Raw genomic sequence first — 54,675 nt, forward strand, 5'->3', positions numbered from 1 at the left:
TCTGGATGAATTCGTCCTGAACATAGAAACCTTCCTTCGGAATGTTTTTTTATACCTTTTCAACAAAAAAGGCTGTTGACCTTCTTTGTCAACAACCTCGGGCTACGGAAAACGTAGCCTCTTTTTTGTGAGGAGCGTGATGCAATGCATAACAAACAAATAGCCGCCGCTTTGCTTGAACTGGCCGACCTGCTGGAAATCAGCGGGGAGAATGCCTTCAAGGTGAATGCCTACCGCCGTGCCTCCCGAACGGTGGAAAACTGCCGGTTTCCGATTGCAAAACAATTGGATCGCCTGGAAGAACTGCCGGGGATTGGAAAAGGGACGGCCGGGGTGATTGAGGAACTGGTTGCCGCCGGATCGATCGGCATGCTTGAAGAGCTGAAAAGCACATTGCCGCCAGGTCTTCCGGAACTTCTCAAACTTCCGGGGCTCGGCCCGCGATCGGTTCACACGCTTTATAAGGAACTGGACATTAAAAACATGGACGAATTGAAAGAAGCGGCGGAAAAGCAAAAAATTCGTTCTCTGCCGGGATTCGGCCCTAAAAAGGAGCAGAAGATCCTGGAGGCGATCGCCCAGGTGCAGAACAGGCCGGAACGCCGTTTGCTGCATGAGGCGCTCTTTGTTGCCAGCCATTTGGCCGAACAGCTCAAGGATGAGGAAGAAGTCCTGCAAATGGAACTGGCGGGGAGCCTCCGCCGGAGAAAAGAGACAATCAAGGATATCGATTTTGTCATCGCCACCGTCTCTCCCGTGGAACTGGGGAGGAAAATCGTCCGCTTGCCCGTCGTGACAGAGATCATCGGTCAGGGAGAAACCAAGGTGAGCGTGCGGGTAAATGTGGAGGGAATCGAAATGGGAGCCGATTTCCGGCTGGTGACACCGGCTCAATTTGCCAGCGCCCTTCATCATTTTACCGGTTCCAAAGAACACAATGTCCGCATTCGCCAACGGGCCAAAAAATATGGCCTGAAAGTGAGCGAATACGGGATTTTTAACAGCGAAACGGATGAAACGATGACGTTTGCCGACGAGCGGGAGTTTTTTGCCGCCTTGGATCTGCCCTGGATTGCCCCGGAACTGCGCGAGGACCGGGGCGAGATGGAGCGGGCTGAGCAGGACAATCTGCCCGGGCTGATCCGTCCGGAAGAGATTCGCGGGGATTTGCATATGCACACCCTGTACAGCGACGGAGCCGACAGCATTAAAAACATGGCGTTGGCAGCCAAGGCGAGAGGATACGAGTATATTGCCATCACCGACCATTCAGTATCGCTGAAAGTGGCCGGCGGGCTGTCGGTGGAGGAATTGATGGAACAGTGGGCGGAGATTGAGCGGATCAATGCCGAACTGGAGGGCATCGTGATATTAAAAGGGGTGGAAATGGATATTTTACCGGATGGGCGTCTTGATTATCCTGATGAAATCCTGGCCCGGATGGATTTTGTCATTGCCTCGATCCACAGCCGGTTTAACCAGGACGAGGAAGCAATGACCAAACGCATCATCCAGGCCATGGAAAATCCGTACGTCAACATGATCGCCCATCCGACGGGGCGCCTTCTCCTGCGGCGCGACCCTTATTCCGTGGATGTCGACCGCATTTTTCAGGCGGCAAAGGAGACAGGCACGATTTTGGAACTGAACAGCAACCCGCACCGCCTCGATTTAAACGACGAGCTTATAAAAAAAGCAAAAGAAGAGTACGGACTCACCTTTGCCATTAACACCGATGCCCATTCCACCGCAGAGCTGGGCAATATCGCCTATGGAGTGGCCACCGCCCGGCGGGGTTGGCTGGAACCGAAAGATGTGCTGAACACGTTGCCGTTACATGAACTCTTGCAACGCTTGAAACAAAAGACAGGGAAATCGAAAGCCGAAAATGGGAAGTAGCTGATCATGTCCCGCTTGGGATGACCCCGGTTAAAAAGGGATGGACGATTTAATGTTGTGTTTTCATGGCAGTCTCACATGTCACTGATCATCGGAAACCGTCCACGGGCGTCGTTCCTTATCAAAGGGTTTCCGTATGATTTGCGGGAAAGGTAAGCATAATAACGGAAAATACCAACCTGGAAAGGGTTGTTTTTCCGTATGCGAAACCGAACTTTTATCAAAATCGCGCTCCTTCTTTTGGCGGTCGTTTTGGTGGCGGTTACCGGCATCCACACGGATCTGTGGGCGCAGACGGCCGCCAAGGCAAATCCGGTTCCAGCCTTTGGCTCCGGGATTTTGAAGCAGGGTTCTTCCGGAAAAGATGTACTGGAACTGCAGGGCCGTTTGAAATTGCTGGGCTACTATACGGGCCCGGTGGATGGCGTGTTTGGTTACCGAACCTACCGGGCCGTCCGTCTGTTCCAGTATGCCTTTGGCATGAAAATCGACGGGATCGTCGGCCCCAAAACGAAACTTCGCTTGTGGAAGGCAACCAAGCATTGGACACCGGAGATGACGAAAGAGAAGCCCAAAGGGCCGGTGCTCAAACGCGGGGCGCGCGGCGGGGGAGTCTGGGAACTGCAAGGGCGACTCGGGTTTCTCGGCTTTTATACAGGGAAAATTGACGGTGTTTACGGCAATCGGACTTATCACGCCGTTCGCCTGTTTCAATACCGTTTTGGGATGAAAATCGACGGGATCGCCGGTCCGGAAACGATGGCGAAGCTGCGCAAGGCAACCAGGAACTATGCTCCGAAAAAAGCCAGGAAGGCGTTCACGCTGCCCAAAAGCAGTCACGGATTTAGTAAGAGCGACATCAATCTGTTGGCACGGGCCGTTTACGCCGAAGGCCGGGGCGAGCCTTATGTCGGCCAGGTGGCGATTGCCGCGGTTATTTTAAACCGGGTTGACAGCTCCCAATTTCCCAATACGGTTCCGGGGATTATTTATCAGCCGTTGGCATTTGAGTCAGTGGCTGACGGGCAGATCTGGATGGAACCGGATGAAACCGCACGCAAGGCTGTAATGGATGCGATCAATGGCTGGGATCCCTCGGGCGGAGCTTTGTATTATTTCAACCCTGCTCGTTCCACATCCAAATGGATTTGGAGCCGGCCGATCATCAAGAGAATCGGAAAACATGTCTTCTGCAAATAACCGAATCCTTCCCGCAGGGATTCGGTTTTTCCGTTTGCAGTCGTGCTATAATAGAAAGGGATTTTTTTATTAAAGAGGAGATGTCGGCGTGGAACAATGGACGCTGAATTCGTTGGAATATGATGAAGTAAAAGAGATTGTTAAAAGCCATGCGGCGACGAGCCTCGGCAAGGAAAAAGTCGAGGCGATGGTTCCCTCGGATCAATGGGAAGAAGTGAAGCGCCGTTTGGCGGAGACGCAGGAGGGGATGGATCTTCTCCGTTTAAAAGGGGATATTCCGCTCGGCGGTGTGCGCGACATTCGTGCCAGTTTGCGCCGTGCGGCTCTGGGCGGATTGTTGAATGAAGCGGAGTGCCTGGAGATTGCCAGCACGGTTTCCGCCGGAAGAAAAGTGAAGTCGCTGTTGCGGCAACTGGAAGAGGAAACGGCCGAACTCCCTTTGCTCAGGGAACTGACGGAGAGCATAGAAAGCTTGGATCATTTGGAAAAGGAAATCCTCGCCTGCATTGATGATCAGGGGATGGTGAAGGATCAGGCCAGCCCGGAGTTGCGGAGAATCCGTCAGCAGATGGGGGACGTGCGCGGGCAAATTCAGTCGACGTTAAATAACATGATCCGAAGTGCCCACTATCAGAAAATGATGCAGGAACCGATCATCACTCAGCGCTTTGATCGCTATGTGATTCCGGTGAAGCAGGAGTACCGGGCGCAATTTGGCGGGATTATCCATGATCAATCAGCTTCCGGAGCCACGCTGTTCATTGAGCCGGAAGCGGTGGTGAAATTGAACAACCGCTTGCGTGAACTGGAGTTGTCGGAGCAGAAAGAAGTGGATCGCGTGCTCGGTCTCCTGACAGCCAAGGTGCAGGAAGAGGCTGAGCATCTGCAAGCGAATGTGGCCGCCCTGGCTGAACTTGACTTGATCGCGGCCCGGGCCCGGTTCGGTTATCAGATGAAAGCGGTCTGTCCGCAGCTTTCGACCGATCAGACGTTGCGCCTGAAAAAAGCGCGCCACCCCTTGATTTCGCCGGAAGAGGTCGTTCCGATCGATATTGAGATGGGGAAACGATACCGGTCTGTCATCATTACGGGACCGAACACCGGCGGGAAAACAGTGACGCTGAAAACGGTAGGCTTGTTTGCGCTGATGGTGCAGTCGGGAATTCCGATTCCGGCGGAAGAAGAGAGCACGATGCCCGTCTTCAGCGGAGTATTTGCCGATATCGGAGACGAACAAAGCATTGAGCAAAGCTTGAGCACCTTTTCGGGACACCTGCGGAATATTATCCGCATTTTAAAGCGAATCGATGAGGGAAGTTTGGTCTTATTTGACGAACTGGGAGCAGGGACCGACCCGACCGAAGGGGCTGCACTGGCCATCGCCATTCTGGAGCATGTCATTTCCCGTGGCTCTTTGGTCATTGCCACCACCCATTACAGCGAATTGAAATTGTTTGCCCATACGCATCCGCAAGCAGTCAATGCCAGCGTTGAATTTGATGTGGAGACATTGAGGCCGACTTACCGTCTGCTCGTCGGTGTTCCCGGGCGAAGCAATGCGTTTCTGATCTCAAAACGGCTCGGATTGCCGGAAGAATTGATCCAAGTGGCGAAACAGCATCTTTCCAGCGAAGAAAACCGGCTGGAAGAGATGATCAGCAGCCTCACCGCGGAAAGAAAAGCAGCGGAAGAGGAACGGATCAAAGCCGCGGAGTTGCACCGGGAAGCGGAAGCGCTGTATGAGGATATGCGCCGGCAGCTGGATCAGTGGGAAGAAGAGAAGGCGAAAATCAAGGAGAAAGCGCGCATGGAGGCGCGGGAAATCGTGCGCACGGCCCAGCGCGAAGCAGAAGCGGTGTTGAAAGAGTTGCGCGAATGGGCGAAACAGAAACCGCAAGATATCAAGGAACATCAATTGATTGAATCGAAAAAAAGGCTGGATCAGGCTGTTCCGGACTGGGAGTTGCCCAAAAAAACGAAGAAGGCAGCCGGAAAATCCCGAAAAATCGAGGTCGGTGACGAGGTGACGGTGCTCTCGATCAATCAGACCGGAACAGTGGTGGAAGTGCTGGATAACGATGAATTTCAGGTGCAGATCGGCTTTTTGAAAATGAAAATTCACCGCGACGGCCTCGAGAAGCGGGCGTCAGCCAAACCCGCTCCCGCTGTCAAAATCAAATCAACCGTGAAACGCTCAAGAACCGATGTAAAACCGGAACTTGATTTGCGCGGGAAAATGGTGGAAGAAGCCATCCTGGAAATTGACAGCTATCTGGATAAAGCCCTCCTCGCAGGATATAAACAGGTTTCGCTGATTCACGGGAAAGGGACCGGCGCACTTCGCACCGGCGTACAGGAGTTTTTGCGGAAACATCGCAGTGTGAAAGGATTCCGCCTCGGAGCCCACGGCGAAGGAGGTTCGGGCGTAACCATCGTGGAATTGCGCTGACTACCGGTGAGTAGTGGAGGTTTTCTATGCAATATCTGCCGCGGATTTTAGGAACGATCGCCGTACTGTTTTTTGTGGTCGGACTTGTCTGGTTTCTGCTTTATGCCAGGTGATTTTCGTTTATCATAAAAAAACCAGCCGCCCGGGTTCAAGCGGGGGCTGGTTTTTTTGCGGGCAATTTCTTGGATTAATAATTTACAGCTTTATAAGCATTGATTCTGCCGTAGGTAAAGTAAGTACCCGTGCCGGAGATCCGGTCGGCGGTGTTTTCAATGGCTGCGCGGATTTGCGAATTGCTTCTGCCTTGGGAGGCGAGCAGACCAGCAAGACCAGCCACATGGGGGGTGGCCATCGAAGTGCCGCTCAGGGTTTGATAAGTGCTGCCGAGATAGGTTGAGAAGATGCTGGAGCCGGGAGCGGCAACATCAACCCAGCTGCCGTAGTTGGAGAAATAAGAGAGTCTGTCGGAGGAATCGGTCGATGCTACGGCGATGGCATTGCTGTAGTAAGCCGGGTAGCTCGGAGCAGAAGTGCTTTCATTACCGGCCGCAGCCACGACAACGGCTCCTTTGCTCCAAGCATAGTTCACCGCATTTTGCAAAGTGGAGGTACCGGCAGAACCGCCAAGGCTCAGGCTGATGACTTTTGCTCCTTGATCGGCAGCATATTGGATTCCGTTGGCGACATTGGCCAATGTGCCGCTGCCGTTAGCATCCAGAACACGAACTGCCAGAATGCTCACATTGGGCGCGATACCGGCAATCCCTCTGCTGTTGTTGGTTACAGCGGCGGCAATCCCGGCGCAGTGGGTTCCGTGCCCGTTTTGGTCATAAGGATCAGAATCGTTATTGACAAAGTCATATCCTTTGATCACCTTGCCGCTCAAATCCGGATGGTCGTATTGCACTCCGGTGTCAACGATAGCGATTTTTACGGAGCTGCTGCCTCTGGTGACATCCCAGGCTTGCGGAGCCTGAATTTTTTGCGGGCCCCATTGCTGGCTGCTGAAATAGGTGTCATTCGGAGTCCATTCTGCATGGAAATAGTAGTTTGGTTCTGCATATTGTACATTGGGGTTTGCTTTATATTTTTTGATCATGTCCTGAATGGAGGTATTTTTGTCGAACTTGACAACTTGCCAGCCGTATTTTGATGATTCGACCACTTTTGCTCCAAGCTGGTCACTGAGCGATTCGACGGAAGCGGTATTAACGCCCGGCTTGAATTTGACGATTAACTCCCCGGGAACATAATTTGTCGGATGGGCAGGGCTTGCGAAAATGGACGAAGGAACAATGAGCAGCGCCAACATCAACAAAGCTGCCACTACACTCAAGATGCGTTTCATACGGCACTCTCCTTTTTGATGAATTCAACGCCAATTCCGATCATTCAGACATATAACAGTAAGATACTTTATTCTTATCCGGCAACCCTCCTTTTGCATGATCTATTTATTCATTCTCTTTTCAAATGAAAATTCCTCCCTTATTTCTTAAATAATATAAATATTTCAAACTAAACAAAAATAATTCATCATTATAAATGTAGAATTTTGATCCGAATCCGTATATCATATGAAGAGTGGATTGCCAGTTTATTGATTATTTTCCATTAAGAAGGGAAATTTTCTTGATGGCTGATCCAGCGACCGTCGGTGTTCGTTTTCTGAAATTACAGGATGAGAATAGAAGTTATTACCGGTGAAATCAGCTGTTTTTCATTTTTCATTAGTGTTGCAGGATTTTATGAAGAGGTTTTTGAAAGCGATTGGAATTTGTTTTCTGTCATGCAAGGCGGGCAAAAGTCCGGTGGCAGGGGGATGAAAAAAAGAAGCCTTTCCGGGAAAAAGGCTTCGGCATGCGCTCGTTACTTCCTGTCCTTTTTATGGCTCAGTCATTGCGGATCTATTTTTAATTTTCTCATTTCGTTTTGCAGATGTGTGAGATAAGCCAGTGTATCCCTCTTTCGCTCGGGGGTATACTTCTCAGGATGGGAATTCATTTCATCCAAAAGGCGCTTGGCGCGGTCAAAACTGGCTTCAAGCAAACGATAGTAACTTTTTTTGGCAGGAATGCCGGCCGAAGTGATCGTGCTCATATATATCGCTCCCTGATTCAGACAGTTCTCACATCTAATATCATACCAAACTTGTTAAGTTTAGGGAATCGTGCTGTTAATAAAACATTCACGAATGCCCGCTGCTTTTTCCGGTTTACAAAGCCGGGGGTTGCGTTATAATGGGCAATGATTATTAGAAGAAGAGTGAGGCCCCATGAAGATTGGATATCGTGTGATCAAAACAGTAATCGGGATGCCTTTGGCGATGGGGTTGGCGGAATGGATGGGACTTCAATTTTATGTTTCCGCCGGCATGCTGACCATCCTCTGTATCCAGCCGACCAAGAAGCGTTCGTACCAAACGGCATGGGAACGGCTGGCGGCATGTTTTATCGCCATGGGCTTGTCGTTTGCCATCTTTGAGACCATCGGCTACCATCTGTTCAGTTTGTCTGTTCTCCTGTTTATCCTGATCCCGTTGCTCGTCTTTCTCAACCTGAAGGATGGGATTACCACCAGCATGGTCATCATTTTGCATTTTTTTCTGTTAAAGAATATCGATCTCAAAACAATTTTTAATGAAACCATGCTCCTGATCATCGGGATCGGAACAGCAGTTTTGGTAAATATGCACATGCCCAATGTCGAGAAGGATCTTGAGCGCATCCGCAAAGAGATTGAGCAGAACTTTAAAACGATTTTAAAGGAATTTGCCAGTTATTTGCGTAACGGCAACAGCGACTGGGACGGAAAAGAGATTACCGAAACATCCGATATGCTCAAACAAGCGAAAGAATTGGCCTTGAAGGATATTGAAAATCGCCTGAACGATGCTAACTACAGTTATTACCGTTACTTTGAAATGCGCGGAAAGCAATTTGAGATTTTGGAGCGGATCGCGCCTACGGTTTCTTCCTTAAACACCTGCTGTGTCCAGGGGTATATCATCGCCCATTTCCTCGATAAACTCTCCGATGCAGTGCACCCGGGGAATACGGCGCATCTCTTTTTGGAAGAGCTTGAACAGATGCGCGCGGAATTTAAAAAGTCCCCTTTGCCCGTCACCCGGGAAGAATTTGAAACGCGCGCTGCTTTGTTGCACTTTCTCAATGAGATGCGACGCTATTTGCTCATCAAGCGGGATCTGCACAAGGAAGCATTAAAACCTTCAGGACGGAAAGGGAAGCCTTTTATGCTGCGGAAACTGTTGCCTCGATGGCTCAAGAGCGGATGAACCAAGCGGGAGCGGAAAAATGCTCCTGCTTTTTTATATAAAAACGGTGGACGCATACGGGTCCGAATAATAAAATATTTTTGAATATGATTAAATTGGGGGATGAATGATTGGTTAAATCGAAAAAGCTTCGCTTGTGGGCGATGGTCGCGTTTCTGTCGGTGTTCATGTTGAGCATTCCGCTGGCGATGGCTGAACCCGGGCATCAACCGGAAATGTTAACCGTTTCGGTTGCCAAACAAATTGCTGATCAATATTTAAAAGAACACGCAAGTTCGTATCATCTGAAGTCAGATTTATCCGAATTGAAATATTCAACCACGATTACAACCCCTTTGGCGGATTATGTCAGATACCAACAGGTCATCGGCAACCATCCTGTGTTTACGAACCAGGTGGTCGTGACGGTCAGCCGGGCGGGCAAAGTGCAACTGGTCGTATCCGATTTTAAACCGGCGCGGGAAGTGCAAAAAATCCCGTCCAAGCAAATTTCCCAGGAAGAAAGAACAGACCGGGCGTTTGAACAGATCGGTGCCAAAGATAAAGAAACCTGGGGACCGACGAAACAAGAATTCGGCTATCTCGTGCAAGACGGACAGGCGATTCCGGTTTACCGCGTCGTCGTCCATTCCGTCAACCCGTTTGGAGCATGGGAGACCTATTTGCGAGCCGGCGACGGCAAGCTGTTGGCAAAAAGGGATTTGAACCGGCATGCCATCGGCTCCGGCAAAGTTTTTCTGCCCAACCCGGTAGAGACAGCGCGGTCCGTTTCCGGTCTTTCTGATCGGAACGATGCCGACTCCCCGGCGCTGGATGCACAATTGAAACCCGTGATTCTCCAGGGGCTGGACGGATCCGGCAACTTAAAAGGCCAGTTTGTGAACATTCAATCGCGATCAAAAACATTTTCTCAAACTCTTACCTTTAATTATACCCGGAATCAAAACAGCTTTGAGGATGTGATGGCTTACTACCATCTGGATACGATAATCCGGTATATTCACGGGCTTGGCTTTACCAATGTGATGAACGGAACGATCACGGCCAATGTGGATACCTATAAAGAGGATAATTCCTTTTATTCGCCGACGAAAAAAGATCTTACCTTTGGCACCGGTGGCGTGGATGACGCAGAGGATGCCGGTGTGATTGTTCATGAGTTGGGTCATGCGATCCAAGACAATCAGGTTCCCGGCTTTGGAAACAGCGAAGAAGGAGGAGCGATGGGCGAAGGTTTTGGCGATTACATGGGAGCCACCTACGAGGATGCCCTGACGCAGGATGATTTCGGAAAGGCCTGTGTGGCGGAGTGGGATTCGACCGCGTATTCCTCGGGCAACCCGCCTTGCTTGCGCCGTCTCGATACCAACAAAGTATATCCGGACGATCTGCAGGGAGAGGTTCATGCCGACGGGGAAATTTGGTCCCAGGGGTTGTATGAGATGGCTCAGGCATTTGGGCGGGATGTGGCCACCAAGATCATTTTGCAATCGCATTGGTCATTAACGCCAAACGCGACTTTCCACGATGGTGCAAAAGCGATCAAACAAGCGGATGTGATCTTGTTCGGAGGGATGCACGGGGCGAAAATTGACCAAATCTGGGCGGCGCGAGGAATCTCCACTCAATAGGATGGAAATCTATTTGCGTGAACGAAAATTGATCTGGATTTCCTTTATGGATGACCTGAGGGGAAGGGATGGGACGGGAGAGACGGAAGCATCTGTGTCATTCTCTGCTTCATTCTCCGGTTCTTCATTTTCAAACAGATGGCCCATAAACAGCCATTCCGGATGAATCATTCCCATGGCAACGGGCAAATAGCGGGTCCAATATGTTTTTTCGTCCGGCTTGCTCATGGGAATCCCTCCTTCGGCTCTTACCATAAGATATGCGGTTGAACGCTTGAATTATGAGAAGAGGAAAAAAATGGGCGACCCTTTGGCGGGCCGCCTTTTTAATCGTTTTTGTCGAAGCGAAGCCATTTGGGATAGTGATTTTTTAACAGCCCTCCGGACACTTTTCCCCAACCCAGCGGGAAATGGTCGACTGTGACGAGCGTCCATCCCTTGCTTTGAGCGGAGGGAAGGGTTTCACCTTGAAGGTAGCGCAGCAAGTCGGGGTCATCGACGGTGAAGTTGCATTGCCTTTTCACCATCTGCGGATCCAGCGACAGAGCCAAGGCGTGAGAAGGAACAAAGTGATTCTTTTTGGCCTGTCCCAGGTAGCGCCCAGGGCGTTCCACCCGGAGTCCTTTCAGCGAAGGGATGTCAACAGGAACGTAATATAAGTGTTCACCGTACAGGGTGAAAGTGCCATTTGACAAAAAGTTTGTATCCGTCAACGTTTCACTGGCGAACCGTTCCCACAGCTTTCGGGCTTGTGCATGGACGGGAGGCCATTTGCCGGGGCGTTTTTTACTTCCTTCCGCTGTTGTCTCTTTTTGCAATACAGCGACAAAATGCCCTTCTCCACGAAGGTGATGCGGCCAGAGGCGGGCGGCTTTGACCAGTTTATTGTCTGCCTCCCTGATCCAATCGGGCCTGCCGGAACGATAATATTGCCGCTGTGGAACCGGAATCAGTTTAAAATCAGGATGAAGCTGGAGAAACCGCCAAATCAGCTCTTCATTTTCACGGGGGTTAAATGTGCATGTCGAATAGACAAGACGTCCCCCGGGGCGAAGCATCGGTGCGGCCGCCTCAAGAATTTCCAGTTGCAGGTCGGCGCACTTTTCCGTCGCCCGAATGCTCCAGCGCTCACATGCATCGGCGTCCTTGCGGAACATTCCTTCACCGGAACAGGGGGCATCGACCAAAATCCGGTCGAAATAACCGGAAAATCGCTCCGATAAATGGCCGGGATTCTCATTCAGCACGACCGCATTGGTCACACCGCAGCGCTCCAGATTTTCCACCAGCGCCTTAATTCGTTTTGCGTCTATTTCATTGGCGACGAGGATCCCTTTCCCTTTCATTTTGGCGGCAATCTGTGTTGTCTTGCCTCCTGGAGCGGCACAAAGATCCAAAATGTTTTCCCCGGGCTGGGGTTCAAGGGCTTCTGCCGGTGCCATTGCGCTGGCATCCTGGATATAATAAAGACCTGCAGCATGATAGACGTGTTTGCCCGGCCGGTCAAGCTCGTGATTGTAATAAAATCCTTCCGGGCACCAGGGAACGGATTCAAGATGGAAAGGCACCCGTACTTTCAGTTGCTCCGGAGATGTTTTCAAGATGTTGACACGCAAGCTGCGGGTAGGCGGCTCTTCATAGGTATGGTAAAAAGATGGGTATTCCTCTTGTAACAGTTGTTTCATTTGTTCCAGATAATCAACAGGGAGTGAAACCATTGTTGTCCTCCTTTGGGCAGTACCCAAAAATGGTCGGGAACATTTCGCATTCAAGCTTGTGCCATTATACCACAAATGGATTCCAAACATTAGTGGCGGGAGGGAAGCCGAAATGGATATTCCAAAATTTCCGGAACTGCCTCCTTTGACGCAGGAGCAGATGGAGGAAATCACGAAATTGACATTTCTGCATCGTGACCGCTTTGACTATGAAAAACCGTTTGATTTGCTTTTTGTCTTCGGCGGTTCCTATCCGATGATCTGGGAGACGGCGAAGAAGGCTTACGATCAGGGGTTGGCACCGTTGATTCTAGTGACGGGAGGATATAAGGAGGGAGCGACCAGACACGAAAGCTGGACTTACGGCAAAACTCCCGAATCCCGCGTGATCAGGCAGAAGTTAATGGAGCTCGGGGTACCGGGCGAATGCATTTTCATCGAGGACCGGTCGGCCAATTCCTTGGAAAACGTGCTGTTTGCCAAGGAGATATTCGATTTTACCCGAATCCGGCGGCTTCTGTTTGTGTGCAAGGCTTATGCTGCCGGACGGCAATGGCGGACCCTGCGTCGGCATCTGCCCGGCGATCTGTATTGCGCCCCGTATCCGGCTTATACTTCGATCAATCAGGAGGCTGTGACTGAAACGGGTTGGATGAACCGGCCTGATCACCGGCAGATCGTCTATGGAGAGTATTTGCGGATTTTGTACTATGGCCGAAAAGGGGATATTATCCCGGTTGAGCAATCCATTCCGGGATTGCCTCTTCCCGGTGAGGACGGGAGGGGAGAACAGAAGAAGGATTGGCCTTGACAGTGTCAAGTTTCCAACCCTTCTTGTTCGCGAAGACGGAGTTCGGATTGCAACTCGTCGAGCAGGGCAACATATTTTTCTGTATTCCCCATCTTCTTCCAACATTCTGACAGGTTGAGCAGTGATTTTTCCTTTTGCCGGGAGAAATTATATTGTGTGCTTATTTCCAGAGCCTCTTCATAGGGGGTGATCGCCTTGGCATATTCGTCTGTTTCCAGATAATAATCGCCCAGTGCCATTAACGATTCGCAGAAGCGGTGTGCATCATTATATTTTCTTCCCCTGTTCACTGCCATATTCAAACAGTTGAACGATTGTTCCCATTCTCCCCTTTTTCCGTACAGTTTGCCCAGTTGGGTCAAGGTGGAGACGAGAACATATTTCTTATCCTTCAATTTATTCTCCAACCGGAGCGCCAGTTGATAACAGTTTTCCGCCGTTTGCAGATCACCGGCATTCTGCAGGATATTGCCCCATACTGTCAACAGGCGGACCGCTTGTTCATGCGTTCCGTTTGCCCTGGCGATGTATAAGCCTTCTTTGGCAAAGGTGAGGGCGGTTTGAAATTTTTTCTTCTGGTTTAACAATGTCGCTTTCAGTTCATACATATTGAGTTTGACATCCAGGCGATTTATATTTTGGATCGAGGCCCATAGTTCATCGAGGGTTTGCAAAGCTTCATCCGTGCGGTACAATTTTTCCAGATAGGAAACTTTTCCAATTAATAATTCATATTGCAATTCTTGGCGGTCTCCGCTCTTGATGAACACGTTCAGCCCTTTATTAACAAAATCGAGTGCTTTATTCAGGTTATTATCCCGCAAATAGTAGATTCGCCCCAGTTCGTTGAAACAGGCAGCTTTAATATTATTTTCGTTCATGGTGCCTTTCCCGGAATCAATCAATTCGATTGCTTGGTTTATATATTTTTCTGCTGCTTTTAAGTTATTTTTCTTCATGTAACATAAACCTTTTAAGTAAAGGATAATATCCATAAACTGCCCCTTGCTCTCTTGTTGCAACATGCGCAACCGTTCCAGGGCACCGTCGCAATCGAGATTGATGCAGGTTTCGATCAGAAACAACAGGTTTTCGATCTGGCTTCGGTTTTCCCGTTCTTTATTGATGAGTGAAGGAAGATCCTCAATATCAAACCCGAGTTTTTGGCAGTAGTAAATGCGATTTTGCGGTTTGACTGTTGGAACACCGCGTTCAATGCTGCTGATGGTGGCGAAGGAGATGCGATGATCTTCCAAGTCCTTGAGACGGAACCCTTTTTCCTTTCGGATTCTTCGGAGAGCTTCGCCCAAGGCTTTCAAATCTTGTGCATTCACTTAAAATCACCTCTCCGCTTTTATCATATTGGTTCCTGTTTCGTTTGTCTATATTTTAGACGAAAAAGAGGTTCAAATTTGATGTTTTTAAAAAAAATGAATTTAAAAATCCGTATTTAATCAGATTGCACAGGTATGAACGGTAAGATTTAAAAAAAGAGAGGGAGGTTTAAGACAATGATTCGATCGGAAGAAACAGGAAACGATGAAATTGCAAGAAGAGATTTAATATTTTTCCGCTTGCAGTATCTAAAAAGGAAGGCATTGCAGGGAGAAAATGAAAAGGGGAGGATTATCGCAGATTGGCCTTCATTAATGAAAAGGAAGAGGGATAACGGCATCGGCAGTTTCCCATGCTTCCTTTTTACGGCCAAACGCTGATCATCCTCCCGGGGGAAATGTTACGGGGATTGGTTAATAGTTAACCCAGCCCATGCCCAGGCCGGTTGTCCGTTTTACCATGATCCGGTATTTTCCTGCCTTGAGTTTGGGATAAAAGTTGTAGCCGACAAAATCACTCCCGCCTGGATTTGGCGGTTCTGTGGCCAGCTTGTGATGGGTGCGCACCAAGTTTCCGTGCTCATCATAAATGTCAAAAATGACTTCGGCCACTCCCTCTTTGTTGAAAAAGAGTTTTCCGGTGATGTTGTCGTCTTTACCGTCAAAATCGAAATATTTTCCTCCGTTGATCCATCCGCTGGTACCCTCAAACTGAATCTCGTCACTGTGCGGATTTACATACTCTGCCGCAGCATGTGCATCAGAGATTGAACCAAAAGTCAGAGTCAAAGATAAACCGGCGGCTGCCAAACAGAAACCGCAACGTTTCAACCAAGTTGTTTTCACTTCCATTCACTCCTGCCATTGATGAGTGCTTCTCTATTATTATATGAGAGCCCGTTTCAAGAAAAAAGGGAAAAGGACTCTTCCATTTGTCTCCTTTTTCGTGATAGCGGATGCCTGGTCAGAGGAGGCGGATTTCTTCGGTTTCATGTCAAGTCATGATAGGGATGCCCGCTGCCCGATCACCTGCTCCGCGGCGCTTTTTCCGGCGACATATCCCGTGCAGGTGGCAGCTGTGATGTTATAACCGCCGGTATAGCCATGAATGTCCAGAATTTCGCCGCAAAAATATAAGCCTTGCATTTTTTTGGATTGCATCGTTTTGGGATCAATTTCTTTTACATGGACGCCGCCCCCGGTGACAAATGCTTTTTCCAGGGACAATGTTCCGTTGATGGCCAGGGTAAAATGCCGGGCTGTCTGGCAGAGTTTTTCCAGCTGTTCACGGGAGAGATGGGAGCAGGTCAAGTCCCCGGAAATCTCCGCCCGCTCGGTGAGCACAGGGATCATCCGGTCGGGAAGAAAGGGTTTCAGGGCGTTGCGCACGGTTTTTTTGGGCTGTTTTCGGCAAACTTTTCCCCACTCTTGTTCCAGTTGATCAGGTCTGACATCCGGAAAAAGATTGATTGCCAAAGGGATGGAAGGCGTTCCGAATTTCTTCAGTGCTTTCACGACAAACTGGCTGCAGCGAAGCGCGGCGGGACCGGAGAGCCCGAAATGGGTGAAGAGGACATCACCGCGATGTTCGACCAGTTTTTTTCCCTTTGGGTTGTAGACGGTTAACACTACATCGCGAAGGGACAAGCCCTGCAATATTTTGTTTTTAATCAGGGGTTCCGCGGACGTAAGCGGGACTTCAGTGGGAAAAAGTTCGGTAATCGTGTGGCCCGCTTCGGTTGCCCACGCATATCCGTCACCGGTCGAACCGGTATGGGAGGCGGCTTTCCCGCCTGTCGCCACGATGACGGCAGGGGCAAAAAAAGATTGCCCGTTCCGGCATTCAACGCCTTTTACTTTCCCCCCTTCATAAAGGATGCGCTTGACCGGCAGATTGACGCGAATTTCCGTGCCGACGGCTTTCACTTTTTTGATAAAAGCCTGGACTACCGATTTGGCGCTGTCTGTGACCGGAAACATCCGCCCGTTATCCTCCTCTTTCAGACTGACCCCCAAATCTTCAAAAAAGCGGATGATGTCACGGTTGTTAAAAATGGAAAAGACGCTGTACAAAAAGCGCCCGTTTCCGGGAATATTCCGGATCAGTTCATCAATTTCTTTATTGTTTGTCACATTGCACCGACCGCCACCGGAAATGGCCAGCTTTTTACCCAGTTTTTCGCCTTTATCCAACAGCAGGACCCTGGCCCCGTGCATTCCAGCCGAGGCGCTTGCCATCAAACCGGCGGGGCCGCCGCCAATGACAATAACATCGTAGTTCATATCATAGCTCCTTTTAATTCAGCTTAAGGTATGGATTAGAAAGTTGGAACGAAGCAGGTGCCCCTGTCAAAAATCGCTTCCTTGGAAGTTGCCATCTGCTGAGTTCATTTCGTTGTTTCGGCTACAGGATTCAGTTTAACACAGAACGAGGCAACGCTATGCGAAACTTCCTGGTTATGAGAGACTTCGGATTCCCGCGCCGGTTTGGCATTTGCCTTGCGATCGTCATTTCAGACGCCTTTGCTCCTGTCGGATGCTTGCCTGGTCAGAACGGAGACAGACGCTTCTGAGGTTGGAATTTGTAAATCTGACCGTATGTGAAGAAAGAGGAGTCCGATCTTTTCGTGCCAGGAATGGAGATCGTTTTTTAACTCTTCTGACATCTCATTTGTTTGTGCGGAGGCAGGATCGTGCAGTTTCAGATCAATGGAGTACAACAACTGCCGGATGTCCAGGACATCTTGGAGGATCTGGTCAGGCAGAAGCCAGAGGTGATCATGAATGAACCGTTCCCATTTCAGGCTGTTCATGAGGATATCTTTTGCATGCCTGTTTTGGTTGGATTCGTTGATGATCCGGGTGTTAAAGTAGAGACCGATGACAAAGGTTAAAGCGGTGACAATCGCGGAAATGACCGAAGCAATCACTTCTCCATCCGGCTTGATTAAAAGTAATGAAATGATTAACAAAGAGATCGTGGCAATTCTTTCGATATGGGAATGGAACTGAGGAAAGCGCTGCCCAAACAGGCTGAAATAGACCAAAGCACAGCCGATCAAGCCCAAAATTAACATATCATAACTCAGTTTTTGCAATACTTCAGGGTCATGACTGACGAGAAATAAGATGGCAGCGATGCATACAGCCATAATCATAATGAGATATCCCAGCCATTTTAAAATTTTGAAATACATCTCTTTCCCCCGTTTTCTTAAAAATTGGTTTCAGATCGGCGCGTGGTGCACTCGCTCCCTGATCAATGCTTAAGTTTTCATTCCGGGATTGAGCCGGCATTCTTGATCGTGTCCCGGCATTTCAAGCATATCATTGGATGGATTGCAAACATATAGTGGTGAAGACGGAATATCGCATGCAAATCCCTTTTTCATTTTCGGCAGAACATAAAATTGAGGTTTAAAAAAGCGGGAAAATTAGATAAAATAATTTTGAGTGATCATAAAATATATTCTAAATAGTTATACCCCATTCTTGAATGACTGTTCAGTCAGCAAAGGAGGGCGTTCTCATGGCTGGGACAGAAAGAATTTGGCTCAAGCATTATCCTCCAGAGGTGCCGGCTAAACTGAATTATCCCGATATCCCCATTACCCGCTTCTTAATTGACGCGGCTAAGGATTTTCCTGATCGCGATGCAGTTATTTTTTTGGGAAAACGCCTCACTTTCAGTCAGCTGCTCGACCAGGTATACCGCTTTGCAAATGCCTTGAAATCATTGGGGGTTAAAAGAGGAGAGCGGGTCGGCATCATGCTTCCCAATTCACCCCAGGCGATTATCGCCTATTATGCGACGCTTTTTTTGGGAGCAGTCGTCGTCCAGATCAACCCGCTCTATATGCGAAAAGAGTTGGAGCATCAATTAAAGGATTCTGGGACCGAAACGATTGTTTGTCTTGATGCCGTCCTGCCGAAGGTCAGGGAAGTAGAACCGGTCACTGAACTGAAAAGAATCATTGTGACCGGGATCAAAGATTATCTTCCGTTCCCGAAAAATTGGCTGTTTGCGTTAAAATCAAAAATAGATGGGACATCGGTCAAGGTGGAATACAACGATCACGTTCATTCTTTTGTCAGGCTGCTAAAGAAAGCGCTTCCCAAGCCGGTTGATGCCGTGTACGAGTCGGGGGACGACCTGGCCCTGTTGCAATATACCGGCGGAACGACGGGCTTGGCCAAAGGCGCCATGCTGACCCATCGCAATTTGGTCGTCAATTGTTTACAGGCGGAAGCATGGCTGTACAAAGCGAAAAGGGGAAAGGACAAGATCCTGGGCGCTTTGCCGTTCTTTCATGTCTATGGCATGACGGTGGTGATGAATTTTGCAATTCGGCTGGCATCCACCATTATTTTGGTGCCCAAGTTTGACAGAGATTTGATTTTGCAATTAATTAACAAATACCGACCTACATATTTTCCCGGGGCACCAACCATGTATGTGGGGCTGATCAATCATCCCTCAATTGATCAGTACGATCTGTCGTCGATCGAGGCATGTCTCAGCGGGTCTGCCCCACTGCCGGTCGAAGTGCAGGAACAGTTTGAAAAGCTGACCGGAGGAAGGCTGCTGGAAGGTTACGGAATGACGGAAACTTCACCTGTGACCCATTCCAATCTCGTCTGGGAACGCGTGAAAAATTCGACGATCGGGTTGCCATGGCCGGATACGGATGCGCGCATTGTAGATCCCGAGACTGGCGAGGTGCTGCAGCCCGGAGAAGTGGGAGAGTTGCAAGTGAAAGGGCCTCAGGTGATGAAAGGATATTGGAACCGGCCGGAAGAGACAAAGCAAGTATTGAAAGACGGCTGGTTAAGCACGGGAGATATCGGGCGCATGGATGAAGACGGCTACTTTTATATTATCGACCGGAAGAAGGATACGATCATTGCCGGCGGCTTCAATATCTATCCGCGCGAAGTGGAGGAAATCCTGTTTGAGCATCCGGCGATTGAAGAGGCGTCGGTTGTCGGTGTGCCCGACCCGTATCGGGGGGAGACGGTGAAAGCTTTCATCGTGCTGAAAAAAGGACAGCAGGTGACGGAAGATGAGCTGAACCAGTTTTGCCGGGCCCGACTTGCCAGTTACAAGGTTCCGCGTTTGTATGAATTCCGCGATGAACTGCCCAAATCTTCCGTTGGCAAAGTATTGCGCCGCGTTTTGGTTGAAGAGGAAAAAGTGAAGTTGCAACAAAAAGAGCAGTAATTCCAGAAAATGCCGGAAGGAAAAGTCAAATAATACGTTTAATTATAACCTGTAAAATGTGTATAAATGCATTGACAATTGGGAAGTATTAACCTAAACTTAAATTGAATGAATAGTCATTCATCGTAAAATACTGAGAGGATTTGAACCATGGCTAAACGGACCGGAGAAAAGTATGAAGCGATCATTGAGGCTGCCATTCGCGTGATCGCGAAATATGGCTATCACAATGCACAGGTGTCAAAGATCGCCCGTGAAGCCAAGGTGGCAGACGGTACCATTTACTTATACTTTGAAAACAAAGATGATGTACTGATCTCTTTGTTCAGTGAAAAAATGGGTTCTTTCATCACCAAGGTTGAAGAGGAGCTCAAACAGATTAAATCCCCCTCAGATCAGCTCTATAAACTGATTCAACTTCATTTTCAGCATTTGGAGCGGGATCATGAGCTCGCCCTTGTCACCCAGATCGAATTGAGGCAGTCCAATCCTGAAGTGCGCAAGGGGATTGGGGAGATCTTGAAAAGGTATTTGAATGTGATTGACCAGATCATCGAGCGTGGTATCGAAACAGGCATTTTCCGCAGCGATCTCGATGTGCGCATCACAAGGAAAATGATTTTCGGGACGTTGGATGAGACGGTGACATCATGGATTATGAACAACCATAAATACAGTTTGCTCGATCAAGTGGATGAGATTCACCGTTTGTTCATCTCTGGTATGGGGGATTAAAGAAAATCTTCGCGTAAGGTTAGGGGGAGAGTAACCATGAACATCCTTGTTTGCCTCAAACAGACTTTTGACACCGAAGAGCGCATTACCATTGAGAATGGCCGCATCAGCGAAGACGGGGTGGAGTTTGTCATCAACCCTTATGATGAATATGCCGTGGAAGAAGCCATTCGCCTCAAGGAGAAGCACGGCGGCGAGGTGACGGTGATCACGATCGGGCCGGAGCGCGCGGAACAAGCTTTGCGCACGGCGATGGCGATGGGTGCTGACAAAGGGGTGATCGTGGACATCGAAGAATTGGAAGAAGAGCCGGATGAACATACCATTGCAAAAATCCTGGCTGCCACCATCAAGGAAGAGGATCTCGCCTTCGATATTATCCTGTGCGGTTATATGGCCGTGGATGACGGCTCGGCACAAGTGGGGCCGCGTTTGGCAGAGCTTTTGGAAATCCCCCATATTTCCACTATTACCAAGCTGGATATCGATGGGAACAAAGTGTCGGTGGAAAAAGATGTGGAGGGGGATGTCGAGCTGATTCACTCCAGTCTTCCGATCCTGGTCACGGCCCAACAGGGGCTGAACGACCCGCGTTATCCTTCGCTTCCGGGTATTATGAAAGCAAAAAAGAAACCGCTTACGCGCTTGGAATTGGATGATCTCGATCTGGACGAAGAAGAGATCGCTGCCAAAACGGAAACGATCGATGTCTTCCTTCCGCCGAAAAAACAAGCGGGGAAAATCCTGCAAGGGGATATTAAAGACCAAGCAAAAGAACTGGTTCAACTGCTTAGGAACGAAGCGAAAGTGATTTAACAGCGAGGGGGAACGAATTCATGAGCAGAAACGTACTTGTGTTGGCCGATGTCCGCGATGGCAAATTGCGCAACGTGAGTCTGGAATCCCTGGCGGCAGCCCGTAAAGTGGCAGAAGGAGGGAGCGTGACAGCCGCCGTGTTTGGCAGCTTTGCCAAAGACCTGGTTGATCCGCTTGCCGAGCATGGGGCTGACAAAGTACTCGTCGTTACCAATCATGAATTGGATCAGTATACGACCGATGGTTATTTCGCCGCCTTTAAAAAGGTGATTGAACATATAAACCCGGATGTGATCTTCACCGGGCATACCGCCGTCGGCAAAGATCTGTCCCCGCGAATTGCGGCACGCTTGGGATTGGGGCTTGTTTCCGACGTGACCAGAGTTGAGCTTGAAGAAGGACGAATCGTCTTTACCCGGCCGATCTATGCCGGAAAAGCGTTTGTGAAGAAAGTGTTCAAAGAAGGTACGGTTTTTGCCACGCTTCGGCCCAACAATATTGAAAAGGGAGAAGCGGATTCAGGGCGCAAGGCCAACGTTGAGGAATTGCGAGTAGATGTACCGGCTGATCTCTTGCGCACCATTGTAAAAGATGTGGTTAAAAAATCGACTGACGGAGTCGATCTTTCCGAAGCAAGAATCATTGTTTCTGGCGGGCGCGGTGTCAAAAGCGCAGACGGTTTCAAGCCGCTGGAGGAATTGGCCAGCCTTCTCGGAGGTGCTGTCGGGGCTTCGCGCGGTGCCTGCGATTCCGGTTATTGTGATTATGCCCTGCAGATCGGGCAGACCGGGAAAGTGGTTACACCTGATTTGTACATTGCATGCGGAATTTCCGGGGCGATTCAGCATCTGGCGGGCATGTCAAACTCCAAAGTGATCGTGGCCATCAACAAAGATCCGGAAGCACCGATATTCCAGGTGGCTGATTACGGGATCGTCGGCGATTTGTTTGAAGTGGTCCCTCTGTTGACAGAGGAGTTTAAAAAACTGCTCGCCCAGAATTAAAAATCATCAGCAATCATTCGCAAGCTGGAGCACAATATGATTATTGTGCTCTTTGCTGTATTGTCACCGTCTGGAATGGTTGTAACTTTTTTTTTTCAAGTGGTATACTATCTCTGTAGAACAGTCTATATGGCTTGTTCGGTTTGCAGGTTTGCAACAGATTATGAGGAGGATTTTTCAAATGGCTATTGTAGAAATTACAGATCAAACTTTTAATAAAGAAGTCGAATCTGCTGATGCCGGTTCGGTGTTGGTCGATTTTTGGGCACCATGGTGCGGTCCGTGCCGCATGTTGGCTCCGATCCTGGAAGAAGTGGACGGTGAAATGGGCGATCAGGTGAAAATCGTAAAAGTGAATGTGGATAACAGCCCGGAAACAGCCGGCAAGTTCGGGGTAATGAGCATTCCGACCCTGATGCTCTTCAAAAACGGCGAAATGGTTTCCAAAGCCGTCGGGCTGCAACCGAAAGAACAACTGGTTGCCTGGATTAAAGAGCACATCTAAACCGGAACAAAAGCGATTTATAAGAAAAAATGCCACCAGAGCCAAGCTGGTGGCATTTTACTATTCATCGTCTTTGCGCTCGGTTGACGGGGAATCCGGATCAGATTTCTTAATGGAAAAGGAAACATCCGCATCGTCTGTTGCCGGGGCGGCAGGTTCGGCCTCCACATTGACAATCAATGGGCGCAAATATTTATGATATCGATAGGCGATCATCAAAGTGATGATCATCATGATGAACGGAGTGATTGCGATCTGGAGCAGGAACTGAATCAGCTCCATCACAGCGAGCACACCCTGATTTCCCGAATTTCCGAGAAAGACGAAGACAAAGCTGACCAGTAAGTAAACAACCACGATTGCAACAGTCAACAACATGGCGAAGAAGAAACTTCCAAACACCCGGCCGAACGCTTTGGTGAAAAGCCGGAAGGATTTTTTGAGTGATAAGATCACGTCAGTATCTTCGCTGATCAGAATATAGGGAGCATGCATGAAGGCCAGGCCCAAAATGAAGAAACCGATCAGTCCGATCAGAATCAATAATGCGCCGATGACAGGCGAATTCATCCCGGCTGCGATAATTCCGATTAACAGCAGCAAGCCTGGCACGAGATATGCTAAACTAGACAAGAGGTATACGAGAAAGGCTTTCAGCATGTATTTGAAGCCTTTGCTGAAATATGTAGAGATGTCTGATTTGTTTTCCGCGACAGCCTGGACGGCGACGCTGATCGACCCGGCGTTTTGAAATGCTTCGAGAAGCAAGTACAAAATCCCGCCGATGAGCAGAAACAGGAGCAGGATCAATAACGTGCCGGACGAGAAAAAGGAATCGAGCATCGGGATGATCTCGTCACCGGTCATGGTGTCCAGACTGATTCCCGATGGCAGTGATCCGACCAGGAGAGCACCGCCGACAATCATGAGCGCAAAGAAGAAGAGAACAAAAATAAAGGCTCCAACAATGCCGACCGCAAGCGATCCGACCAGGTTGGAGAGCCATACTTTGACTCCGTGCTGACGCAGAATATCGGAAAAACGTAACACGAAGAAAATTCCTCCTTTAGTTAAGATAAGATAAATATACCATGTTTGCATATCTAGATAACCAATAATATTTTAAAGTTTTTTATATGTTGAAAGAGGGGTATCATGGGACTGATTCAGGATAAGCTGGCTCTTTTGCCCGAGCAACCGGGATGCTACCTGATGAAAAATAAAGATGGGGAAATTATTTATGTCGGCAAGGCAAAGAGCTTGAAAAACCGGGTTCGTTCTTACTTTACCGGCAGTCATGACGGAAAAACGCAACGATTGGTCATGGATATCGCCGATTTTGAATATATCGTGACCGGCAGCCCTCTGGAAGCTCTCATCTTGGAGTGCAATCTGATCAAGAAGCACCGGCCGCGTTACAATATCATGCTGAAGGATGACAAGTCTTACCCTTACCTGCGCCTGACCAAGGAGCGTCACCCGCGCCTGGAAGTGACGCGAAATCTGAAGAAAGACGGTTCACGGTATTTTGGCCCTTATCCCCATGCAGGGGCGGCGCAGCACACCAAAAAATTACTTGATCGCTTGTTTCCGCTCAGAAAGTGCAAAACGATTCCCAAACGCGTTTGTTTGTATTACCATATGGGGCAATGCTTGGCTCCCTGTGAATTTGAAGTGAATAAAGAGGAGTATGAAGCGATCACTCAAAAGATTACCCGCTTTTTGAATGGCGGTTATCCGGAACTGAAGCGGGAGCTGAAGAAAAAGATGGGAGAAGCAGCCGAAAGGCTGGAGTTTGAGCGGGCCAAAGAGTACCGGGATCTGCTCCGGGATATTGAGGCGACGATGGAGAAGCAAAACATTGTCTTTCAGGATCAAATTGATCGTGACGTGTTTGGTTATGCGGCCGAAAAGGGGCTTATGTGTGTTCAGGTCTTTTTCGTGCGCCAGGGGAAATTGATCGAGCGCGAAGTTTCCATTTTCCCTCACCATCAAGAGCCGGAAGAGGATTTTTTGACGTTTGTCGCCCAGTTTTACCACGAAATGCCCGGCCTGCCGAAGGAGATTCACCTGCCACAGGGAATCGATCTCGAACTATTACAGGGTCTTTTGCCCGAGGTTCACGTGCAGATTCCGCAGCGCGGGGTGAAGGCAAATCTGGTGAACATGGCGATGGAAAATGCACGGATCGCTCTCAAGGAGCGGTTCCAACTGATGGAAAGAGACGAAGAGAAAACCGTCCGCGCCCTGGAGAATTTGGCAGAAGTTCTTGGCATCGGATTGCCGCGCCGCATTGAAGCTTTTGACAACTCCAACATTCAGGGAACCGATCCCGTTTCAGCGATGGTGTGCTTCATTGACGGAAAACCGGCGAAAAAGGAGTACCGAAAGTTTAAAATCCGCACAGTCGACCAGCCGGATGATGTGAAAACGATGCGGGAAGTGATCCGGCGGCGCTATACCCGCGTGTTGAAGGAAAATCTTCCGTTGCCGGATCTGATTCTGGTCGATGGCGGAAAGGGACAGATCAACGCGGCGCGTGATGTGCTTGAAAACGAGCTCGGCCTTTATATTCCGTTGGCCGGTATGGTAAAAGACGACAAACACCGGACGGCGGGGCTAATCGCCGGGGATCCGCCGCAAAATGTGAATTTAAAGCGGGGGAGTCAAGAATTTTATCTGATCGGGCGCATTCAGGAAGAGGTTCACCGCTTTGCCATCACCTTCCACCGGCAGACGAGGGGGAAACACCTGCTCGAATCGGCACTGGACAAGATTCCCGGAATTGGGCCCAAGCGGAAGCAGCAACTGTATCGTCATTTTGGCTCCATCGCTAAAATGAGGGAAGCATCCGTCGAGGAGTTTCGCAAAGCGGGAATCGGGGATAAGCTGGCGCATACGATCAAGGAATCACTGCGCAATACAGAGTAACCTGCTCTTTGCATCGCAAGGGGCGGGACTTTTTTATTTCAAACATTTTATGATTATTTTTTTGATAACTTGTATCATTTTTACATTTGCTATATCTTTTTTTTAGGGGATCAATTTCAATTTCTGAAACTTTTTCCTTTTGCCCGCTGGTATAATAGAATTAAACCATTTTGCCGGGAGGTTGCCATGACAGGATCAGATAAGCAGCTACATAAACTGGAGACGATGGATCCGCTTGAATTTTTGGGCCAGTTCACAGGCGGACAGCCTGTTGCCAAACCGCTGGGCCAGTTGGTTTATGACCTGAAAAAAAATTATGCTTTCTCCAATGGTGTGATCAATGCTTTGTTTCAGGTATGCCTGGAGGAAAATGATTATAAAATCGTTCGTTCCCATGTGATGAACATGGCAGAGCGGCTGGGGGCGGCAATGGTGCGAACCGCGCAGGATGTTTTTGCTTATCTGCAGGCAGATTCCAGGCAAAGCAAAACCGGGAACAGACAGAAAACGCGAAATTTCGACAGTTTTAACTCTGAATATGTGGAGACCAATATCGCCCTGATTGCCAGACAACTTCATGAAGTGCGCCAGGAAGTGAATATCCGGTTCCAGCAGATTCAAAAACAGCTGGACCGCATCGAAAGCCAGTTGGGGCAATTGACAGATTTGTTTAAATAACGGAAAGCCAAATCCAACGATCGTTATGTTCAACTTTGCATAGCGGTCTTTTTTGCTTTATGGAGAGGGTTGCCCAGGCGAAGGTTTTTTTTGCTTTTTGCAGAACGCCATAAGAGGATATAGAAATTTTCTATCTTGAACTCATCGACTATGCAGGAAAGGAAGGAAAGAATGATGAGAACGGGAGTGGTGATCGGAGGGGGAGTAGCGGGACTTGTTACGGCCATCCAGTTAGCCGCCCGCGGAGTAAAAGTGACGCTCTTTGAAAAAGAAGCGGCCTTGGGCGGGAGATTTCGCTCTGTGCAGGCGGGGGATTACTTTTTCGATACGGGTTCCTCAACGGTTCTGATGCCCTGGGTTTTTGAACGCTTCATGCGTCAGTCAGGAGAGTCTGAGCCATTGCCCTTTGTTCCGCTTGAGGTCAACAGCCGCCATTTTTTTTATAACAAAACCATTGTTGATTTATCGGCAGACCCTGATATTATGGCTGAACAGCTGGACGGGTTTTCACCGGAGGACCGGCAGGGGTTTCTCGATTATCTCACAGAAACAGGCCGGCTCTATGAGACGGTGGAAGAGTGGATGCTGGAAGAGAGCGGAGGGCAGGGCGGTAAACGGTTTTCGGCGAAGTGGCTCAAAGCGTGGTTTTCCATTCATCCTTTTGTTTCCCTCGACTCGTTTCATCGCCGCTTTTTCTCAGATCCCCGTTTGATTGCCATGATGAATCGTTTGGTGACCGGCGGCCGGGTTTCACCCTATGAAGCCCCTTCGTTTCTTTCCTTTATCGCTTATTTGCATCTGGTGCAAGGAACCTGTTTTGTGGAAGGGGGGAGCGGCCGGTTGATTGAGCTGTTGGAGAAACGGGCCAGATCGCTGGGGGTTGCGATTCATCTGAACTGTCCGGTGGAAAGGATTCTTGTCTCCGGCAGCCATGTGGCAGGGGTCCGGGCAAAAGAAGAGAACTGGAGCGCGCAATTGGTGGTTTCCGCCGTTGACAATATACAGACACAAACGGAATTGCTCGAACGAACGAAGGTCAAGCACTCAGACCAGCCGGGCAGTTCCGCTTTTCTCTGCCTGTGGGGCGTCAAGCAGCCGTTTCCTTTTTTGCACCATCACAATTATTTTTATCCGAGCGATTACTGGCGGCATGATATTGACTTGTTTGATCAGCAAAGATGGACGGAGTCGCCCATTATCTATGTGGGGAATCCATCTGCTTCCGGACAGGGGAGAGTGGCGACGGAAAGCCGTTTGCATGTGAAGGTGAACGTGCCGCTTCGGAAGATGGACAATGAGAAGCCGTCTTACACCGCTTATCGCGATCTTTTGCTTTTTCTGCTGGAAAAGGTGTGGGGGTTGAAAGGATTGGAGGAATCCTTGGAAGTGGAAGAGGTATATGGGCCGGATGAGTTGGATTTACGGATTGGTACGCAGGAGGCGGTATCGCCCGGGAAAATGGTCCGTCGTTTCCGGCCCCGGTTCCACGATCCGATCCGGGACCGGCAGATAAAAGGGCTTTACTATACGAGTTCTGTGGCCGATTTTGCCGAAGATCCTTCCTTTGCCGCATTGGGTGGTATTCGGACGGCAAAGCGGATCGAGGAGGATTGGAAGGGGGAAATGAGAGCCGGAGCAGTCAGGTGAGTGCAGCTTTTATAAGATGATGTGCATGATTATTCATTTTTGCTGAGGATCACTCGTGGACACACATGCTGCCGGAAAAAATCGAGCGCCGGTGATTGGAGGCGGCCCTGAAACCGGAACCGAAAGTTGCTTTCATGGAAAAGCATCTTGCAAAATCGCTTGAGACTTGCCCCGATCCAAACATTCTGCGGTGATATTTGCTGCCGTTTGCACGTGAGCGCCGCTGATGGGATCGACAGGGAAAAGGAAATAAATGAGACCAAAATTCTATTATTGCGTATAAATATTGGATATGTTATCATCTGAACAACAATTGAAATGAAATGACTCGCTGATCATGTGGAATAGAGGTGCGGCTTTTATCAGTACTTGTCTGGAGTTCGGGGACGAGGAAGGACAGGGAAAGGAAAATGCCGCCGAAGTTTGTTTTGGGTTGCCGGCCCGAAGCAGGCTGGTACCGTGCCCGAACAGGGGCGGTATTGTCACAGAAGCCACTGCTTTTGTGGAGCGCTAATCCGCAGGGAACGAGCGAACTGGAGCATTGGTAGGTACAAGGCGACAGCTAGCGACTCTCTGCTGTGGCCTTCTGTTTTTTTTCAGGAGAGTAGTGGATGAGCGAGTACCGAGCAGAGAGGAGAGGAACAATGAGCATCGTCGTGCAAAAATTTGGCGGCACCTCAGTCGGCAGCATCGAGCGCATTCGTGCCGTGGCAGAGATCGTTGCGAAAACGGCGGCAAAAGGACACCAGTGCGTAGTCGTGGTTTCGGCCATGGGGAAATCAACAGACCAGCTTGTCGCAATGGCGAAAGAAATCAGTGAAAATCCTTCACCTAGGGAGATGGACATGCTCTTGACGACGGGGGAGCAAGTGAGCATCGCCTTGCTGTCGATGGCACTGCAGGAAAAGGGGCTGAAGGCCCGTTCGATGACGGGATGGCAGGCCGGGATTGAAACCGATCACGTTCACGGGAAAGCGATGGTTCGCCATGTGAACACGGATGCGATTCTGAACTGCCTGAATCGGGGCGAAGTGGTTGTCGTGGCCGGTTTCCAGGGGCTCTCCCCAAACAGCGAGATCACGACGCTCGGGCGCGGAGGTTCCGACACGACTGCGGTGGTCTTGGCGGCGGCCCTGAAAGCAGAGTATTGCGAGATTTATACTGATGTCACCGGCGTCTTTACGGCTGATCCCCGGATTGTTCCCAGCGCGAGAAAGATGGAAGAGATCTCGTATGAAGAGATGCTGGAGCTGGCGCATTTGGGCGCGGGGGTGCTGCATCCCCGTTCCGTCGAGGCAGCGCTCATCAATCAGGTTGATCTGATCGTGCGCTCCAGCTTTGTCGATGAACCGGGAACTTGGGTGAAGGAGGAAAGCACAATGGAACAGGAATTAAATGTGAGAGGGATCGCTCACGATCTCAATGTGGCCAGGATTAAAGTATTGGGATTGCCCAACCATGAACATACATTAACCCGGTTGTTCAGTCTTCTGGCCGACGCGCACATCAATGTGGATATTATCGTGCAAAGTGAACATGATCAGGAAACCATCGATGTCGCCTTCAGCGTCGCCGAAAACGAGGGAGCGGAAGCAGAGCGGGTTCTGCAAAGCGCTAAAGAGGAGCTGAACTTTGTCAAAATTTTGGCGGAGTCCGGTTTGGCCAAGGTATCAGCGGTAGGGGTAGGCATGATGACCAAGCCGGGGGTTGCCGCCAAAATGTTTTCCTGCTTGAGTGAAGCCGGAGTCCGGGTCAAAATGGTTTCCACATCTGAAATCAAAATCTCGTGCGTAATTGACCGTGAACTTGCAAAAACGGCGGTTCAGCGGCTTCACACTGCGTTTGGGCTGGATGGGCACAAGGAAACGGCGTCGGGAAAAAAAGAATTAAACCCTTCCGTTGTGTAAAGATCATTTGACCGGCATTCACCTGGTTGCAGGTGAACCTGCCGGTTTTTTTATGGAATCGGCTTGACTGAAAACAATTGTTTAAGGGATGATTAAAATGATTAAGAAATTGCATTATATATGAAAATATTTTTTTATTCAGATGCCCGTTGCCTTGGAGGTGGAAAGCTTGCTGCGCTACATTTTGGGCCGCATTGTTCAGATGGTGGTTACGCTGTGGGTAATTGCGACCATCACCTTTCTCATGATGAAAGCGATTCCGGGAGACCCTTTTTCAAGCGATAAAAAACTTCCGGAAGAAGTGCTTCACAACCTGCGGGCGTACTATCACCTGGATGAACCCGTTTCGGTTCAATATTTGGTGTATATGAAGGATTTACTCACCTTTGATTTGGGATTTTCGATAAAAGATCAGACCCGGACGGTGAATGACATTATTGCTGACGGTTTTCCGGTTTCCGCGCAACTGGGAGCACAAGCGCTGGTCGTGGCCATCATTGCCGGCGTCATTCTCGGCGCAGTGGCCGCCCTTCGGCAAAATCGCTTGACGGACTATGCGGCAATGGTTATGGCCGTCCTGGGGATTTCGATTCCCAGTTTTGTGTTGGCTCCCCTGCTCCAGAAGTATCTGGGAGTCGAATGGGAATTGCTGCCCGTGGCCAGATGGGAGGGATTCACCTCGACCATCATGCCGACCATCACCCTGGCGGCCTTACCGCTGGCGACCATAACGCGGTTAATGCGCGCGAGCATGGTGGAAGTGCTGACCCAGGATTATATCCGGACCGCCCGGGCCAAAGGGCTGCCACCCGGCCGGGTGATTTTGCGGCATACCCTGCGCAATTCCATCTTGCCGGTGGTGACAATTCTCGGCCCGATTTCCGTAGGGGTATTGACAGGCAGCTTTGTAATTGAAAACATTTTTTCCATGCCGGGAATCGGCCGGTATTTTGTCGACAGCATTTCCAATCGCGATTATCCGATGATCATGGGCATCACCCTGTTTTATTCCGCCTTGCTCATCTTTGTCAACTTTCTGGTGGATCTCGCTTACGGCTGGATTGATCCGCGGATTCAGATCACGAAAAAGGGGGAGAGGTAAAGTGGAACCGGCAACCGATCAAACGCGTTTTCTTCCCTCTGTCCGGTCGCGTACCGAACTGGAAAAGATCAGCCGCCCGCATACAACCTATTGGCAGGATGTTTGGCGGAGGCTGAGAAAAAACATTCTGGCGATGACCGGACTTGTCCTGATATTGCTGATCGCCCTGATGTCCATTTTCGGTCCGATGATCTCCCCTTATGATTACAGTGATCAAAACTTGAAAGACGGCATCAATCTGGAACCTTCCGGCGAGCATTGGTTCGGGACGGACGATTTGGGGCGGGATGTTTTTGTCCGCGTCTGCGAAGGGGGACGAATCTCCCTGACGATCGGGCTGATGGCCGCATTGATCGATCTGCTGATCGGGGTGATCTATGGAGGGATTGCCGGTTATCGGGGAGGGAGAACCGATGAAGTGATGATGCGAATCGTTGATATTTTATGGGGACTGCCTTATTTATTGACGGTCATTTTGCTCATGGTGGTCATGCCGCCGGGGTTGGGAACGATTATTCTCGCGCTGACCGTGACCGGATGGCTGAATATGGCCCGCTTGGTAAGGGGACAGGTTCTTCAGTTGAAAGAACAGGAGTTTGTGCTGGCCGCCCGGACTCTCGGAGCCGGTACAAAACGGATTTTGTTCAAGCATCTGATTCCGAATGCCATGGGCCCGATCATCATCATGCTCACCTTGACCGTCCCGTCGGCCATCTTTGCCGAAGCGTTTTTAAGTTTTTTGGGATTGGGTGTCCAGGCACCGATTGCCAGCTGGGGAACGATGATCAACGATTCACTGATCACGATTCTTTCCGGTGAATGGTGGCGCCTCTTTTTTCCCTCGTTGTTCCTCTGTATCACAATGCTTGCTTTTAACGCCCTCGGTGACGGACTGCGTGACGCGCTTGATCCGAAGATGCGCAAATAGAAAGGAAGAGAAAAATGGGGACGAATCCGCTTTTGGAGGTAAGCGATTTGCACATTTCGTTTCAGGTGGACGGCGGGGAAGTGCAGGCGGTCCGCGGTGTTACTTTTGCCTTGCACAAAGGGGAGATGCTGGCGGTAGTCGGTGAATCGGGCAGCGGCAAAAGCGTCACCGCCTTGTCGCTGATGCGGCTCATCCCTGATCCCCCGGGCCGGATCAAGCAGGGGAAAATCATGTTTGACGGCAAGGATTTGACAAAACTCTCCGAGCGGGAAATGTTTCAAATCCGTGGCTCAAAGATCGCGATGATTTTTCAGGATCCGATGACTTCCTTAAATCCGACCATGACCGTGGGAAGACAGATTATTGAAGGGATCCGCTGGCATCAGCAGACGGGCGTGACCGAAGCGAAAGAAAAAGCGGTGGAAATGCTGAAATTGGTCGGAATTCCCAATCCGGAAAAAAGATTGACGCAATACCCGCACGAATTTAGCGGCGGAATGCGCCAGCGGGTGATGATCGCCATGGCCCTCGCTTGCAATCCGCAAGTCCTGATCGCCGACGAACCGACGACGGCACTGGATGTTACGATTCAGGCCCAGATCCTGGAGCTGATGAAAAAACTTCAGCGGGAAACGGATACGGCGATTATTCTCATCACGCATGATCTGGGGGTTGTCGCGGAAACCGCAGATCGCGTTGCGGTGATGTACGGGGGACGGCTGGTGGAAACCGGCGGGGTGGAAGAAATATTTGCGGATGCGCGCCATCCCTACACCTGGGGATTACTTGATTCCATGCCACGCTTGGATCTGCCGCGTGACCGGCATCTGGAACCGATTCCCGGCTCGCCCCCCGACTTGTTCTCTCCTCCAGCCGGTTGTCCATTTGCCGACCGCTGTCCTCATGCCATGAATATCTGTCATGAAGAAATGCCGCCGGTCACCCAGATTACCTCCACCCATCAGGTTTTTTGCTGGCTGGAAGACCCGGCTGCGCCATCGGTAGAGAGGAAAAAGCGAATCATCGGCTGAGTTTCCCGAAAAGGCAGTGCATTTCTCCGATTGAGAGACAGCAGCTTGACACCCGGGCAGTTTGGCGATATGATCAGAATGATGAATGAAGAAAAATTGAAAATTCTTCTTATCCAGAGTGGCGGAGGGACTGGCCCGATGAAGCCCGGCAACCTCGCTATGATCATTAGCGGTTGGTGCCAATTCCTGCAGAACGCAGAATCGTTCTGAGAGATGAGAAGAGGCTTGAAGATAAATAGCGTGAGCAAAGAAGCCCTCTTCTTTTTGAAGAGGGTTTTCTGTTTTCATGACATAGGTCTTTTACCTAAAATCATTGGAGGAATGAGGATGTTGACACGGGCCATCAGCCGGAAAAATACAGAAAAAATCGGTTCGCTGCAATTGGAGTCCGGTGAAAAACTCGCTGAGGTGGAAGTGGCGTACGAGCTGGCGGGAAAATGGACGCTTGAAAAGGATAACGTGATTGTCGTTTGTCATGCATTGACGGGGGATACTCACACCGTCGGGGATGAACAGTCACCGGGCTGGTGGGACGGCTTGATCGGGCCTGGAGGCTATATCGACACGCAGCGGTATGCAGTGATCACCATGAACACGCTCGGCGGGTGCAACGGGAGCACGGGGCCTTCCTCACCCCATCCGGAGACAGGCACTCCTTATGGAAGCCGTTTTCCCAAAGTGACCATCCGGGATATGGTCAAGGCCCAATATATTTGCCTTGAAAAATTGGGGATCAGACACGTGAAAGCGGTGATCGGGGGATCGATGGGAGGCATGCTGGCCCTCGAATGGGCGGTGATGTACCCCGACTTTATGGACGCCTGCATTCCGATTGCGACCGGGGCAACCTTGTCCTCGCTGTCGATGGCTCATAACGAAATCGGGCGCCGGGCGATCATGCTGGATCCGCAGTGGCAAGGCGGGGATTATTACCCGGGTTCCGGCCCCCTCAACGGGTTATCGACGGCACGCATGGTGGGCATGGTCACTTACCGGACCGAAGATTTATTTGAACGGCGCTTCCGCCGGGAGGGAGAAGAAAATCCTTATTTGCAGGTTGAGAGCTATTTGCGGTACCAAGGTGAAAAACTGGTCAGCCGGTTTGATGCCAATTCCTATCTCCTGTTTCTTTCCGCAATGGACGGGCATGATATCGGGCGGGGACGCGGTGGAATCGAGAAAGCAGTCGAGATGATCCGCGCCAGGATCTTAACGATCGGGATTACGGAAGATATGTATTTTCCGGTCAGGCAGCAGCGTTCCTTTCATCAGCTTTGTTTAAATAAAGGGAAAAACGCAGTTTACCATGAATTTTCATCATATTACGGACATGATGCCTTTTTGGTGGAATTTAACCAATTTGGCCCCAAAATACGGCAATTTTTGGAGGTAAGCGGCTAGTTTCCCCCCCTTGATGGTTCCTTGACGGTACTTCCATTTCGGGAGTAAAATAAATACCGAGTTGAAACCCTTTTCTATTATTGTTATTTTGGAAGAGTTTTCAATTCTCTTTACTGCGATTATGACCTGGATTGGAGGCAAAAGATGAGCACGCAACGCAGTTTTTTCAACCGTCGGATACACTCGTTGCTGGGCGTAATACCGGTGGGCTTTTTTTTACTTGAACACTTGTATACCAACTATTACGCCACCAAAGGGGCAGGCGCTTTTGTAGAGCAGGTTAAGTGGCTTTGGCATATTCCCATCTTAACTGTTCTGGAAATCGTTTTTATTTTCTTGCCTCTTTTGTATCACGGGATTTACGGTTTGTATATCGCTTTTCGGGCGAAAAACAATGTGGGGAACTTTGGTACATTCCGCAACTGGATGTTCCTTCTGCAACGGGTTACCGGCGTGATCACGTTGATTTTCGTCATTTGGCACGTCTGGGAAACGCGGGTTCATGTGGCGCTGGATCATTTGACAGCGGAACAACTGGCGGAACTCATGGCAACGATCCTGCAAAATCCGGTTTTCCTGACCCTGTACCTGATCGGATTGATCTCCGCCGTCTTCCACTTCAGCAATGGAATGTGGGCGTTTCTCGTCAGCTGGGGGGTAACGGTCGGACCGCGCGCACAAAGGGTATCCACCTGGGTCTGGGGCGTTGTTTTCGTGATCGTTTCCTACATGGGTGTGTCTTCGCTGTTAGCATTTGCAAGACCAGAATTCATCCAACAATTGGCACAGCATTAGAAGGGAGCACATGCCAATGAATGAAAAAATCATTGTTGTAGGCGGCGGGCTGGCCGGTTTAATGGCTACGCTCAAGGCGGCTGAAGCAGGCGCCGATGTTCAACTCTTTTCCCTTGTCCCCGTAAAGCGCTCTCACTCCGTGTGTGCACAGGGAGGCATCAATGGTGCTGTGAATACCAAAGGAGAAGGGGACTCCCCGTGGGAACACTTCGATGATACGATCTACGGCGGCGACTTTTTGGCAAACCAACCGCCGGTAAAAGCGATGTGCGAAGCGGCACCGGGAATCATTTATCTGATGGACCGGATGGGTGTGCCATTCAACCGCACACCGGAAGGGTTGATCGATTTCCGTCGCTTTGGCGGAACCAAACACCACCGTACTGCCTACGCGGGTGCAACCACCGGGCAGCAGCTTTTGTATGCGCTTGATGAACAAGTGCGCCGCTACGAAGTGGAAGGACGCGTTACTAAATATGAGTATTGGGAGTTTCTGAGAATTTTGCAGGATGACGCAGGAGTATGTCGGGGGATTGTTGCGCAAAATTTAAGAAGCAGTGAAATTGTGGCATTCCCGGCAGATGCGGTCATTCTGGCGACCGGCGGACCGGGAATTATCTTTGGTAAATCGACCAACTCCATGATCAATACCGGTACGGCGGCGAGCGCTGTTTATCAGCAAGGGGCTTATTATGCCAACGGCGAGTTTATCCAGATTCACCCGACAGCGATTCCGGGAGATGACAAACTTCGCCTGATGTCGGAATCGGCCCGGGGAGAAGGCGGACGCGTCTGGACCTATAAGGACGGAAAACCGTGGTATTTCCTCGAAGAGTGGTATCCAGCCTATGGAAACCTGGTACCGCGTGACATTGCCACACGCGCCATTTTTAAAGTGTGTGTGGATATGAAACTGGGGATCAACGGCGAAAACATGGTCTATCTGGACCTCTCGCACAAAGATCCGAAAGAATTGGATATCAAACTCGGCGGTATTATTGAGATTTATGAGAAATTCATGGGAGAGGACCCGCGCAAAGTCCCGATGAAAATTTTCCCTGCCGTTCACTACTCGATGGGCGGATTGTGGGTTGATTATAACCAAATGACCAACATCCCCGGCCTGTTTGCAGCCGGCGAATGCGATTATCAGTATCACGGGGCGAACCGTCTGGGCGCAAACTCGCTCCTGTCCAGCATTTTCGGCGGAATGGTGGCTGGCCCGAAAGCGATCGAATATGTGCGTGGCCTTGACAAACACATTGATTCAATTGATGCCAGCCAGTTTGAGTCCCAAGTGAAAGCCGAAGAGGAAAAATACGAAAACATCCTCAAAATGGACGGGACCGAGAATGCATATGTTCTGCACAAGGAACTGGGCGAATGGATGACCAACAACGTGACCATCGTGCGTTACAACGACCGCTTGAAGAAAACGGATGAAAAGATCCAGGAACTGATGGAGCGCTATCAGAATATCAGCATGGTTGATACCAGCAAATGGAGCAACAGCGCAGCATCGTTTACCCGCCAGCTGTGGAACATGCTGCAACTGGCCCGCGTCATCACCATTGGTGCCTACAACCGGAATGAAAGCCGCGGGGCTCACTATAAACCTGATTTCCCTGATCGTAACGATGAAGAGTGGCTGAAAACAACCAAGGCGAAATTCACTCCGGAAGGTCCTGAATTTGAGTATGAACCGGTCGACATTTCTCTGATCAAGCCTCGTCCGCGTCGCTATGATGTGGATAAGGGAGGGAACAAAAAACAATGAGCGAACAACAATTTGTACACCTCATCGTCACACGGCAGGACGGTCCGGATGGAAAGCCGTACAAAGAAGAGTTTAAAATCCCTTATCGAAAAAACATGAATCTTATTTCCGCGTTAATGGAAATTCAGCGCAATCCGGTCAATTCCAAAGGCGAAAAAGTGTCTCCGGTACAGTGGGAATCCAACTGTTTGGAAGAAGTTTGCGGTGCGTGCTCCATGGTGATCAACGGCAAACCCCGTCAGGCGTGCACGGCTTTGATCGATAAACTGGAACAGCCGATTCGCGTTGAACCGATGAAAACTTTCCCGGTCGTACGCGATTTGGTTGTCGACCGCAGCCGCATGTTTAACGCGCTGAAACGCGTAAAAGCGTGGATTCCGATCGACGGGACGTATGATCTTGGTCCGGGGCCGCGCATTGCGGAAAACGAGCGGCAATGGCGTTATGAGTTGTCCAAGTGCATGACCTGCGGCGTCTGTCTGGAAGCTTGTCCAAACGTCAATACGAAATCTGATTTTATCGGTCCGTTTGTCGTCGGACAAGTCCAGCTCTTCAACTCCCACCCGACAGGGGCCATGAACAAGGAAGAGCGCCTTGAGGCATTGCTGGGCGAAGGCGGTTTGCAAGAATGCGGAAACTCACAAAACTGCGTTCGTGCCTGTCCCAAAGGCATCCCGCTTACCACTGCGATTGCCAAGTCCAACCGCGATGCAACCAAACACATGTTTAAAAAATGGTTGTCTTTCTAAGAAAGTGGCCGTCAGCGACATGCTGGCGGTTTTTTCTGTATAAAAAAGGAACCACTGATTCGTGGTTCCCGTTCATTTCGATTAATTCTTTTTGTCCGAAGCGTTGGTGAAAAATTCTCCGATCGAGCTGAAGAAATCTCCCAGCCATTCAAAGATCGTATCGATAATTCCCTGTGTCGTATCCGAGTTCAGGATATCCTTAATGTCGCCGCGCAGGCTTTGCAATTGGCTGCTGATTTGATCCCAGTCGATTCCAAGTTTGTTGAAGTTCTGTGCGTATTGAACAAGGTTATTGATGGTTTCCTGGTTCAGGTTAATATTGAAATCGTTCGATACATTAACGATAATGTCACGATAATCCTGCGGGGTTTCCGGTTTTTGATCGGAGACCTCTTCTTTTACTTTATTGATGAACTGCACTGCTTTGTTCGGATCTTTGATCTGGTCAGCCAGCTGGGAGGTGACGACGATTTCTTCGTTGGCCACTTCTTTTTTGTTTTCATCGATTTTTTGCCCGGTTGCCGTTTCAAATGCTTTGATGATCCCGGTCAGACCAGCCGTTCCCGATACGCGGAACGGAGCTGTCACATAAATATCAGCATCTTTGATACCTGCGGTGATCGCGGCATTTGCATACATGCTGGGTGTGATATTGGTGATGTTTTTTGTTTTGACCGAGATGCCTCCGGAGTTGTTTATCGTGATTTTAGCGGAGGAAATCGCTTTGGTTCCGATGACATTATCACTTAAGTATTTCCCTAAATATTGGTGTTCTTCCTGGTTGGTCACATCGACGATCCGCACATTGCCGGAATTTTCATCGACACCCATTTCTGCCAAGATATTGTCACGTTGCGTACCTGTCAAGTCTTTACCCAAAGTGACAACAGTCTGCGCTTCAATGGCATCAGCAGAGGCAAGCGAAGGTAGCAACATCGTCATGGCCGTGATGAAGGAAAGAGTCAAAATACTAAATTTCTTCCAGTGTTTTTTCATGTGAAATGAAATCCCCCTTTTCATAAGAGAAAACGAGAAAAGTAAAAGATGGGTTTCGCTATTTCCGCTGCACACCCGGATGTTTTTTCACGGCGAAAATGGGAAAATCCGGTGAGCAAAAAGCGGCTCAAATCTAATTGTAGCGTGTTCCGCGTCATCTGTGAACAAGAAAAAAGTAGGGAACTTTATATTTATCAATAAAAAAAGCTGCTTCCCCAGGGGGAGACAGCAAGGGAGCAGTATTCAGGCAATGAAATCCAAGTACATTGCGGGCAAGGGGAGCGGTACCCTGCCAACCTTTCTGTGTTTCTGATGGGCGGTCAGTCGGGCTCCACTCCCTTCCCGATTTTGTTTTACGTTGATCTTCGGGTTGTTCAAACAATCAGGATTGTGTTATTTGAAAACCGGTTCTTTCAGTTCCGCCAATTTTTCAAGCGAACTTTTTTCGATGTCGGCGTGAAGGCTGTTGCCATGTGAATCCATTGTCACAATCGCGGCAAATCCTTTTACCTGCAAATGCCACATCGCTTCCGGAATTCCGAACTCCATAAAGTCGACTCCATCCACATGGGTGATGCAATCGGCATAGTACTGCGCTGCGCCGCCAATCGCATTGAGGTAAACGGCTCCATGTTCCTGAAGCGCTTTCAACGTCTTTTGTCCCATACCGCCTTTGCCGATGACAGCTCGAACGCCGAATTTTTTGATGATATCCCCTTGATACGGCTCTTCGCGAATGCTGGTGGTGGGACCGGCCGCTTTCACTTCCCAATTGCCGTCTTTGTCTTTAAGCATCACGGGACCGCAGTGGTAGATGACGCCGCCTTGCAAATCGACGGGTGAATCATGGTCAATCAGATATTTATGAAGCGCATCCCGCCCGGTGTGAATGGGACCGTTTAAAATCACGATGTCCCCCACTCTCAGCTGACGGATTTGCTCTTCGGTAATGGGCGCGGACAGTTCCACCTTGCGGCCGCTTGCAACCGGGTTTGTCTTTTCCTCAGCCTGAACGGATGGCTTTTTGCCGGTATCTTTATAAATCCAGTCCTTGATCTCTCCGGTATTGGCATCAAGGTAAACGCCCTGGCGGCGGAAAGCCCAACAGTTATAGGCCACGGATACATAAAAGCTGGCGGGAATACGGTTGATCGCTCCGATTTTGCATCCCAGCAGTGTGGCATTTCCACCGAATCCCATCGTTCCGATGCTGAGGGTGTTGGCTTTTTCCATGATATAGTCTTCCAGTTGGGCCAGCGAGGGATTGGGATTGGTGTCATCCAGCCTGCGGAACAGCTGCTTTTTGGCCAGTTCATAACCGGTGGTCCGGTCTCCACCGATTCCCACTCCGATAAAACCGGCGCTGCATCCTTGCCCCTGTGCCTGGTAGACGGCATGCAAGATGCATTTGCGGATTCCGTCCAAATCACGGCCGGCGCGTCCAAGCCCCTCCAATTCGCAAGGCAGGCTGTATTGGATATTTTTGTTTTCGCAGCCGCCTCCCTTCAGGATCAGACGGACTTCGATGTCATCCTTTTCCCACTGTTCATATTGAATCACAGGGGTGCCTTCACCAAGGTTGTCACCGCTGTTTTCGCCTGTTAAAGAATCAACCGAATTGGGGCGTAATTTCCCCAATTTTGTCGCTTCCTTCACCGCTTCGCGTATTTGTTCACTCATTTTCAGTTGATTTACTCCAACCGGAACCTTGATTTTAAAGGTGAGCATCCCGGTGTCCTGGCAAATGGGGGAAACGTTTTCTTCTGCCATTTTGATATTCTGGTCGATGGTGGCCAGCGCGAGTGCGGAGCGGGTGCCGGCGTTCTCTTTTTCGCGCGCGGAGCGGATGGCTTCCCTGACATCCGGTGGCAAATTGGTTGATGTTTCGGTAATCAGTTTCAGAATGGATTCTTTTAAAGCGTGCATGAATAACCCCTCTTTGCTCCCATTTTTTATCCATCCTCTATTATATCGCTCCTTAAAAGATGAAAAAAACCCCTGATCATCAAAACGATGACCGGGGGATGGATAAAAGCAGGTTAATTCAAGCTTCGCAGGGCATTTTTAATAAAAAGTTCCTCCGAATCAATCATTCCGCATACTCCGCATTGCACACGGTATTGTTCACCATGGTAGCGGTATTGAAAGGGATCCTGGTCAGAGACTTGTTCAATGATCTCCCCTGTTTGCGCATCTTTTTTGACAGGGGTGACCACTTGTTCAATCAGGTTAAACCGGCTGCGGTTATTGCCACAATGGGGGCAAAGATAAGGAAACGGCATTGGAAATAACCACCTCCAACATTACGTTTCCCGTCTAGTCATGCTTTCATGCAATTCTGCCCCGATCCATTGCTCAGCCCAGTCTTGGATGGAATCGAGTACGGGGGCAAGTGCTTTCCCTTTTTCAGTCAAATCATATTCGATACGGACAGGCGTTTCTGGATAAACGCGCCGCTCGACTATACCGTGCGCTTCCAGTTCTTTTAATCTCTCTGCCAGCATCCGCTCGCTCATTAAAGGAATTTGTTCACGAATATCACGAAAACGTCTGGTTTTTTCCATTAAAACGCGAATAATCAAACCGGTCCATTTTTTGGAGAGTATTTCAATTGCCGCTTCAAACTTCGGGCATATGCAACGTTCCATTCCTCTCACCTCACTTATTATCTTAGCAGATGTTTGCAGGCTTGGCATCTTTCGCTGTTTGTTTGAAGCGGGTTGTTTGATTCGGCTTGAAGAATTGTTAAATCCAGGGTGTTGGCAATACGCGTTGCATTTCCCGGGGAATAAAACGGAAAGCATTCGTCTCTGGTCAAGATGAAAGTCAGACGGGGCAGTCCGTTTGAACCGAAGGGAGATCAGGACTGCTTGGCCCAATCCGGCACAAAAAAATCCCGCTTGATGCCGGTCAGGTCGCTGCGGAAATACACTCATCCACTCCCGTGGATCTTTGTTACATTATTTTCTCCGTCGGCAGTGGTTCATCTTGAGGATCGTGGGGGCCTTCCTGTTTTTTTGCCTCCTCCAGCAAGGAATCGATGGTGGATTTATACCTTCCGAAATACTCGCGGATCTGTCCGTTGCTCCATCCTTTGTTTTTGAATGTTAATAAATGGTCCAAAAGCAGGGGGGACCACAATAATCCCAAAACCGTTTGCGTAAAGGTGTGGGCCGCGATCTCACGTAAACACTGCAAAGGTTTTTTAATGGCAAAAGGCCCTTTTTGCTTCACCGTCACTTTGGGCAAAACTTTGTCCGTCCGCCCGTATTTCGTTTCTTCCAAATGATGAAACCACTCATGATATAAATGCAGTAACCAAATTTCCTCTTCCGGCACTTCCTCACCGTTTCTTTGAAAAAACTGACGGATCTGTTTGAGGGAATGGCGGTAAATGGCAATGGTGGGCGGCTTTTTTATATACTGGGCCCGGATGGACGGATCAGCAGAATGTTTCTCCAGGAATTTGATCCGCACTTTTTGTTTCAACAGATGGTTGATAAAACTTCCCAGCGGGCGTTTTTTCCCATGGAGTGAGGCGATCCGTTCGCCTGTTGCGATTGCTTGTTCGATGAGAGCAGGAACTTGTTCCTTGGAAAGGTATGGATATAATTCGTCCTGTTCCATTTCCGCAAAAAAAAGATAAAAAGGGGGGAGTTGGGGACAATCGTCCAACGTTACTTCATGGAGGTGTTTCCGCCTGATTGAGGGTGTAGTTTTATTCACATTTTCCCTCCATTCCTGCCGTTTTTATAAAGTTGTATGATTGATATGGCTTGACCCATTCCTCACGGAAAAAACACGGCGGCCAGCTTCTTCCCTCCAGTGCCCCGTCATTATTGTTTTTGGCTTAACATGTCAATGATCCATTTTTTCAGATCAATGATGCGAAAATGGTCCGGCGAAGAGTCGGTTCCGCAAACAATCATCGGTACGATGGAATCCAGATGATGGAGTGAACCGTGGCATGCCCCTTTGTGCGTCGGGGAACTGTCACCGATCAACTCATAGCCTGGAGCAGCCGTAACGACGATAACCCGTTCCCCCGTATCCATCACATTGCAAAGGCGAAACAAGACATCGGGGAAGATGCCGAACTCCAATATTTGATTTTCCTGGATTCGGATGTCCAATATGGACAAATCTCCGCTGATCTCCCAGGCCTGTCCATACGTATCCGTATATCCTCCGCCTGGTTTGAACTGCAATTTTCCCTCGGTACTTCCGCTGACCACGTAAACCCAGTCCTGTTCCCGCCAAGCGATCACATCCAGTCTTGTCTCTTCCTTTAAAACATGAATCACTTGTTCCACCGTCAGCGTTTCATCGATCAAATAAATGTAAGCCATCCGCTCGTTGACGCACAGCACCAGCTGATCCCGGGCACTTGGTTTCTTTCTTTTTGTTGGCATAATCTGAAACGGATGCAGCAGTTTGGTCAAATCGATGTAAGCCTCTTGCTTGTTGGGAAGCATTGCTGTTTGTCCGCTGTCTCCGATCACAATAAAAGTCGCCTTGCGAATCGCTTCTTCCCATGAACCAAAAGCGCTTAGAACCTTCTGCAGTTCGACGTCGGCCTTTGCAATCCCTTTGATCTCCTGGGGGCCTTTTTTGTGAACCGCATCATCGTTGGATGGGAAATAAGCGATGGTAAACAAGGGCAATTGACCATTCTGTATGAGCGAAGCCAATTCAGCGCTGCTGTAGCGGTCATTAAAGCCGTAGCGAAAAAAACCGCTGGCCGGTCTGCTTGTACGGAAGAGGCGGGCCATGGCCCCGAAAGAGAAGAAAGCCGGCGCCTTCGCGGCAATGGTGCGGGGCAGCAAGCCCAACAAAGTCGCGATCCATGGTACGGTCAGGGTTTGCTCATGCGGCCCGCGCATAATGATGGCATTGACCGAAGCTGTCGGTACCGCCAGCTCTTCATGAATCGTTTTGACCTCTTTATTGATAAAATGCTGGTTCAAGTTGAGCAAGCCATCTTTTAACACGTTTTTCAACCCGATCGTGAAGGTTTCTTTCAGACCGGTACCGAAGTTGACGACCCGCCCTTCCTGTTTGTGAAAATAGGTGAGTCCGAATATATGGTGCCGACTCGGAGGCATTCCTGTGAGCAGCGTGGTGTCAATGCACGCCGACATGGTTGGAAAAGAAGAGATCACCCGTGGATAATAATGACCGTGATCCCGCAGGTATTTTAGTGCGGGTGCTTTTCCCGCCTGGATCGTTTCCCTGAGCGGAGCGTCCATCAGAGAATCGATCACGATTAAAATCACCGGGCGGGTTGAAGCGCCCAGGTCCGTTTTTTCTTCCGGGCGATTTTCTGCACCTGCGGGCGGCTTTGCAGCCAACAGCAAGACAATGACAATTAGCGCGAGAATAAGGAAAAACCAGGTTAAGAGCATTTGGATTTCATCCTCTGTTCATAAGATAGTTCTAGTCTTTTCACGGGGACGTGATGTTATACGGTTTTTTGGGTCATCGCTTTTTCCGTTCTCTGTTATACTTAATAGTAGGTTCGATTCCCCGCCAATTCATTTGGAAAGGAATGTTGCCGTCATGCATCCATTGCCCAAAGTACCGGAAACCGAAATCAAAACCAGAGTCCGGCGTTTTCAAAATACTTTGAGTGCCCTTGCGATAGACGGAGCACTGATTACCCAGAATATCGACATTTTTTACTTAACCGGCACCATGCAAAATGGCCTTCTGTATGTCCCACAATCGGGTGAACCGTTATTTTATGCGAAGAAAAGCATTGACCGCGCCAGCTTTGAATCCGTGATCCCTGTTGTCGAAATGGGGCGGCAACGGGAATTGGGACAGAAAATCGCCAGCCGGTTTGGCCAGCCGAAAAAAATAGGACTGGAAATGGATGTGTTGCCGTACGGACTGGCGAAACGATATCTCAGCCTCTTTCCCGGAGCCGAAGCGGCAGATATCGCCTTTGCTCTGCGCCAGATTCGCGCAGTGAAATCGGAATATGAACTGAAACACATTCGCGAAGCGGGAAAACATTTAAATGAGATCATCGCGTCACTTCCCGGTATCATTGCGCCGGGGATGACCGAATTGGAGCTTTCCGCCAAAATTGAATATGCCTTGCGCCTGAAAGGAAATATCGGGATTTTTCGGATGCGCGGATATAACCAGGAGCTTTGCCTGGGCATGGTTTCGTCCGGATCGGCTGCGGCAACGCCTACCTATTTTGACGGCCCGGCCGGCGGTTTGGGGCTGTCAATCGCCAGTCCGCAAAGCGCCAGCCGCAAAAAGCTCCAGGCTGGTGAACCGATTCTGGTAGATATCAGTAACGTGGTTGAAGGATATCTGATCGACCAAACCCGCATGGCCGTAATCGGTGACCTCGATCCCGAATTGGAACGTGCCTATCAGATCGCAGTTGGCATCATTCGCGAAGCCGAGCGGATGGGCGTACCCGGGACTCCCTGGCAAGCGCTCTACCAGCGTGCACTGGAAATGGCCGCAGAAGCGGGACTGAGTGAAAACTTCATGGGCTACGGCAGAGACCAGGTCAAATTTTTGGGCCACGGCGTCGGGCTGGAAATGGACGAACTGCCCATTCTGGCACGCGGATTTGATCAACCGCTTGAAGAAGGCATGGTCATCGCCATCGAACCCAAATTCACCTTCCCCGGCCGCGGCGTCATCGGCATTGAAAATACCTACGTCGTCACCGCAGAAGGATTGAAAGCGCTCACCATCGCTCCGGAAGAGATCATCCGCATTCCTGAAAAATAAGAACATGGTAAAGAGCATGGGGGGGGAGGGAGAACCTCCTCCATGCTTTTTTGCGGATCATGTCGTTACCCGCTTGTCATCCCCGTAACATCCCCCCCTCCCGGGGCATAAGATAAGGAGAAATTAACAGCAGTACTGAGAATAACAAAGGGATTTAGCCTAAATTTTCAGTAACGCTTCACGACAACAAATACACGCTCATAATATAACTTGACTGGTCCCTGACCCCTTGTATTCCAAGTGCTCGAGCAAGGAAGGGTGGCATCATTTGACTAACCAAAAAGGCAAACCCTTATTAACAAACCGGGAGAGGGAAGTTTTTGAGCTGCTGGTACAAGACAAGACCACCAAAGAAATAGCCCAACAACTCTTCATCAGCGAAAAAACAGTACGTAACCATATCAGCAACGTCATGCAAAAGTTGAATGTGAAAGGACGGTCCCAAGCCGTAGTGGAGTTGGTAAGATTGGGCGAATTAAAGATATAGTCTGCATGTGACCCTGCCGCATTTGCAAAGAAGGCAGGGGTTTTTGTTGTATGGATTATTTGGGGAAAGGGGAATGGGAGCCCCTTTTACCCGTTTCCCAACTTTGTACTACATTGGGTATTTGCTTGACTAAAGCATTGTTCCAACGGTAATAGAGGGTTTCGCTGATATTGTGCTGACGGTATAATTCAGCGAGCGAAATGTTCCCCTTCAATTTCGCTAGACGATAATCATTTTTTCCTTTGGGGTCCATTCGCAACGCTTTACTGATTTCCTCTCTGATTCTATCAATCGCAGTAAACGGTCGTGTTTTAAAATGGAGCACTATAGTTTTTGAATATGAAATATTACCTATTTGGACAAAAATAAAACAAATAATATGAGAAACAAAATAGATATTTGCGTATACTTTTAAAGTATATAAATTTAGTAGATTGGAGAGGGGTTTTAAGATTTCATGGATTTTGATTAATCCCGATGAAGTGGATGCTGTAGCAAAAGAGTCAGGTCAAACGTGAACAAGCCAACAAATCATACATAGTCTTGATCCAAGAATCCATGGGCTTGATCACTGGGGTGGGATGACGAAGCAACATTTTTTCCAAGACTTTTAAGAAGCCAAGAGAAATATGGACAACTTCGTGCAGCTTCTAGATAACATTTCGCAAGCGTTGACCCAAATCGCCATGAAATTCCGCCAAACGGACCAAGCTTAACCAAGGGTTCTTGTGCAAAGAAAGCAGTTTCCTTTTAAACATTTCTCTGGACAGCGTTGACCTAAGGTCGAGTCTGTCTTTTTTGCTCTTATATCGAATCATTTTTGGTAGAGAGGGGTGAGTCCCGTTACGGAGAGCGGACTATGAATTATCCGTAACGGTGCATATGAATAAGTATTTTTATCGATTCATGATCATCGTTCTCTTAACCTTTGTTAGCGTAGGCATTTTGGGTAGCGGCGAAGTTTATGCCAGTGGTGGCAGCTTTAACGTTCCCCAAGTGAATGACCATTTTGAAAAGGTTCAACAAGGCCCGGCACCGGAGAAAGAATCGTCATTGTCTCAGGCACCCAAAAAAGAGAATGGAACTTGGGATTGGATTACCAAGCCAGTTTCTCGTGTATGGAAATGGAGCAAGGAAGCCGTCTCCAGCGCCTGGAATAAAACAAAGGACTTCTGTTCCGAAGCATGGGACTGGATTTGTAAGGTCTGCGACCAGATCACGAAAGTCGTTGTAGATGGGTTGTCATCCGCTTGGGACTGGATTGTAAAATACAAAGAATATGTAGCTTTTACAGCAGTTGTAATCGTAGGAATTGCGTTATGTTTGGTCCCGCCTTTGGGTGAAGAGATTCTGGCCGGTGTGGCCTTGTCTTTTATCATGAGTGTTTTGATGAACGGTGGGAAAATTGATAAAAACACCTTTATGGATGCGGCAATCGGCGGTTTGCTCGGCCCGATTGGCGGCGGCATTGCCGGAGGGGTTTCTCGAGCATTGGAGAGCGGAGTTGGCCGGAGATTGGTGACTTGGTTGGTGGAATCCCGAGCATTTGGCCCCCTCATTAGATACGGGGGTAAGCTGATCAGTAAACTGCCTAGTCCGATTCAAAAGATTTTCTCCAAAGCGGGGTTTATCGGTTCGGTAGAGGGTGCGGGAACCAGCATTTCTGATGATTTGTTGCACGGTCGAAAGATCAATTGGAAAATGGCGTTTTTCGCCGGTTTGTTCGGAGCAGGAATGGTAGGGGTTGTCAGTTTTGCCCAACCAGTGATCGATAAAGCCACAGCGTCAATCAAACCGTTGTTGGCCAAGATTCCGATCGTCAAGAATTTGGATAATTGCTTCGCGTACAATCAAATGCCGGGCTACTTCGCAATAGCTACAAATTCTTTTGAAATTAAATGTTTATATTCGCCGGATAAAGCAGGGACGGGCGGTGGTGGAAATGGGGAAGCCAAGCCGCCTAAGGTCACGGAGATTGCACAAAAAGATGTGATTAAATATCAGGATAAACCAGATTCGAATGGTTGGTATACGCCAGTCAAACCACCGACTCCTGAAGAGTTAAACCAACAAACCCATGGCCTTTATGAACAGGTAAAGAAGGATCGACAACAATTAATCGAAGAGATTACAGCATTGCAGAATGACAAGGAGTTCCAAAAAAAGTATTCACCCGAAGTGATTTCAAAATTAAAAGTCCTCAAACAAAAGGCCAAAGGGAAAAGGCCGGCTAACTTTTTGGCAGCAATAGCGAATATTGGTGGCAAAGAGATTCAATTAAAGGCTTTTTCAGGGAGTATGCCAGAGGGGTTACTAAAAGGATGGACGGAAGGTTCTAAGCAAGTGAATTTTAAGACGATGTTTACACGACAAGATTTAAACTATGGTTTTGAAGAAGATGTTACGCCAGAAAAGATAGCAGAAATTCTAAAAAATAATGGAGAAAAGAGGTTAGATGGTGTCACTGATCGATCTGAAGATACAGAACCAAAAGTATTTAGTGAAATATCAGAGCTGTTGGGTGAAAAAAATCCAGGAAAAGAAACAGACAAGATCGTAGCTTTCTCTGAATACGATGTTTGCCCCAGTTGCGGTGGAGTGACTCGATATGTATATGATAAAGATGGGAATAAAAAGCCATATATGGGTGTCATTGAGCAATTCGCTATAAAACACCCGAATGTGACGATTGAAATGTATGACAGCAAAGGAAGGAAGCTCATTCGTAGAGGGATTGACGATTTTCCGGAGTTGGTGTTTAAAGAGTATCCAGAGTTAGTAAAGAAAAAATATCCCGATTTATATAAAAAACTAACTGGAGGTAAATGATATGAGTAAACTAACCGACTACTGCCAGTTTGAACAGAATTGGGCGATTTATGAGATTGTTGCATTAGAAAATCAGTTGGATAATATCCTTTCCGTTTTAGGTATTCCATACAATCGTGAAGCAGTCGTAAAAAAGTTTGAAGAGGCTTGGGAGTCGGAAGAAGAATATACAGATATATTGATAACGCATCCAGATGATAAAAATATCTTCTTATTGTATCATATTTCTTTTGCGACACCTGATTATGACTATCTTATTATTCGTGGCAAAAAACAAGATAAAGAAAAAATTCAAAGGGTCTTTGTGGAGGAATGGAATCGGACTTCCCATCCAAAACGGCCTTTTTACCAGGACGTAGATAAATACTTTGGTGATCGTATAGAGTCTGGAATCAGTATTATTGAAGATATTATTGTAGATAAATCCTTAGATATAGAGTGGATTGGTATAAATGAAGATTAAATGAAAAGGATTAGTAGAGAAATATGAGCAAACTAACCGACTACTGCCAGTTTGAACATAATTGGGCAATCTATGAAATTACAGCACTGGATAATCAATTGGAGCGGCTCCTTTCTGTTCTGGAGATTCCATTTGACCGGGATGAGGTTGAAAAAAATTTGAGGAAGCTTGGGAATCTGAAGGTCGATTTAAGGATTTAGTCATTTCCCATCCGGAGGATAAAAATATTTTCTTGTTATACCATATTGATTTTGATACACCTGATTATGATTATCTCATTATACGCGGCAAAAAAGAAAACAAAAAACAGATTCAAAAAGTATTTGTAGAAGAATGGATGCGTACATCGGGAACGAAATATCCACCAGGTTTTGATATTGACGAGTATTTCTGTGATATGATTGAAAAGAAAGTAAGCATGATTGGTGCGATTATTAAAGACAAAAGCCTGGACCTCCAATGGTTTGGAATAAATGAAGAGGATTAATTTTAATGAGGGGGCTTCTCACATTGAAGTCCCTACTCTTTTTCACAATAAGCATCGTTGATAGAGCTAATATTGTTGTCCCTTTTAATACAAATAGGAATGGGCTTTTTTGATTTGGTGGGTATATCCTATTTTTATGTGTCTCAAAATAGTGTCCAAATGGCTCTAGTAGTAAGAACGTTTACCTATTGAATCCAAAGGTGAGCAAAAATGAGCTTTTATCTGCGAAGCCGGTCAATAAAAAAGGGGGGGATGTCACTTCCAAAATGAGGAACTTGGACGTAGTCGTGGAGGACTGACTACGAAAATCCATCTCGCTTGTGATGGAAAAAGTCGTCCTCTTTCCTTCAATAAAGAACGGTATGCATGTCGGAATGTCATTGAACGTTGTATCAACCGCCTTAAGCAATGGCGTGGCATCGCCATGCGTTATGAGAAAAGGGCAGTCTATTTTCATGCCGCTATCATTCTTGTTTCTTTGATGCTTTGGATCAATTATTGATTCACCAGACACGCCCTAGTAACATAGTAACACGGCAATTTAAAAAAATGGTTTAGCAAACGGCAAAAAACGTTAAACCAGAAAAAACCCAGCTTTTTAAAAGGCTGGGATTCTAAGAGAATATTAAATATCAATTAAACTTACTTAAATACAAGGTCGATTAAAGCAATAATCATACTAATAATCCCTGTAAGAGCACTAACACTTTGAAGTGGGGATTGGGAAAGTTCCTTCTTAAAGTTCTGAATAGGTTCTTCATTAGGTTGGGGCTTTTCTAACTCCTGCTTAATATCAGGAATACACTCAAGCATTTTCACTTTGGCTTCTAATTGCTCTTTCGTAAAAGAATCATGTGGTTGGCTTAAAGCTTCTTCGAATTTTTTGATCGAATTTATAAGTTTTTCGACATAACTGTTATCTAATCTTGTCCCATTGTTGATAATAATCTTGGCTTTGTCTTGTGCAATGCTTATGTCTTTACTGTTCTTGATATTCCAAACATTTTTAGCTTGATAGTTTTCTTTTTCATTTTCCATTGAGTGATCCTCCTATCCGCTATAAGTTTTATTATCAAAGGGTAATTTTGATTTCGATTTTACTTCAATGATTTGTTGCACCCCAAATACAAGAAAATGTAAATATATAGAGCAAACATAAACTGCTATTCCAATCGGGAAAGAAATAACATCAGGAAACTTAAGAACAAAAGTCAGAAAGAGAACGGTATACATTCCCCACATGAAGCTTACCCAAAGACTATAAAGTCTGACGCCAGTTCTAAAAGTAAGGAAAGTTATTAATAAAGTGCTCAACGTGATAAGGAATAGCAATGAAGAGAATATATTCAAATATTATTAGCGAAATCAACTTCCAAGATGCCGGTTTTCTATCGATTGTATAAATAAAGTTTTGGAAGAAATTTTTGGCGGATACAACTCGACTTTGCCCTTGTGCTACTACTATTTTTTCTGATTCAGTTATATTGAAAATGTTTTGGGTGGACTGTGGAGAATCTGATGTGAGATTTTGATTTTCATTTGTTTGATCATAGTAACCCATTTGAATCATTCCTTTTTGATTTGTTTTTACTTCTGTACTTTTTGATTCCTTTTGCATATTGTCTTTATTTTGTTTGATTAAAAAATACTTGCGAATATAAAAAATCATGATTGAAGCAAGAGAGAGTAACAAAAATGTGTTTAAGAATATTTTTATTCCTTTTGAACCAAACATGCTTGAAAATAATAATGAAGAGAAGAATATTGAGAAAAATATCGAAAAAAATATAGATAATGAAATACTTTTGACTGGTTTATTACTCAAGCAAATTTCCTCCTTTCAACTTACCATATGAAATAAACATACGAAAATCGCGGAGTTAAGAGTCCCAATCCTCAAGATATACTGCACCATCACAGTTCGTATACACGGTTCTTCCTCATGCACCGTTTTGTAATTGAAATATGAATGAACGTTTGGTACGATTTAATTATACACTTTATGTATTAATATTTAAATATTTCATTCAATTTTAATTGTTGGGTTGGGTGGAACAATGATGAAATATCAGTCTGGTGAACGAACGAAACAACAAATCATTGACACAGCGTTCCGTTTGATTGCGGAGAAAGGCTATGATGCCATGTCTATTGACGATATCATGTCGGAGATCAGGAAGACAAAAGGGGCGTTTTACACGCACTTTCAAAGCAAAGAGGACTTGCTGTACGAAGTGATGCGAACCCGGCTGGATCGGAAATTCGAAGTCATTGCCGAAGAGACAATCAAAAAGTTGAAGGAGGAACAGTGTGATGTACGGGAGATCATCCGGCAAATGCTGGAGCAGGTTTATCAGGGTTCCATAGGATCAGATCCGGCTTTATGGGCCTCCACCTTTTATCAAGTCTATCTAATGCACCGGAAAAATCCAATCATTCGGAAGTGGCTTCAAGAGCAATATCGATCTTGGGAAGGGTTCATGTCGACATTGATCAGGCGAGGACAGGAGTTGGGGCAAATTCGGTCGGATATAGATGCCCGGATCATCGGTAACTTGATTGTTGGTGCGTTTCAGGGGTACGAAATCCGCTCCACCGTCGATCCTGAACTCGATGTGTTTGAACAACAGCATTTGTATGAAGTCTTTTTCATTAAAGAATCAGAAACTCCTTGATTTTTTTCCGGGACAAGGTGAAACCTATGGAAGCGTGGCGACAAGACCTTGCTTACATTGCATAAATGAAAAAGACAGTATTTGTTGAGTTGTTACAAATTCGATCGCCTAAAGAATAAGCGTTTTGGAGGATTATACCTGACCCAAAACGCTTTCAGACAAAAGATATTGGCTGTTTCCAGAGATAAACATAAAAAGCCGGACTTTTTGATCTGTTATAAGGGCAAATGGGCGATTTTCATGTACCATCCAAGTGTGGAAAAAGAAGGGGACCGGATGAAATGGTTCCAGAATCATAACATCCTGATTCGTCCGTATCGGGTAAAGGAATGTTATGAAAACCCTAGGGAAGTGTTGAAAGACTTCTTTCAATGGCTCATTGATAACCCATGAAATTCTTTTTTATTTGATAACAAGAGAAAGGGTAGGTACAGTACGATTAAAATAGCAATACTTAGGGGTAGATCAACGTCAATGTGGTAAAAATTAGGAATGTTAAGGGTTTTGCCTTGTGTTCTCAAAGATAAGAGTTGTCAATATAGCTGTCCCAAAGTTTGCAAAAGGTACGCATCAGTAACGTTATGCAAAAGTTGAATGTGAAAGGACGATCCCAAGCCGTAGTGGAGTTGGTAAGACTGGGCGAATTAAAGATATAGTCTGCATGTGACCCTGCCGCATTTGCAAAGAAGGCAGGGGTTTTTGTTGTATGGATTATTTGGGGAAAGGGGGATTCAAGCCCCTTTTTCCCCTCAAGACAGATAAAAATGCTGATTTACGATAGGGATGAGTAGGAAGGATCGCCAATATTTTCCAATAAATACAATCGAATAAATACTATATTTTATATCTAAAGTAAAATTACCCATTTATAAGGAATATTTATTTAAAATATAAAATTTGTAATATAAATTTAATATAAACTATCTTGCAATTTCGGTGTGGCAGAGGTAAATTTATTTCGTAAATCTGAAAATATTGTTACAAAAAGAAGACAGGTCTATGAAAAGCGAGGGATGCGTTTGCAGTTCTTCTACTCCAGGCATTACTTACCTTACCGCAGAATGGTCTTTCTGGCCGTCATTCTCACCCTGATCCTCACCTTGTGGCCAGACTGGGTTTACCAGGCATTGGCTGCACCGGACCCCAAACCGGTGGAAATCGAAGCGTTGCGCACGGAAAATTCCAAAACATTCCTCAAGCCAGACCAAAAGACCTATGTATTGCAGGAATATTTGCAAGCGATCCACTATAAGCAAAACGGGAAATGGGTAGATATTAATAACAACGTCCAAGCCGCAGGGAAAAGTGCCCTTGACTCCGATCTTCCCTATATCAATGGCGGTAACAAGTTCCGGGTCGGCTTTGCCAACCATAGCCGCGGAAAAAAAGTGGTGCGCTTCCGCCTGGGTCAGGCTGAAGTGGATTTCGGCCTGATTGGCGGAGCAAACACCACGGGAAAGAAAAAAGAGAATCAGGTTACCTATCCCGATGTGTACCCGGACACCGATCTCACCTACACCGTCACCAACACCGGTGTCAAAGAAGCGTGGGTACTGCACAAATATACGGGACAATCCGTATATACCCTTTCCATCAAGACTAAAAACGTGCAACCGAAAGAACAGGAAGACGGTTCGATCACGTTTGTCGATGCCAAGGGAAAAACGTTGTTTTCTATTCCGCGTCCCTGCATGTACGATGCGAAAGATGGGATATCAAACAATGTGAAATTTGCATTAAGAACCGAAGGAAATAAAACATACATTGACCTGAAACCGGACGATAACTGGCTCAAAGATCCAAACCGCGCTTTCCCGGTGACAATTGACCCGTCCATTTCGGTACAGGGCGCAACCGACACCTATGATGCCACGGTCGGTAGTGGGAATGCACAGAACGTCAACTTTGGCACCAACTCGTATTTGCTCACGGGTACCTACACCGACCCAACCTATGGCACGGGAGTATACCGCTCTTACATCAAGTTTGGACTCGCTCCCCTATTGAGCTCAGCTAATATTACATCCGCCAAACTTACGTTGTACCAATACGCAACGACCCAATCGGAACAAGTTGACCTCTACTCTGTAGCAAGCGATTGGCAATCGACTGGGATCAAATGGAGCCAATTGCCTTCAACCGGGTCCTTGATCACCAGCACCACGGTTTCTGATGTGGGTTTCTATGATTTTGACATTACATCTTTGGTCAAACAGTGGTATGGTGGGACCACTTCCAACTATGGCATGATGCTCCGCTTGAATCAGGAAAGCGATAACTGGAAAGGGTTCCGTTCGAGTGACTATCCGGACAACAATTCGCAAAAGCCGATGCTGACCGTCACTTACACCATCGACCCGATCGGGGTGGAAAGCTTCTGGACTTCCGCCGTCACCAATGTCAACACCTATAACG

The 54,675-nt window shown here is 48.1% G+C and carries 48 protein-coding genes, 3 pseudogenes and 2 riboswitches; of the genes and pseudogenes, 34 read left to right on the forward strand and 17 right to left on the reverse strand.

What is annotated here, in order from left to right:
- Nucleotides 1–144 precede the first annotated feature (144 nt).
- The 4 genes and pseudogenes from polX to I8U17_RS13020 all read left to right on the forward strand — a co-directional run bounded on the left by polX (nucleotide 145) and on the right by I8U17_RS13020 (nucleotide 5,548).
- A complete protein-coding gene (gene polX, locus I8U17_RS13010; protein WP_033102092.1) occupies nucleotides 145–1,899 on the forward strand; it encodes a DNA polymerase/3'-5' exonuclease PolX in 1,755 nt (584 codons plus the stop codon).
- 201 nt (nucleotides 1,900–2,100) lie between these two features.
- Nucleotides 2,101–2,355, forward strand: a pseudogene (locus tag I8U17_RS18380) (peptidoglycan-binding domain-containing protein); the annotation flags it as partial.
- Nucleotides 2,356–2,454: 99 nt separating this feature from the next.
- The gene (gene sleB / locus I8U17_RS13015) at nucleotides 2,455–3,099 is read left to right on the forward strand and encodes a spore cortex-lytic enzyme (RefSeq protein ID WP_370589258.1); all 645 of its coding nucleotides are present in this window, start codon (nucleotides 2,455–2,457) and stop codon (nucleotides 3,097–3,099) included.
- A gap of 88 nt (nucleotides 3,100–3,187) precedes the next feature.
- The gene (locus I8U17_RS13020; RefSeq protein ID WP_198059516.1) at nucleotides 3,188–5,548 is read left to right on the forward strand and encodes an endonuclease MutS2; all 2,361 of its coding nucleotides are present in this window, start codon (nucleotides 3,188–3,190) and stop codon (nucleotides 5,546–5,548) included.
- Nucleotides 5,549–5,735: 187 nt separating this feature from the next.
- Here I8U17_RS13020 and I8U17_RS13025 read toward each other — a convergent pair whose 3' ends face one another.
- The gene (locus tag I8U17_RS13025; RefSeq protein WP_370589259.1) at nucleotides 5,736–6,860 is read right to left on the reverse strand and encodes a S8 family peptidase; all 1,125 of its coding nucleotides are present in this window, start codon (nucleotides 6,858–6,860) and stop codon (nucleotides 5,736–5,738) included.
- A 584-nt stretch (nucleotides 6,861–7,444) separates the two neighbouring features.
- Nucleotides 7,445–7,648 carry a hypothetical protein gene (locus tag I8U17_RS13030; RefSeq protein ID WP_033102095.1) on the reverse strand — a complete coding sequence of 68 codons (204 nt, stop codon included), beginning with the start codon at nucleotides 7,646–7,648 and terminating at the stop codon, nucleotides 7,445–7,447.
- 175 nt (nucleotides 7,649–7,823) lie between these two features.
- On the opposite strand from I8U17_RS13030, the gene I8U17_RS13035 reads away from it, so the two are divergent.
- Together I8U17_RS13035 and I8U17_RS13040 are read left to right on the forward strand one after the other, a co-directional pair.
- Complete coding sequence (locus I8U17_RS13035) at nucleotides 7,824–8,843, forward strand: aromatic acid exporter family protein (protein ID WP_081943988.1); 1,020 nt, start codon at nucleotides 7,824–7,826, stop codon at nucleotides 8,841–8,843.
- 143 nt (nucleotides 8,844–8,986) lie between these two features.
- Complete coding sequence (locus tag I8U17_RS13040) at nucleotides 8,987–10,474, forward strand: M36 family metallopeptidase (protein WP_198059530.1); 1,488 nt, start codon at nucleotides 8,987–8,989, stop codon at nucleotides 10,472–10,474.
- 9 nt (nucleotides 10,475–10,483) lie between these two features.
- On the opposite strand, the gene I8U17_RS13045 is transcribed toward I8U17_RS13040, so the two are convergent.
- Both I8U17_RS13045 and I8U17_RS13050 read right to left on the reverse strand, forming a co-directional pair.
- Nucleotides 10,484–10,702: a hypothetical protein gene (locus tag I8U17_RS13045; protein WP_033102096.1), complete on the reverse strand. Its 219-nt coding sequence runs from the start codon at nucleotides 10,700–10,702 to the stop codon at nucleotides 10,484–10,486.
- Nucleotides 10,703–10,800: 98 nt separating this feature from the next.
- Entirely contained in the window at nucleotides 10,801–12,192 is a 1,392-nt protein-coding gene (locus I8U17_RS13050) for an RsmF rRNA methyltransferase first C-terminal domain-containing protein (RefSeq protein ID WP_033102097.1), read from the reverse strand.
- 112 nt (nucleotides 12,193–12,304) lie between these two features.
- Here I8U17_RS13050 and I8U17_RS13055 point away from each other — a divergent pair, with 112 nt between their 5' ends.
- Nucleotides 12,305–13,003: a YdcF family protein gene (locus I8U17_RS13055; protein WP_198055382.1), complete on the forward strand. Its 699-nt coding sequence runs from the start codon at nucleotides 12,305–12,307 to the stop codon at nucleotides 13,001–13,003.
- 5 nt (nucleotides 13,004–13,008) lie between these two features.
- Here the strand turns inward: I8U17_RS13055 and I8U17_RS18605 are convergent, their stop codons facing one another.
- On the reverse strand, nucleotides 13,009–14,337 hold the full coding sequence (locus I8U17_RS18605) for a helix-turn-helix domain-containing protein (RefSeq protein WP_198059517.1): 1,329 nt from the start codon (nucleotides 14,335–14,337) through the stop codon (nucleotides 13,009–13,011).
- A gap of 177 nt (nucleotides 14,338–14,514) precedes the next feature.
- On the opposite strand from I8U17_RS18605, the gene I8U17_RS13065 reads away from it, so the two are divergent.
- Complete coding sequence (locus tag I8U17_RS13065; RefSeq protein ID WP_198059518.1) at nucleotides 14,515–14,718, forward strand: hypothetical protein; 204 nt, start codon at nucleotides 14,515–14,517, stop codon at nucleotides 14,716–14,718.
- A 33-nt stretch (nucleotides 14,719–14,751) separates the two neighbouring features.
- Here I8U17_RS13065 and I8U17_RS13070 read toward each other — a convergent pair whose 3' ends face one another.
- The 3 genes from I8U17_RS13070 to I8U17_RS13080 form a co-directional block, all read right to left on the reverse strand.
- Complete coding sequence (locus I8U17_RS13070; protein ID WP_198059519.1) at nucleotides 14,752–15,183, reverse strand: hypothetical protein; 432 nt, start codon at nucleotides 15,181–15,183, stop codon at nucleotides 14,752–14,754.
- A gap of 153 nt (nucleotides 15,184–15,336) precedes the next feature.
- A complete protein-coding gene (locus I8U17_RS13075; protein ID WP_033102101.1) occupies nucleotides 15,337–16,620 on the reverse strand; it encodes a BaiN/RdsA family NAD(P)/FAD-dependent oxidoreductase in 1,284 nt (427 codons plus the stop codon).
- Nucleotides 16,621–16,850: 230 nt separating this feature from the next.
- Nucleotides 16,851–17,534 (reverse strand): hypothetical protein, encoded by a 684-nt coding sequence (locus tag I8U17_RS13080; RefSeq protein ID WP_198059520.1) that lies wholly within the window; start codon nucleotides 17,532–17,534, stop codon nucleotides 16,851–16,853.
- Between the two features lie 332 nt (nucleotides 17,535–17,866).
- Between I8U17_RS13080 and I8U17_RS13085 the strand changes: the two genes are divergently transcribed.
- The 5 genes from I8U17_RS13085 (at nucleotide 17,867) to trxA (ending at nucleotide 22,618) form a co-directional block, all read left to right on the forward strand.
- Nucleotides 17,867–19,558: an AMP-binding protein gene (locus I8U17_RS13085; protein WP_198059521.1), complete on the forward strand. Its 1,692-nt coding sequence runs from the start codon at nucleotides 17,867–17,869 to the stop codon at nucleotides 19,556–19,558.
- A gap of 150 nt (nucleotides 19,559–19,708) precedes the next feature.
- The gene (locus tag I8U17_RS13090; RefSeq protein ID WP_033102104.1) at nucleotides 19,709–20,293 is read left to right on the forward strand and encodes a fatty acid metabolism transcriptional regulator FadR; all 585 of its coding nucleotides are present in this window, start codon (nucleotides 19,709–19,711) and stop codon (nucleotides 20,291–20,293) included.
- 36 nt (nucleotides 20,294–20,329) lie between these two features.
- Nucleotides 20,330–21,109 (forward strand): electron transfer flavoprotein subunit beta/FixA family protein, encoded by a 780-nt coding sequence (locus tag I8U17_RS13095; protein ID WP_198059522.1) that lies wholly within the window; start codon nucleotides 20,330–20,332, stop codon nucleotides 21,107–21,109.
- A 20-nt stretch (nucleotides 21,110–21,129) separates the two neighbouring features.
- Nucleotides 21,130–22,113, forward strand: coding sequence for an electron transfer flavoprotein subunit alpha/FixB family protein (locus I8U17_RS13100; protein WP_033102106.1), 984 nt, complete (start codon nucleotides 21,130–21,132; stop codon nucleotides 22,111–22,113).
- Between the two features lie 181 nt (nucleotides 22,114–22,294).
- Nucleotides 22,295–22,618 carry a thioredoxin gene (gene trxA, locus I8U17_RS13105; RefSeq protein WP_033102107.1) on the forward strand — a complete coding sequence of 108 codons (324 nt, stop codon included), beginning with the start codon at nucleotides 22,295–22,297 and terminating at the stop codon, nucleotides 22,616–22,618.
- A gap of 60 nt (nucleotides 22,619–22,678) precedes the next feature.
- Here the strand turns inward: trxA and I8U17_RS13110 are convergent, their stop codons facing one another.
- A complete protein-coding gene (locus I8U17_RS13110) occupies nucleotides 22,679–23,668 on the reverse strand; it encodes a hypothetical protein (protein ID WP_198055378.1) in 990 nt (329 codons plus the stop codon).
- A gap of 105 nt (nucleotides 23,669–23,773) precedes the next feature.
- On the opposite strand from I8U17_RS13110, the gene uvrC reads away from it, so the two are divergent.
- The 11 genes from uvrC (at nucleotide 23,774) to sdhB (ending at nucleotide 37,564) form a co-directional block, all read left to right on the forward strand.
- Nucleotides 23,774–25,549: an excinuclease ABC subunit UvrC gene (gene uvrC, locus I8U17_RS13115; RefSeq protein WP_232331094.1), complete on the forward strand. Its 1,776-nt coding sequence runs from the start codon at nucleotides 23,774–23,776 to the stop codon at nucleotides 25,547–25,549.
- Between the two features lie 186 nt (nucleotides 25,550–25,735).
- A complete protein-coding gene (locus I8U17_RS13120) occupies nucleotides 25,736–26,227 on the forward strand; it encodes a replication initiation and membrane attachment family protein (protein ID WP_198055377.1) in 492 nt (163 codons plus the stop codon).
- A 174-nt stretch (nucleotides 26,228–26,401) separates the two neighbouring features.
- The gene (locus I8U17_RS13125) at nucleotides 26,402–27,874 is read left to right on the forward strand and encodes a phytoene desaturase family protein (protein ID WP_198055376.1); all 1,473 of its coding nucleotides are present in this window, start codon (nucleotides 26,402–26,404) and stop codon (nucleotides 27,872–27,874) included.
- Between the two features lie 337 nt (nucleotides 27,875–28,211).
- A riboswitch (Lysine riboswitch) is annotated at nucleotides 28,212–28,395 on the forward strand.
- A 123-nt stretch (nucleotides 28,396–28,518) separates the two neighbouring features.
- A complete protein-coding gene (locus I8U17_RS13135; protein ID WP_198059532.1) occupies nucleotides 28,519–29,781 on the forward strand; it encodes an aspartate kinase in 1,263 nt (420 codons plus the stop codon).
- A 142-nt stretch (nucleotides 29,782–29,923) separates the two neighbouring features.
- The gene (locus tag I8U17_RS13140; protein ID WP_052154403.1) at nucleotides 29,924–30,883 is read left to right on the forward strand and encodes an ABC transporter permease; all 960 of its coding nucleotides are present in this window, start codon (nucleotides 29,924–29,926) and stop codon (nucleotides 30,881–30,883) included.
- 1 nt (nucleotide 30,884) lies between these two features.
- A complete protein-coding gene (locus I8U17_RS13145) occupies nucleotides 30,885–31,811 on the forward strand; it encodes an ABC transporter permease (RefSeq protein ID WP_033102112.1) in 927 nt (308 codons plus the stop codon).
- 14 nt (nucleotides 31,812–31,825) lie between these two features.
- A complete protein-coding gene (locus I8U17_RS13150) occupies nucleotides 31,826–32,842 on the forward strand; it encodes an ABC transporter ATP-binding protein (RefSeq protein WP_033102113.1) in 1,017 nt (338 codons plus the stop codon).
- Between the two features lie 106 nt (nucleotides 32,843–32,948).
- A riboswitch (SAM riboswitch) is annotated at nucleotides 32,949–33,062 on the forward strand.
- Between the two features lie 107 nt (nucleotides 33,063–33,169).
- Nucleotides 33,170–34,243, forward strand: a complete 1,074-nt coding sequence (gene metX / locus I8U17_RS13155; RefSeq protein WP_198055373.1) for a homoserine O-acetyltransferase MetX — start codon at nucleotides 33,170–33,172, stop codon at nucleotides 34,241–34,243.
- Between the two features lie 144 nt (nucleotides 34,244–34,387).
- Complete coding sequence (locus tag I8U17_RS13160) at nucleotides 34,388–35,038, forward strand: succinate dehydrogenase cytochrome b558 subunit (RefSeq protein ID WP_033102115.1); 651 nt, start codon at nucleotides 34,388–34,390, stop codon at nucleotides 35,036–35,038.
- A 16-nt stretch (nucleotides 35,039–35,054) separates the two neighbouring features.
- Nucleotides 35,055–36,815 (forward strand): succinate dehydrogenase flavoprotein subunit, encoded by a 1,761-nt coding sequence (sdhA, locus tag I8U17_RS13165; RefSeq protein WP_033102116.1) that lies wholly within the window; start codon nucleotides 35,055–35,057, stop codon nucleotides 36,813–36,815.
- Nucleotides 36,812–37,564: a succinate dehydrogenase iron-sulfur subunit gene (gene sdhB, locus I8U17_RS13170; RefSeq protein WP_033102117.1), complete on the forward strand. Its 753-nt coding sequence runs from the start codon at nucleotides 36,812–36,814 to the stop codon at nucleotides 37,562–37,564. Before sdhA ends, sdhB begins: the two co-directional genes overlap by 4 nt.
- An 81-nt stretch (nucleotides 37,565–37,645) precedes the next feature.
- On the opposite strand, the gene I8U17_RS13175 is transcribed toward sdhB, so the two are convergent.
- From I8U17_RS13175 to I8U17_RS13200, 6 genes are all read right to left on the reverse strand, one after another.
- Nucleotides 37,646–38,560, reverse strand: coding sequence for a DUF1002 domain-containing protein (locus I8U17_RS13175; protein ID WP_033102118.1), 915 nt, complete (start codon nucleotides 38,558–38,560; stop codon nucleotides 37,646–37,648).
- Between the two features lie 393 nt (nucleotides 38,561–38,953).
- A complete protein-coding gene (locus tag I8U17_RS13180; RefSeq protein WP_198055372.1) occupies nucleotides 38,954–40,486 on the reverse strand; it encodes a fumarate hydratase in 1,533 nt (510 codons plus the stop codon).
- Between the two features lie 113 nt (nucleotides 40,487–40,599).
- Nucleotides 40,600–40,842 carry a DNA alkylation repair protein gene (locus I8U17_RS13185; RefSeq protein ID WP_198059523.1) on the reverse strand — a complete coding sequence of 81 codons (243 nt, stop codon included), beginning with the start codon at nucleotides 40,840–40,842 and terminating at the stop codon, nucleotides 40,600–40,602.
- Between the two features lie 21 nt (nucleotides 40,843–40,863).
- The gene (locus tag I8U17_RS13190; RefSeq protein WP_033102121.1) at nucleotides 40,864–41,208 is read right to left on the reverse strand and encodes a winged helix-turn-helix transcriptional regulator; all 345 of its coding nucleotides are present in this window, start codon (nucleotides 41,206–41,208) and stop codon (nucleotides 40,864–40,866) included.
- A gap of 307 nt (nucleotides 41,209–41,515) precedes the next feature.
- Nucleotides 41,516–42,286, reverse strand: a complete 771-nt coding sequence (locus tag I8U17_RS13195) for a hypothetical protein (protein ID WP_033102122.1) — start codon at nucleotides 42,284–42,286, stop codon at nucleotides 41,516–41,518.
- A gap of 110 nt (nucleotides 42,287–42,396) precedes the next feature.
- Nucleotides 42,397–43,965 carry an alkaline phosphatase family protein gene (locus I8U17_RS13200; RefSeq protein WP_198059524.1) on the reverse strand — a complete coding sequence of 523 codons (1,569 nt, stop codon included), beginning with the start codon at nucleotides 43,963–43,965 and terminating at the stop codon, nucleotides 42,397–42,399.
- A gap of 154 nt (nucleotides 43,966–44,119) precedes the next feature.
- Here I8U17_RS13200 and I8U17_RS13205 point away from each other — a divergent pair, with 154 nt between their 5' ends.
- From I8U17_RS13205 to I8U17_RS18820, 7 genes and pseudogenes are all read left to right on the forward strand, one after another.
- Nucleotides 44,120–45,319, forward strand: coding sequence for a M24 family metallopeptidase (locus I8U17_RS13205; RefSeq protein WP_033102124.1), 1,200 nt, complete (start codon nucleotides 44,120–44,122; stop codon nucleotides 45,317–45,319).
- A gap of 268 nt (nucleotides 45,320–45,587) precedes the next feature.
- Nucleotides 45,588–45,806 (forward strand): helix-turn-helix domain-containing protein, encoded by a 219-nt coding sequence (locus tag I8U17_RS13210; RefSeq protein WP_198055370.1) that lies wholly within the window; start codon nucleotides 45,588–45,590, stop codon nucleotides 45,804–45,806.
- A 629-nt stretch (nucleotides 45,807–46,435) separates the two neighbouring features.
- A complete protein-coding gene (locus I8U17_RS18815; RefSeq protein ID WP_370589260.1) occupies nucleotides 46,436–46,522 on the forward strand; it encodes a hypothetical protein in 87 nt (28 codons plus the stop codon).
- A gap of 166 nt (nucleotides 46,523–46,688) precedes the next feature.
- Nucleotides 46,689–48,635, forward strand: coding sequence for a deaminase domain-containing protein (locus I8U17_RS13215; RefSeq protein WP_198055369.1), 1,947 nt, complete (start codon nucleotides 46,689–46,691; stop codon nucleotides 48,633–48,635).
- Between the two features lies 1 nt (nucleotide 48,636).
- Nucleotides 48,637–49,098, forward strand: coding sequence for a hypothetical protein (locus I8U17_RS13220; protein WP_198059525.1), 462 nt, complete (start codon nucleotides 48,637–48,639; stop codon nucleotides 49,096–49,098).
- Between the two features lie 232 nt (nucleotides 49,099–49,330).
- Nucleotides 49,331–49,585, forward strand: coding sequence for a hypothetical protein (locus I8U17_RS13225; RefSeq protein ID WP_198055367.1), 255 nt, complete (start codon nucleotides 49,331–49,333; stop codon nucleotides 49,583–49,585).
- Between the two features lie 240 nt (nucleotides 49,586–49,825).
- Nucleotides 49,826–49,934, forward strand: a pseudogene (locus I8U17_RS18820) (IS5/IS1182 family transposase); the annotation flags it as partial.
- A 293-nt stretch (nucleotides 49,935–50,227) separates the two neighbouring features.
- Here I8U17_RS18820 and I8U17_RS13235 read toward each other — a convergent pair.
- Nucleotides 50,228–50,623, reverse strand: coding sequence for a hypothetical protein (locus I8U17_RS13235; protein ID WP_198055365.1), 396 nt, complete (start codon nucleotides 50,621–50,623; stop codon nucleotides 50,228–50,230).
- Nucleotides 50,624–50,864: 241 nt separating this feature from the next.
- On the reverse strand, nucleotides 50,865–51,410 hold the full coding sequence (locus I8U17_RS13240; RefSeq protein ID WP_198059526.1) for a hypothetical protein: 546 nt from the start codon (nucleotides 51,408–51,410) through the stop codon (nucleotides 50,865–50,867).
- A 235-nt stretch (nucleotides 51,411–51,645) separates the two neighbouring features.
- On the opposite strand from I8U17_RS13240, the gene I8U17_RS13245 reads away from it, so the two are divergent.
- From I8U17_RS13245 to I8U17_RS13255, 3 genes and pseudogenes are all read left to right on the forward strand, one after another.
- Nucleotides 51,646–52,260, forward strand: a complete 615-nt coding sequence (locus tag I8U17_RS13245; protein ID WP_198055363.1) for a TetR/AcrR family transcriptional regulator — start codon at nucleotides 51,646–51,648, stop codon at nucleotides 52,258–52,260.
- 566 nt (nucleotides 52,261–52,826) lie between these two features.
- A pseudogene (locus tag I8U17_RS13250) lies at nucleotides 52,827–52,916 on the forward strand (helix-turn-helix domain-containing protein); the annotation flags it as partial.
- A gap of 357 nt (nucleotides 52,917–53,273) precedes the next feature.
- On the forward strand, nucleotides 53,274–54,675 hold a 1,402-nt coding region (locus I8U17_RS13255; RefSeq protein WP_198059527.1), incomplete at its 3' end, for a DNRLRE domain-containing protein.

This window comes from Thermoactinomyces sp. CICC 10521 (assembly GCF_016055135.1).
GTDB classification, from domain to species: domain Bacteria; phylum Bacillota; class Bacilli; order Thermoactinomycetales; family Thermoactinomycetaceae; genus Thermoactinomyces_A; species Thermoactinomyces_A daqus.

Coding starts and splice junctions, on each gene's coding strand:
- polX (WP_033102092.1), top strand. CDS start 145: ATGCATAACAAACAAATAGCCGCCGCTTTGCTTGAACTGGCCGACCTG.
- sleB (WP_370589258.1), top strand. CDS start 2,455: ATGACGAAAGAGAAGCCCAAAGGGCCGGTGCTCAAACGCGGGGCGCGC.
- I8U17_RS13025 (WP_370589259.1), bottom strand. CDS start 6,860: ATGTTGGCGCTGCTCATTGTTCCTTCGTCCATTTTCGCAAGCCCTGCC.
- I8U17_RS13030 (WP_033102095.1), bottom strand. CDS start 7,648: ATGAGCACGATCACTTCGGCCGGCATTCCTGCCAAAAAAAGTTACTAT.
- I8U17_RS13035 (WP_081943988.1), top strand. CDS start 7,824: ATGAAGATTGGATATCGTGTGATCAAAACAGTAATCGGGATGCCTTTG.
- I8U17_RS13040 (WP_198059530.1), top strand. CDS start 8,987: ATGGTCGCGTTTCTGTCGGTGTTCATGTTGAGCATTCCGCTGGCGATG.
- I8U17_RS13045 (WP_033102096.1), bottom strand. CDS start 10,702: ATGAGCAAGCCGGACGAAAAAACATATTGGACCCGCTATTTGCCCGTT.
- I8U17_RS13050 (WP_033102097.1), bottom strand. CDS start 12,192: ATGGTTTCACTCCCTGTTGATTATCTGGAACAAATGAAACAACTGTTA.
- I8U17_RS13055 (WP_198055382.1), top strand. CDS start 12,305: ATGGATATTCCAAAATTTCCGGAACTGCCTCCTTTGACGCAGGAGCAG.
- I8U17_RS13065 (WP_198059518.1), top strand. CDS start 14,515: ATGATTCGATCGGAAGAAACAGGAAACGATGAAATTGCAAGAAGAGAT.
- I8U17_RS13075 (WP_033102101.1), bottom strand. CDS start 16,620: ATGAACTACGATGTTATTGTCATTGGCGGCGGCCCCGCCGGTTTGATG.
- I8U17_RS13080 (WP_198059520.1), bottom strand. CDS start 17,534: ATGTATTTCAAAATTTTAAAATGGCTGGGATATCTCATTATGATTATG.
- I8U17_RS13085 (WP_198059521.1), top strand. CDS start 17,867: ATGGCTGGGACAGAAAGAATTTGGCTCAAGCATTATCCTCCAGAGGTG.
- I8U17_RS13090 (WP_033102104.1), top strand. CDS start 19,709: ATGGCTAAACGGACCGGAGAAAAGTATGAAGCGATCATTGAGGCTGCC.
- I8U17_RS13095 (WP_198059522.1), top strand. CDS start 20,330: ATGAACATCCTTGTTTGCCTCAAACAGACTTTTGACACCGAAGAGCGC.
- I8U17_RS13100 (WP_033102106.1), top strand. CDS start 21,130: ATGAGCAGAAACGTACTTGTGTTGGCCGATGTCCGCGATGGCAAATTG.
- trxA (WP_033102107.1), top strand. CDS start 22,295: ATGGCTATTGTAGAAATTACAGATCAAACTTTTAATAAAGAAGTCGAA.
- uvrC (WP_232331094.1), top strand. CDS start 23,774: ATGGGACTGATTCAGGATAAGCTGGCTCTTTTGCCCGAGCAACCGGGA.
- I8U17_RS13120 (WP_198055377.1), top strand. CDS start 25,736: ATGACAGGATCAGATAAGCAGCTACATAAACTGGAGACGATGGATCCG.
- I8U17_RS13125 (WP_198055376.1), top strand. CDS start 26,402: ATGAGAACGGGAGTGGTGATCGGAGGGGGAGTAGCGGGACTTGTTACG.
- I8U17_RS13135 (WP_198059532.1), top strand. CDS start 28,519: ATGAGCATCGTCGTGCAAAAATTTGGCGGCACCTCAGTCGGCAGCATC.
- I8U17_RS13140 (WP_052154403.1), top strand. CDS start 29,924: ATGCCCGTTGCCTTGGAGGTGGAAAGCTTGCTGCGCTACATTTTGGGC.
- I8U17_RS13150 (WP_033102113.1), top strand. CDS start 31,826: ATGGGGACGAATCCGCTTTTGGAGGTAAGCGATTTGCACATTTCGTTT.
- metX (WP_198055373.1), top strand. CDS start 33,170: ATGTTGACACGGGCCATCAGCCGGAAAAATACAGAAAAAATCGGTTCG.
- I8U17_RS13160 (WP_033102115.1), top strand. CDS start 34,388: ATGAGCACGCAACGCAGTTTTTTCAACCGTCGGATACACTCGTTGCTG.
- sdhA (WP_033102116.1), top strand. CDS start 35,055: ATGAATGAAAAAATCATTGTTGTAGGCGGCGGGCTGGCCGGTTTAATG.
- sdhB (WP_033102117.1), top strand. CDS start 36,812: ATGAGCGAACAACAATTTGTACACCTCATCGTCACACGGCAGGACGGT.
- I8U17_RS13175 (WP_033102118.1), bottom strand. CDS start 38,560: ATGAAAAAACACTGGAAGAAATTTAGTATTTTGACTCTTTCCTTCATC.
- I8U17_RS13180 (WP_198055372.1), bottom strand. CDS start 40,486: ATGCACGCTTTAAAAGAATCCATTCTGAAACTGATTACCGAAACATCA.
- I8U17_RS13185 (WP_198059523.1), bottom strand. CDS start 40,842: ATGCCGTTTCCTTATCTTTGCCCCCATTGTGGCAATAACCGCAGCCGG.
- I8U17_RS13190 (WP_033102121.1), bottom strand. CDS start 41,208: ATGGAACGTTGCATATGCCCGAAGTTTGAAGCGGCAATTGAAATACTC.
- I8U17_RS13200 (WP_198059524.1), bottom strand. CDS start 43,965: ATGCTCTTAACCTGGTTTTTCCTTATTCTCGCGCTAATTGTCATTGTC.
- I8U17_RS13205 (WP_033102124.1), top strand. CDS start 44,120: ATGCATCCATTGCCCAAAGTACCGGAAACCGAAATCAAAACCAGAGTC.
- I8U17_RS18815 (WP_370589260.1), top strand. CDS start 46,436: ATGGACAACTTCGTGCAGCTTCTAGATAACATTTCGCAAGCGTTGACC.
- I8U17_RS13215 (WP_198055369.1), top strand. CDS start 46,689: ATGAATAAGTATTTTTATCGATTCATGATCATCGTTCTCTTAACCTTT.
- I8U17_RS13220 (WP_198059525.1), top strand. CDS start 48,637: ATGAGTAAACTAACCGACTACTGCCAGTTTGAACAGAATTGGGCGATT.
- I8U17_RS13235 (WP_198055365.1), bottom strand. CDS start 50,623: ATGGAAAATGAAAAAGAAAACTATCAAGCTAAAAATGTTTGGAATATC.
- I8U17_RS13245 (WP_198055363.1), top strand. CDS start 51,646: ATGAAATATCAGTCTGGTGAACGAACGAAACAACAAATCATTGACACA.